General features: G+C 41.9%; 30 protein-coding genes and 1 pseudogene. 16 read left to right on the forward strand and 15 right to left on the reverse strand.

The genetic code is table 11. The features are described from left to right. Positions 1 to 292 precede the first annotated feature (292 nt). Both V7K97_RS28990 and V7K97_RS28995 read left to right on the forward strand, forming a co-directional pair. On the forward strand, positions 293 to 925 hold the full coding sequence (locus V7K97_RS28990) for a GNAT family N-acetyltransferase (RefSeq protein ID WP_334804403.1): 633 nt from the start codon (positions 293 to 295) through the stop codon (positions 923 to 925). A gap of 641 nt (positions 926 to 1,566) precedes the next feature. After that, a complete protein-coding gene (locus V7K97_RS28995) occupies positions 1,567 to 2,121 on the forward strand; it encodes a hypothetical protein (RefSeq protein WP_334804404.1) in 555 nt (184 codons plus the stop codon). Positions 2,122 to 2,129: 8 nt separating this feature from the next. Here V7K97_RS28995 and V7K97_RS29000 read toward each other — a convergent pair whose 3' ends face one another. Further along, positions 2,130 to 3,278, reverse strand: coding sequence for a histidinol-phosphate transaminase (locus V7K97_RS29000; RefSeq protein WP_334804437.1), 1,149 nt, complete (start codon positions 3,276 to 3,278; stop codon positions 2,130 to 2,132). A 475-nt stretch (positions 3,279 to 3,753) separates the two neighbouring features. Here V7K97_RS29000 and V7K97_RS29005 point away from each other — a divergent pair, with 475 nt between their 5' ends. The 4 genes and pseudogenes from V7K97_RS29005 (at position 3,754) to hetI (ending at position 5,040) form a co-directional block, all read left to right on the forward strand. After that, on the forward strand, positions 3,754 to 3,984 hold the full coding sequence (locus V7K97_RS29005; protein ID WP_334804405.1) for a hypothetical protein: 231 nt from the start codon (positions 3,754 to 3,756) through the stop codon (positions 3,982 to 3,984). Positions 3,985 to 4,035: 51 nt separating this feature from the next. Further along, a pseudogene (locus tag V7K97_RS32195) lies at positions 4,036 to 4,107 on the forward strand (DUF6888 family protein); the annotation flags it as partial. Continuing rightward, entirely contained in the window at positions 4,104 to 4,259 is a 156-nt protein-coding gene (locus V7K97_RS29010; protein ID WP_334804406.1) for a DUF6887 family protein, read from the forward strand. The pseudogene V7K97_RS32195 and the gene V7K97_RS29010, both read left to right, overlap by 4 nt. 73 nt (positions 4,260 to 4,332) lie before the next feature. Beyond that, positions 4,333 to 5,040, forward strand: coding sequence for a 4'-phosphopantetheinyl transferase HetI (gene hetI / locus V7K97_RS29015; RefSeq protein ID WP_334804407.1), 708 nt, complete (start codon positions 4,333 to 4,335; stop codon positions 5,038 to 5,040). A gap of 89 nt (positions 5,041 to 5,129) precedes the next feature. On the opposite strand, the gene V7K97_RS29020 is transcribed toward hetI, so the two are convergent. The 6 genes from V7K97_RS29020 to V7K97_RS29045 form a co-directional block, all read right to left on the reverse strand. Further along, complete coding sequence (locus V7K97_RS29020) at positions 5,130 to 5,933, reverse strand: SDR family NAD(P)-dependent oxidoreductase (RefSeq protein ID WP_334804408.1); 804 nt, start codon at positions 5,931 to 5,933, stop codon at positions 5,130 to 5,132. Between the two features lie 553 nt (positions 5,934 to 6,486). Continuing rightward, positions 6,487 to 8,001 (reverse strand): thioester reductase domain-containing protein, encoded by a 1,515-nt coding sequence (locus V7K97_RS29025; RefSeq protein WP_334804409.1) that lies wholly within the window; start codon positions 7,999 to 8,001, stop codon positions 6,487 to 6,489. Between the two features lie 2 nt (positions 8,002 to 8,003). Continuing rightward, the gene (locus V7K97_RS29030) at positions 8,004 to 9,680 is read right to left on the reverse strand and encodes a PfaD family polyunsaturated fatty acid/polyketide biosynthesis protein (RefSeq protein WP_334804410.1); all 1,677 of its coding nucleotides are present in this window, start codon (positions 9,678 to 9,680) and stop codon (positions 8,004 to 8,006) included. A gap of 301 nt (positions 9,681 to 9,981) precedes the next feature. Beyond that, the gene (locus V7K97_RS29035; RefSeq protein WP_334804411.1) at positions 9,982 to 14,733 is read right to left on the reverse strand and encodes a PfaB family protein; all 4,752 of its coding nucleotides are present in this window, start codon (positions 14,731 to 14,733) and stop codon (positions 9,982 to 9,984) included. A gap of 231 nt (positions 14,734 to 14,964) precedes the next feature. After that, positions 14,965 to 16,680, reverse strand: a complete 1,716-nt coding sequence (locus V7K97_RS29040) for an SDR family NAD(P)-dependent oxidoreductase (protein WP_334804412.1) — start codon at positions 16,678 to 16,680, stop codon at positions 14,965 to 14,967. Between the two features lie 124 nt (positions 16,681 to 16,804). Further along, on the reverse strand, positions 16,805 to 22,219 hold the full coding sequence (locus V7K97_RS29045) for a beta-ketoacyl synthase N-terminal-like domain-containing protein (RefSeq protein WP_334804413.1): 5,415 nt from the start codon (positions 22,217 to 22,219) through the stop codon (positions 16,805 to 16,807). A 2,095-nt stretch (positions 22,220 to 24,314) separates the two neighbouring features. Here V7K97_RS29045 and V7K97_RS29050 point away from each other — a divergent pair. The 6 genes from V7K97_RS29050 (at position 24,315) to V7K97_RS29075 (ending at position 31,344) form a co-directional block, all read left to right on the forward strand. Then, the gene (locus V7K97_RS29050) at positions 24,315 to 25,523 is read left to right on the forward strand and encodes an ABC exporter membrane fusion protein (RefSeq protein WP_334804414.1); all 1,209 of its coding nucleotides are present in this window, start codon (positions 24,315 to 24,317) and stop codon (positions 25,521 to 25,523) included. 60 nt (positions 25,524 to 25,583) lie between these two features. Continuing rightward, entirely contained in the window at positions 25,584 to 26,762 is a 1,179-nt protein-coding gene (devC, locus tag V7K97_RS29055; RefSeq protein ID WP_334804415.1) for an ABC transporter permease DevC, read from the forward strand. A gap of 249 nt (positions 26,763 to 27,011) precedes the next feature. Continuing rightward, positions 27,012 to 28,016: an NAD-dependent epimerase/dehydratase family protein gene (locus V7K97_RS29060; RefSeq protein WP_334804416.1), complete on the forward strand. Its 1,005-nt coding sequence runs from the start codon at positions 27,012 to 27,014 to the stop codon at positions 28,014 to 28,016. A 31-nt stretch (positions 28,017 to 28,047) separates the two neighbouring features. Further along, the gene (locus V7K97_RS29065; RefSeq protein ID WP_334804417.1) at positions 28,048 to 28,515 is read left to right on the forward strand and encodes a DUF2141 domain-containing protein; all 468 of its coding nucleotides are present in this window, start codon (positions 28,048 to 28,050) and stop codon (positions 28,513 to 28,515) included. A gap of 251 nt (positions 28,516 to 28,766) precedes the next feature. Beyond that, entirely contained in the window at positions 28,767 to 30,026 is a 1,260-nt protein-coding gene (locus tag V7K97_RS29070; protein WP_334804439.1) for a glycosyltransferase, read from the forward strand. 76 nt (positions 30,027 to 30,102) lie between these two features. Then, positions 30,103 to 31,344 (forward strand): glycosyltransferase, encoded by a 1,242-nt coding sequence (locus tag V7K97_RS29075; RefSeq protein ID WP_334804418.1) that lies wholly within the window; start codon positions 30,103 to 30,105, stop codon positions 31,342 to 31,344. Between the two features lie 38 nt (positions 31,345 to 31,382). Here the strand turns inward: V7K97_RS29075 and V7K97_RS29080 are convergent, their stop codons facing one another. Then, complete coding sequence (locus tag V7K97_RS29080; RefSeq protein ID WP_334804419.1) at positions 31,383 to 31,586, reverse strand: hypothetical protein; 204 nt, start codon at positions 31,584 to 31,586, stop codon at positions 31,383 to 31,385. 1,001 nt (positions 31,587 to 32,587) lie between these two features. Between V7K97_RS29080 and V7K97_RS29085 the strand changes: the two genes are divergently transcribed. Both V7K97_RS29085 and V7K97_RS29090 read left to right on the forward strand, forming a co-directional pair. Then, positions 32,588 to 33,550 (forward strand): sulfotransferase family protein, encoded by a 963-nt coding sequence (locus V7K97_RS29085; RefSeq protein ID WP_334804420.1) that lies wholly within the window; start codon positions 32,588 to 32,590, stop codon positions 33,548 to 33,550. Positions 33,551 to 33,610: 60 nt separating this feature from the next. Continuing rightward, a complete protein-coding gene (locus V7K97_RS29090; protein WP_334804421.1) occupies positions 33,611 to 35,257 on the forward strand; it encodes a hypothetical protein in 1,647 nt (548 codons plus the stop codon). A 71-nt stretch (positions 35,258 to 35,328) separates the two neighbouring features. On the opposite strand, the gene V7K97_RS29095 is transcribed toward V7K97_RS29090, so the two are convergent. From V7K97_RS29095 to kdpB, 6 genes are all read right to left on the reverse strand, one after another. Continuing rightward, entirely contained in the window at positions 35,329 to 35,859 is a 531-nt protein-coding gene (locus V7K97_RS29095; protein WP_334804422.1) for a DUF2085 domain-containing protein, read from the reverse strand. Positions 35,860 to 35,900: 41 nt separating this feature from the next. Continuing rightward, the gene (gene argZ, locus V7K97_RS29100; protein ID WP_334804423.1) at positions 35,901 to 38,012 is read right to left on the reverse strand and encodes a bifunctional arginine dihydrolase/ornithine cyclodeaminase; all 2,112 of its coding nucleotides are present in this window, start codon (positions 38,010 to 38,012) and stop codon (positions 35,901 to 35,903) included. A gap of 299 nt (positions 38,013 to 38,311) precedes the next feature. Beyond that, positions 38,312 to 38,923 carry a K(+)-transporting ATPase subunit C gene (kdpC, locus tag V7K97_RS29105; protein WP_334804425.1) on the reverse strand — a complete coding sequence of 204 codons (612 nt, stop codon included), beginning with the start codon at positions 38,921 to 38,923 and terminating at the stop codon, positions 38,312 to 38,314. An 18-nt stretch (positions 38,924 to 38,941) separates the two neighbouring features. Further along, positions 38,942 to 40,654, reverse strand: a complete 1,713-nt coding sequence (gene kdpA / locus V7K97_RS29110) for a potassium-transporting ATPase subunit KdpA (RefSeq protein ID WP_334804427.1) — start codon at positions 40,652 to 40,654, stop codon at positions 38,942 to 38,944. Positions 40,655 to 40,807: 153 nt separating this feature from the next. Continuing rightward, positions 40,808 to 41,074, reverse strand: a complete 267-nt coding sequence (gene kdpF / locus V7K97_RS29115) for a K(+)-transporting ATPase subunit F (protein ID WP_334804429.1) — start codon at positions 41,072 to 41,074, stop codon at positions 40,808 to 40,810. 244 nt (positions 41,075 to 41,318) lie between these two features. Then, positions 41,319 to 43,400, reverse strand: coding sequence for a potassium-transporting ATPase subunit KdpB (gene kdpB / locus V7K97_RS29120; RefSeq protein ID WP_334804431.1), 2,082 nt, complete (start codon positions 43,398 to 43,400; stop codon positions 41,319 to 41,321). Between the two features lie 1,688 nt (positions 43,401 to 45,088). On the opposite strand from kdpB, the gene V7K97_RS29125 reads away from it, so the two are divergent. Further along, on the forward strand, positions 45,089 to 46,192 hold the full coding sequence (locus tag V7K97_RS29125; protein ID WP_334804432.1) for a sensor histidine kinase: 1,104 nt from the start codon (positions 45,089 to 45,091) through the stop codon (positions 46,190 to 46,192). A gap of 1 nt (position 46,193) precedes the next feature. After that, positions 46,194 to 46,877 (forward strand): response regulator transcription factor, encoded by a 684-nt coding sequence (locus V7K97_RS29130; protein WP_334804433.1) that lies wholly within the window; start codon positions 46,194 to 46,196, stop codon positions 46,875 to 46,877. Positions 46,878 to 47,346: 469 nt separating this feature from the next. Here the strand turns inward: V7K97_RS29130 and V7K97_RS29135 are convergent, their stop codons facing one another. Further along, a complete protein-coding gene (locus V7K97_RS29135) occupies positions 47,347 to 49,008 on the reverse strand; it encodes a DUF1565 domain-containing protein (protein ID WP_334804435.1) in 1,662 nt (553 codons plus the stop codon). Between the last annotated feature and the right edge of the window lie 490 nt (positions 49,009 to 49,498).

Here is a 49,498-nt window from a genome sequence, read left to right on the forward strand (position 1 = left end):
ATACCCAACGTGGCAACGACGAATGAGACGCGAAACGATGATGGTTGTTATCTTTGAAGCTCCGGCTTCAGCGAAGCAAGCCGGAGTACTTCACTATTATAGATTTATGAAGCTGTAACTCCTAAGACTATTTTAAAAGTGCAGGTTATGAAACCCTAAACTAAAGTGTAAAACTTTGTTTGATTCACAAGCAAAAGCGAATTAGCAATATCAGGTCAGTTCAATCTCCTGGGCAGCTATTAACTTTTCATTTAGTTAAAATGGTGTTTTCGGGTATTTGAGAAAATTTTCGTTGAATAAAATTAATACTGAACTAGCCTTGAAATATCGGTTTTTTCATCTATACCACCAACAGCCAATCGATTCAGCTTCCTGCCAATTCCAAATTCGTACGGCTACACCTGCTGATTTGATTGATGTTGCCCAAATTATTACTGAGAGCTTTCACTCCCATACGGGTATATGGGGATGGGCTTTCCCATTACTGCGTCTGGGTATTTACGAAGACTTAAGGCATCGGATGGCATCACCTGCGCCCCGTCATGTTTGTTTAGTCGCCCTTGATGCTACTACTAGTGAGGCTAATAACCTAGTGGGAAGTGTGGAATTGGGTGTACGTTACAGTGATTCATGGAGTCAGGTTGGCGTAGGTTTTCCTTACTTATCTAATTTAGCGGTTCACCCAAAATACCGTAGACATGGTGTGGCTTCAGGATTACTTACTAGCTGTGAAAAAGTCTGTCGCGAGTGGGGATTTCAAGACTTATATCTCCATGTTTTAGAAAATAACCATCAAGCAAGACAGCTTTATTTCAAGCTGGGATATCGGGTGCATAAAGTTGAATCAAATTGGAATACATTTTTCCTAAGACGCTCAAGCCAGATGTTATTGCACAAGCACTTGAGCGCTGATTCCCTTATCTAAATTTTATTTTGGCAATTGTCAATTTTTGTGTTCCAATTAACTTGGATAAAATCTGTCACTGATTGCGGTAATCAAATAGAAACTAACCTAATTAAAAATTCAGCCAATATTAGCTAAATATCTACATAAAAACTAGAATATATGAGTTTACGAAGCGAGTAAATAGGTTTTGATAATTCTTTTTAGGAAGAAAATTATTTTCAGACTCTTGACGAAAAATCTGATTGATTAGTTTAAAAAAAGTATCTTTTTCGTAAAAATTTTTAATATTATAAAATGTTAAGTTTTGCCTTTTTTGATTTATCGTTAAAAAATATTTTAAAGTGTTCGATATAATTACATATAGTTATGCGTGAAATTACGCTCATAAAAATCGTCACTTCCTCATAATAACTTTGTAATTAAGATATCCATCTTTATAAAAACTTTAATAAAACACTCCAAGAGTTTACAGACAAATCTAGTTATATTTCATAAAATATAATCACTCAATTGCTAAAAAAAGCGATATCTATTGCTATTTTAGTTAAATTGACCAGAAAAGTCTTGATATAAAAGAATTCAAAAACCTGATTTGAGATAACACCTATTTTCTTTTTGAAGTGCATACTACTACCACATTCGTTGAAAGTTTAAAAAACATGGATAGCGAACAGCATCAACGCTATCAGACCTCTATGGTATCAACTTATCACCCTGAAACTAGTTTCCTTGACTATGTTGAAATGTCAGACGGAACTGAGCATTCGCAAGGCTCGGATATCCTTACACGTTTGCACAGTGGAGAAGTTTTCATCGTCAATAGTCGTAGACGAAATGGATTAATCCTCTTTAAACGCTACCATGCAGAGTTTGCTGGGCCTGGGGCTGCTGTGGGTGGGGATTACGATTGTGATTGCCAAAGGGCACTGCCTATAGGTAATCTGTCTTTATTAACTCCCGAATCTAATGAAGAGCGCCAGAAGGCTTACTTGATTAGGCGACAGTGGATTCGATTGATCAAACAAATTACCGAAAACCCAGTGCCTGGGCAGCGAGTTCAGAAGATTCTCGATCAATTTGAACAATACTTTCCACCAGAAATAGTGGCTCTTCTGCCGGATGTTGCCTTTGCTCTTTTGGTGGGTGTATTGCCCCAAACAGTGGGAATTGTACGCCGTTTGGGTAGTGAGATAGATAGCCGATTTAATTACTGATTGAATTGCTAAGATTGCAAATTTAACAAAGCGGCTTTTACTCGATTTACGGTGCGGGTGTTTTCTTCTATCGTCCCGACAGTAATTCGCAGTCCTCCGCTAATGTGTCGTACAAGAGTGCCGAGTGTCCTAAGTTTCTGATGAAAAGTTTTTAAGGGAGCATCTGGTGAATTAAAGCCATTTGGTTGAAGACGCAGGTAAATAAAGTTGGCAGCGCTTGGGGTAATTTGTAGTTCTGGTTGCTGGGATAAAATTTTGATGAGTTTGGCTCGTTCACTCAGGGTTTGGGGAATTGACTCCAGTAAGAGTGTGCGGTTTTGTAAAGCAAGCAATGCTGCTGCTATGGAAAAGCTGGGGAGATTGTAGGGTAAGCGAACTTTTTCTAAGATGGCGATCGCTTCGGGATGAGCGACGCAATAACCGACACGGAGAGATGCCAACCGGAAAGCTTTAGAAAAAGTGCGTAATATCACCCAATTTTGGCGTTGGACTAATTCACCTACTAGGCTAGTTTGACTGAATTCAAAGTAAGCTTCATCAATTACTACCAAAATATGCTGTGGTAAACTTTTTAACCATGCCACCTCTGCCCCAGTTAAGCTGTTGGCAGTCGGTGAATTGGGATGCACTACGAAAACTACCCGAATGGGGGGATTTTGAGTTTGTTCGATAGCTGACTGTGCGGCGCTGATGTCAATTTCAAAATTTGTTTCATTTCTACCCACCGTTACTACAGGAATGCCCAAAGTTTGCGCCAAAATCCCGTACATCGAGAAAGTGGGGTTGGCAACGAGAATTGAACCTTCTTCTCCTAGACAGGTGGCGATTAATAAAGAGCGGATTAGTTCATCTGAACCATTGCCGACAGAAATATTGGCAGCAGTAAACAAGGATGAAGACAGGGCGGCTGACTGATTGACATACTGTGCGATCGCATCCTTAAGTGTTTCATGTCCGCCATCGGGATAACGATTTGTTTCAATTACTTGCTGATATGTCCATGCCAATTTCTCTTTTAACTCAGGTGGTAAATCGTAGGGGCTTTCATTTGTATCCAGGCGATCGAACTGTGTGGGGACAGAATCGGTTGTATCGCTACTGGGATGAGGTTTGTACGCGGTAAATTGTGCTAAATCTGACCGGATGAAGGGAAGCATAGTTTTAGTCAACCAATATTTGAATTTATCGTAAATCAAAAGAAGCCATACCTACAGCAAGCTGAAGCCGGAACGACTGGGACAAGTTTAGGGACTTCCAAATAAAAAAATGTCCTAAAAACTGACCCAAAAGCCTCTCTATTTCTCCTCTCTCTGTGTTCTCTGTGTCTCTGTGGTTCGTTTCTTTGGATAATTTATTTCTTGTCAGTCCCTTACTGGCGGAGAATTTAGTTGCCCCAAGGGTTTCGTCAAGTACAGGACTTACGCAAAATACGTCGTAAGTAGCGGTAATTCATGAATTACCGCTACGGAATAATAGGCTTTTCAATTATTTTTGCGTAACTCCTAAGGTATTTAGCACAACAGCTTTTAGCTATTTACCAGAACTAAGTAGGTAGGTGGGAATAAATCAAAGTATGTTACTAAAAGTAAACACGCCTAAAACCCTTACCAATGACGATTGGACTTTGGACAAATGACGACCCTCTCCTGCAAAGACGCTACGCGAACACCAGTTAACTTTATTTACGCCCACCTACTTACCATGACTGAAGAAGAAAACCAACTTTTGATCGAACACGCTCGTGCGATGCCTGCGGCGGGCTACGCCTACGCTAAAATACTCTACAAAAATGCTCCAGTTGAGGAATTAACAAGCGTAAGGATTGCCAGAGCCTATCTTAATGGATTAATCTTTACTCGCTAAATAAAAAGTAGGATGCTCCCTATTTGATTCGGATAGACAAGCGCAGATAAAGATGTAGTTATTCTGACTGGAGAAGAGACAGAAATCTTAATTTACCCAAATGGAAAATGGAGATATTTATGAACAAACCAGATTTTATGTCAACGAGCGGTATCGAAGTGCGTAAATATATCCTTGAACATAAGGAAGACGAGGCAGCCTTTCAAGTTTACGTAGATAGGTTTAAATCTGACAGTAATCAAACATTTCCAGTGCCACAAACTATAGACGATTAAAAAAACTTTCCCGAATTACAACGTCAGTACCAGCAAAAACCCAATCAAAGTTAATTACGAATTATGAATGCTCATGACTGCTACTCATCATCTCTGGCTACCTACACCGACAGATTTAACTTTATTACCCGATGAGATTCATGTCTGGCGCATAGAACTTGACCAAACAGAAGCACAGTTGCAACATTTGACAACAACTCTTTCGAGTGACGAAATGGCTCGTGCTGAACGGTTTTATTTTCCAAAGCATCGGCAGCATTTCATCGCTGGTCGCGGTATTCTGCGAACTATATTAGGGCGCTACTTAGATATCAAACCATCAGAAGTTCAGTTTAATTATCAACACCGAGGTAAACCAGTATTAGCCGATAGTGGACTAGCGTTTAACTTGTCTCATTCCCAAGGGTTGGGTTTGTGTGCAGTGAATTGCACCCGCCAAATTGGTGTAGACCTCGAATATATTCGCCCGATGTCTGACTTGGAAGCTCTTGCCAAACGGTTCTTTTTACCGAGAGAATATGAGATATTGCGATCGCTATCTCCCAACCAACAGCAAGAGGTATTTTTTCGTTACTGGACTTGTAAGGAAGCTTATTTAAAAGCAACTGGAGACGGACTATCCCAGTTAGAGCAAATTGAAGTATCGCTGACTCCCACAGAACCAGCTAAGTTACAGATAACTGAAGACTGGAGTCTTTTTGAACTAGTACCTGCTAACAATTATGTTGCTGCTGTTGCTGTAGAAAATTTTGGCTGGAACTTAAAATGTTGGCAGTATTAGTCATTAGTCATTAGTTATTCTTCCCCAATGCCCCATGCCCCATGCCCAATGTTCAATGCCCCATGCCCAATGCCCAATGCCCCATACCCCTACTTATCTTCCTGCATACTTCTGACAATTTTTGTTACTAGCTTTCTGGGTACAAACCTGACGCTTTTTGCCAGTAGTTTATTCATAAAACCAGGAATAACAATGGTTTTGCCCTTCATTAAGGCGTGATAACCAATTTCGGCTACTGTTTGTGCATCCATCATTTTCTTGCCCTTAAGCAACTTAGAGTCTGCCATCCCGCTTCTTTCATGAAAGGCAGATGCGGTTGAGCCTGGGCAAAGAACTGTCACAGTGACACCAGTACCTTCTAACTCATTAGCGATCGCTTCTGAAAAAGATAAGATATAAGCTTTAGTCGCAAAATAAACCGCCATCAGAGGCCCAGGTTGAAAGGCCGCAGCCGAAGCAACATTTAATATTTTTCCTTCACCTTGCTTGACCATGTGCTTCACGAATAGCTTGGTTAAATGGGTGAGACACACCAAATTTACCTGTAGCATTTCCAGTTCAGTAGCTAGGTCTGTTTCGTGGAATAATCCATGTATCCCAAATCCAGCATTATTTACCAGCACATCAACCTCAATATTGGCGAGTTGCAACTCTGTAAAAATTTCTTCAGGAGCGGTTGATATAGATAAATCCTTAACAATAGTTTTGACAAGATTTCCAAATTTTTCTTGGAATTTAGCTGCAATTTCTACAAGCTTTAGCCCGTTTCTGTCTACTAAGACCAGGTTGTAATCATGAGCAGCAAAAATACATGCTAATTCGTAGCCAATTCCACCGGCTGCCCCAGTAATAAGAGCAGTTTGTTTGCTCTGACTTTGATGTGTTGTGTTCATGTAAGAATATTGGTGAATTCAATTTGATGAAGCTGTATTGCATTTACAGTGGTTCTCGTTCTACAATTAAGCACGCGTAATATTTGAACCAGCGATAAATATCTGGAGCTATTACCCTTTCAATTGCTTGTGTGGTGCGTTGGATAGATGTAGCAGTCCAAACGTAAATTTAGGACTTATGCATCGAAAAAGTTGAGCATTAAAGAAGTTAGGTTATTTAAGACTGCTAGCGCTGGCTTTTGATTACTCACAAAAGCTAGCAGGTAAAATCAAACTTTTATGCCCCACACTAACCATTCTATCCTCGATTACTTCTGTCAAGGGGTGAATACTAAAAATTTACATGATTGAGCATAAAAAAACAGGGCAATTATATTGCCGCTGTTAGTGTATGAGTTGTTGCTGGCATCGGAAATATTGGCTGTTCAGTAGTACTGAGTTTTAAAAAATGGACTGAATCAAATTATTTTGTAGTTACGGCTTCCGTAACGCACCGAAAGTATCCGAGATGGTGCGTTAGAAACGTAACGCACCCTACGAAAGTTGTAAATTATTAAGCGATATTTAAGAAACCGCTTTGAATCAAGTAAGCAGTATAAGTCATAAACAATTGAGAGTCAATTGGGGGACAAACAATAGAACTACCTGCTAATGCATGGAGAGTATCTTGGCAGCTAATATGAGGTCTTCTAGCTTCCAAGTACAAATCAGGAATAGTCAGTTGCTCATCAGACCAACGTTCCAGCAAAAATGGTCGCAGAGTATACAAAGGATTGTCAACAGAAGACACATTATTGATTAACTCTGATTGCCATTTTTCATAAGGAATCATCTCAACTGAATAGCCAAAAGAACGTATCCAATCAACTAATGTTTTCAAAGAAACAGGTTGGGGATGTTGTAAGTTAAAAGCCTTGCCTATGGATTCTTTTTGCTGTGATAGATAAACAATGGCTTTACTTACATAGTCTACAGGAGACATATCCAACATATAATCTACATCAGGGAAATATCCCATTTGTAGACAGCCCTTGGTCATCAAATTGATAAAGTCATGTGTGTTACAAATGCCTGTTTTACTATCACCTGAAATCAGTGGGGGTCTGTGGATAGTTACAGGAAGTCCACGGTCACGAGCAATTTTTACTAACTTTTCAGCTACCCATTTAGTCTGTGAGTAACCAAGATAAATACCTTCCCAATGATTGAATTCATCCTGCTCTTTAACAACCTTGCCAGCATAAGCAGTGGATTCAAAAACAGCAACACTAGAAACGTAATGTACAGGCTTGACTTTAATTTGACAAGCCAATCTCAAAACTTCTTGAGTTCCTAAAACATTGGCTGTTTTCAGTGCTGAGTATGGGAAAACATAATTCAACAAAGCAGCGCTATGATAGATAGTATCAATATTGGCAGCTAAAATTTGAAACTGTTCCGAACTAATACCTAACAATGGCTGAGATAAATCGCCGACAATCGGAATAATTCTGGAGTTAAATTCTTCCTGCCAAATTGCATACTGTTGCAGATTCTTTTGGATTTTGCTTTTGCCTTCTTCCGCATTAGCAGCACGGACTAAGCAATAGATATCCGCCTTAGTTTGTTGTAGCAATTCCCGGATGATAAAAGCTCCTAAAAAGCCTGTTCCTCCAGTTAAAAAGATGTTTTTAGGTTCACCTACAGGCGCATTAGATGCAGCACCGGGATTGATGGTGGGGTCAAGAACAGCCTCAGCACTTAAATCTAGAATTGAGGGTGCAACATTGGCATTAGAGGATTTCACCCCTGTATCTTGAATCGGTGAACCTTCTTGCACTTCTTCAGCTAAACGCTGTGAAAGGGCTTCAATATTTGGGTAATGCCACAGCAGCAACGGAGATGGTTGAAATCCTAGTAGTTTTTCTAAGTTACTTACCAGAATCATTGCTTGGGCTGAATCCAACCCATAGTTTTCTAAATGTTCTTTGACATCTATTTCATCAGTTGCTACTCCTAGCAACTTAGCTAAGTTAGATACCAAAAATACTTGAATATCGTCTGCTGTGAAAGACTGTTTTATAGTCATTTTTAAATCTCCAACAATGATGTAGAACGAACAGGGTGATACTGACTGTAATAATCGGAAGCTTGCAATCCTTGAATTTTCAAATTTTGGACACGATACAAAAAGGCTGCACCAGTCATAATTTGATTAGCAACATCAACTACACCACGATTATTTGGTTCAGACAGGTAGGAACCGCGTACCCAGTCATTGAAACCGCCCATTGCCGGGCCACACCAAATTTGATAATCGACTTCTCTACCTTTTTCACCAGAACTAGACCAACGGGAAGATAATCCTAGATACCAACGGAAAATCAACGCCATTTTCAGTTTAGGATTATTGACTGCTTTCCCAAGTTTCTCAGGATTCTTTTGGGACAAATAAGCCGCAGTTCCTTCCCATACTTCAGCAATAGTTTTGCGAAAAACTTGTTTTTCTAATTTCTCTCTTTCTGCCAAAGGAATCTCTTCAATGGAATTATAAGCGCGGTAGAGTTCAAATAATTTCTGCGCTCGCATGGGGAACATTGTACCCCGTTTGAGAACTTGCAGTTTGACTCCCATTTCAAACATATCTGCTGCTGGGGCCATAATCATATCAGCCATTTCTGCTTGGGCTAATAGCTTTTTGGTATGTTCACAAGCCCCAGATTCAACGCATGATTGATTAATGGAACCAGTCATTACATAAGCAGCACCCATCATGAAAGCTGCTAATGCTGATTGTGGTGTCCCAATTCCCCCTGCTACCCCAATTCTAATTGGTGTTTGGTAATGATATTGTGCTTGAATTTCATCCCGTAAGGCAATAATAGAAGGTAGCAAACAAACCAGGGGACGGTTATCTGTATGACCTCCAGAATCAGCCTCGACGGTAATATCATCAGCCATTGGAACTTTAGCGGCAAGGGTTGCTTGTAACTCGGTAATTAATCCTTGTTCAAGAAGTTCTTTGATAATTCTCGCTGGTGCTGGTTGCAGAAATTTAGTCGCAACTTCTCGGCGAGAAATTTTGGCAATGACTTTATTTTTGATTTCAATTTGATTGGCGTTATTCAACCCCAATCCCGCAACACGGTAATAAACAATGTTGGGGGTCAAGTCAAGAAATGCAGATGCTTCTACTGTCCTCACTTGATATTTGAGGTATAAATCCACAGCCCGACGTTCAATCGCAGGTTCGTTAGGACTGTGAATTAAATTAAATGCATAAGGCCCTTGAGGTAAAGCCTGTTGAATGCGATTTATGGCTGCTTCCAAACGTTCTGGAGTTAAACCACCTGCACCAAAGGAACTCAAAATTTGCTCTTTTCCAAGTGCAATGACCATTTCTTCGGAAGCAATTCCGCCAGCCATTGCGCCGGTAACGTAAGCATATTTCACTCCATGAGAGGAGAGAAAATTCGGATCTCCAAACTGTTGAATGCGGATTGGGGCTGCAAATGTTAGCAGTTCTACTTGTGCTGTTGTGCCATTATCACCAGGGGATAAATAACCCTCATTCGTGACACCGATTTTTCCGGCAACTTTCACGATGTAGCAGGGTTTATTTAACACCATCAATTTATCTTTGATGGTTTGTTTCTCGAAAGATACTGTTTCTAAAGAACCTTTCCAAACCTGGTTTTTGTTATAAGACCAGGGGGAGAAGTTAAGACCATTATCGTGTTTACTTAGTACCGTATCTACGGTTGTCACGGTAGTTATCCCTCGGATTACAAACAATGGATAATTAAAATTGAAGGGTGTAGACTCTTCATATAGCAATCCTAAATCGTATGTGAAAACTTCTCTCTTCCTTGGCGCTCTTGGCGTCTTGGCGGTTCGTTCATTTCCAAAACTTAGATAGGATTGCGATGTAAATCTAACTTTTCATACCAATTTTCCATGAAGATGCACGTAATAATTTTTAAACGAACCGCCAAGACACCAAGGAAGGCAAGGAAGAGAGTAGTTAAGAATTAATCGGTGCAAGTTGAGAGAGAATTGGTATGATTTCTCAAGATTCGTCGTTAAGCAGGTTTTGGGCGCAAGCTAGTTGCAATTGAATTATTTCGCTCATTTGCTGACTGTAATCTTGTCTAGCTTGTAAGAAGGCTGTGTGCGCTTTAGTTATCTTTGAATTATTAGCATTGAGCTTTTGATACTGGGTCTTATTTAAATCGAACATGCTGATGATGCTACTAATTTTTTGAGTTCTGACGGGTGGGAAAGAAACAGGAATTGGCTGTGTAATTGCGCTTGACTCAGAAGATTGTAATTGTTCTCTCGGTTCAAAAACGTTATCAATGATATTTTTCGGTTTTACTTCTTCTGGCTGAGGCAAGATGTTAGTGGAGTAATTCTCTTCTTGGGTTATTTGGTTTAAAGTCTTAAGAGAATCTGTGATTTCAGATTCTTGGACATTAGGTATGTTTGAATGCTGTTTTTGGAAACGTTCACTCCTAAGATCCCCAGCGAAATCTTCAACAATTTTGCGATTTTCGTCGCTCAAAATGGTAGCAGCAATTGCTTTTCCACCCAAGGTAACTGTTCTCAATGTTGCTTTATTTGAATTAGCAGTTTCTTGAGCTTTGTTGTACAGTGGTGATAAATCGACGTTCACCTGATGACTGAGTAGTTTTGCTAATGCTTTGACCATCGAAGCATGGTCATCCATCCCTCTACGATTCAGAGAAACTGTGATATGTTCTTGGTTGCCGAGAATTTTATCAATCCATCGCGAACAGACATTACCTGCGCCTGCTTCTAGAAATATTTTGACTCCATCACCGTAGACACGATTCACTAATTGCGGGAAATCAAGTTCTTGGCATAGTCCTTTGGCGATGTTATGTGCGATGGTATCGCTATCAAGTGTAATTGGTTGATAGTCGGCGGCAGAATAAAACACAATACCGGGCAGATTTTGGGATGGTAAGGTGTTTACCTTCTTGATTTCCTCGTACTGCGATCGCATCGCCTCACAATGTATCACATGGTCGAAGGGAGCGGGGAAGGCGTTGCAACCTAAAGTTGTAATCACTCGCTTACAGGCGGCATCCTCACCAGCAATTAATACTTCTTCTGGTGTGTTAATTTGAGTTAAGTAGACGTGATTCTCTTGTTTCAGGCATTCTCTAACTTGAGATGGTGTAGCCATGAGAACATAAGTATTCCAAAAATTGTTGTTTGGTGAATCGGTTAATCCCCAATATTCACGCACAGCATTTTTCGGCCCAGATAATTTATCGCCAAATAGAGGTGATGAGTTTAAGGTGTTACTTCCGCCCTCAAAATCACTCCAAACTCCTTGGGCAACCATCATACTAGTTTCACCCAAGCTATACCCAAAAACGGATTGCGGCTTGACTTGAAAATCATCTCGGAAAATTGCCGTCATGTATCTAGCAAAGGCAATTTCGCTTTCAAACATTGCTAGTGAATCATCTAACAATTGCTTTTCGAGAGTTTCTAGTTGCCTGGTTGTCAATTTAGGTAAACTTCTGGGATAAACCAACTTTTCAACATCGGCAGCCCGGTTGTAGAGATTGTTACTTTTTAAGTCCTCGAATACTTTCGGGAATAAACGGAAGACGCTGCGACCAATGCCAATATAAGAATTGACGGCTGCGGGATAAACATAAGCAACTGCTCCAGTTTTACCCAATGGTTTCGCTGTGAAATAACTTCCTAAAGGTGTTTGCCAATCTGTGCCGTTTTCAAAGGCATTGTTTACACCTTTGCGGGCAGATTCAATTTCTTTAAGTAAATCTTTGGTGTTACGTCCTGTGATTGATAAGACGTATTTTGGATTAGAATGCTGTTCAAAATTAGTAAATGTCTCGCTGGCGGTAGCTGATAAAGAAGAACTAGCTTCGATGCATTTTTGGAGATGGTTAAGTAAATCTGGTATGGTAGAGCGATCGCTAACTGCGATGGGAAACAGATGAAAAGGCATTTGCTGCAAATATCTGTTGTCGCGCTCCTGTTGGCTGGGTTCCTCCGATAAGATTAAATGGGCGTAACTACCATCTATACCCATGCTATTAATTGCTGCTATTCTACGTGTGCCGCCTTTATCGACAAACCAAGGTCTTGATTCCATTGCCACATAGAAAGGGCTACCTTCCCATACTTGCGGTGTTTTGACACCAGACCATTTGGGTGTGGCGGGAATATACCTGTAATAAAGACAGAGAGCGGTTTTGATTAAGCTAGCAATTCCCGATGCTGTATAGGTGTGGCCGATATTGGCTTTCACGCTGCCCAATGCACAATGCAAACCATTGCCGACTTTCGGATAAGCTTGCAGTAAACCAGTGATTTCGGCTTCATCTTCCTGGGGAACGCCACTACCAAAGACTTCTACATAGTTAACCTCTGTGGGTTGAATCTCAGCCATCTCAAAAGCTTGTTTGCAGACATCACTGATAGCTGAAGCATCAGGTTTTACCAGAGCGTCACTCAAAGTAGAATTACCTTGTGCGAAACTCATAGCATCAATTACTGCATAGATGCGTTCATTATCTTCTTTAGCAACTTCGTAGCGTTTGAGGACAACTGCGCCGGCACCTTCGCCAACTGTCCAGCCATTGGCTTGTTGGTCATAACCCAACGTATTGACACCCGTATTAATTGGGGCAAATTGGCTGCGGAATAAGACATTTTCTACACCACCTGCTAAATCTACGGCACCCACAACCACCGCGTCTACTTCGCCAGTAGCGAGTAGCATTTGGGCAACTTCCAATGCTTTGAGGGCAGAATTTTCGCCAGCGCTGACGGTGAATGCAGGGCCAGTGAAATTCCACAAAGCCGAAATCCGACTCGCCATAATGTTGGCGATGTGACTCACATATTCGCCAATTTCTACTGGTTGGTGAATGCTATCTTTGACAATGGTTTCCAGTTGGGAAAGCTGTTCAGCAGGTAGAGAAATTCCTTGATTGAGTAAGCCATCCTTAACTTGCCAAGACAAATTCCATCTTTGCTGTAGCTGATGCACGGAAAATTCTGTCTCGGCGGCGACTATAACCGCTACATTGCCGCCTTCCTGTAGTTTCGCATCTTTTAGGGCGCGATCGCTAACCTTCAAGAGCAACAATTGTTGTGGGTTTAACTTTTCGATTTCATTCGGTGGGATTTTGCACGATAAAGTATCGATTTCAAAATCTTTGATGTATGCCCCAACTGGCGCTTTTCCATCTGTTAAACCGTACTCTTTCAAGACATTTTCTTGATTTTCTATACCATGCCATCTTTGAGGCGGTAGAGAAGTAAAATGTTGTGTGCCATCATAAATACTGCGTTCAAAAGCATCTAAGCCATTGCAGTTACCAAAAAAGGCATCCATGCCGACAATGGCGACTTTGGTAGGTGGAACAGGTGGAGTTGATTCAACTGATTCTGCTGTAGTTCCTTGTTCTAAAATCAGATGAGAATTAGTACCGCCAAAACCGAAAGCACTGATAGCTGCCCGTTTAATTGGTGCGTTATTATTAGGCCATGCCGTAGCTGTTCTAACAATTTTATCGGCGCAAATTGTACCATTTTCCGAAGCTAAAGGTTCTGAAACATTCATGGTCGCTGGAATTACACCATGAGACATACTCAAAATCACTTTAGTCAAGCCAACCATGCCAGCAGCAGTTAGCAAGTGACCAGTATTTGCCTTAGCAGAACCCACTAGAGGCGCAGCTTTATTTTGACCAAAGAATGTTTCGATGGAGTTGAATTCGGTTGTATCTCCTAGTAATGTGCCTGTGGCGTGACACTCTAGATAATCGATGGTTTTGGGACTAAATTTCGCCTCGTTATAGGCTCGTTCAAAAGCTAAAACTTGCCCTTTAGGATTAGGGCTGAGTAAATGCTTACCTTTGCCATCATTCGAGAGTCCATTACCGCAGATAGTGGCGAGAATATTATCACCATCTCTAACGGCATCAGAATATCTCTTCAGCATCACCATCCCAACACCATCGGCGGGAATTAGCCCTCTAGAAGACTTATCTAATGGGCGGCTGATGCCATTTTCTGCATACCCTTGAACACCGGAAAATAACATCCGCACGAATAGGGAATCTGCACAGCTTATGGCTCCAGCTAACATGACATCAGCTTTGTGTGACCATAAGTAATGGGATGCTAGTTTAATCGCGTAAAATGATGATGAACAAGCAGCATCCAGACATAAATTAATCTGGGATAGAGATAGAGCTTGAGCAATGATAGATGCTGGTAAGCCAGATATCATCGCATTGTATAAAGACGCTTTAGTTGCAGTTGGGAGAGCGGCTAAATCAAAGTCTTCATCCTGCAAAAGTTCTCTGACGGCAGGGGTAATAGCTTGCTGGTAAATTGGAGAGAATAATTGATTAGATAATTTTGTCGGGAATGACAAATTACCTAAAATTACGCCACATTTTGCCAGAACATTTTGATTACCCCAATAACCACTCTGTACAATTGCTTGTTTAGCGGCATACAATGACCATTTGAAGGTGTTATCTAAACCAGTAACAAATTCTGATGGTAGATTGTACTCGGAGGGGTTAAACTGGAAGTTGCGGATGTATCCGCCTTTGAGGGAATAGGTTTTGTCTGGTGTACCTTTGACTGGATTGTGAAAGATTGTCGGATCTACTCCGGTTTCTTCGACGGTTGCAGAGGATGTGGAATCTTTTTGATTAACGATGTTCTGCCAGTATTCTTCAGGGTTTTTGGCATCGGGAAATAGGCATGATAATGCGATGATGGCTATTTTTTCCACGATTTATATGCTCCGAGTTTGGGTATTAGGCAAGAGATAATTTAAAAGGCAGGATTTACGCTGTTCCCCAAACTTTGAAGTGGCAAGTTATAGCAATCCTATTTGAGTTGTGAAAATTGCTGTTTTTAATCGAACCACAGAGGCGCAGAGAGCGCAGAGAGAAGAATAAAGAGAGATTTTTACAACTGATTTAGGATTGCTATATGGATGTTGAGTGGTAAAGGAAGATTATTAGCTTCTGAGCATTTTCATTGACCAAATAATGGCATGGGCACCGAGCATTCGTGAGTATATTTTACCTTGGCGATCGTGTATGATGAAGTTTGCGATCGCACTACTTGGTGTTTTAGCTAGTACTTCACAAGAAACGTAAAATGTTTCGTTATGTGGTATTGCTTCAAATTGTTCAAACTTTTCTACTTTTCCAGGTAAACAACCTTCTTCATGAAAGTGTTGTGTCCAAATCCATAAGGCGTGCATACTCAAGTCTGTTGTGTAAGGATTTACCCATTGGACAGGGAATTGTCCTTGTTGTTGGGCGGTGAGTTCTGGCCACAGACATTCTGTTGTGATTTTTTCGGGACTGATGTTTAAAACTCTCTTAACTTCCTGAAAACCGGGACCGTGAAATAATGTAGCCCCACCATTTTGGTAAAATGCTTTTCCTGTGGCGGTGATGATATTATCTGGTTCGAGATTGAGAGATTCATAAGTTGGTGCAACTGGGATTTCTCGTTGGAGATTGAGTTGAGTGCTAAAATGAAAGTGGATTCTTCCTTCTGGGTTTTTACTCGAAATTTTAGCTTTAAGTTCGATGCTTTCTAAGTTAACCTTGGAAATTTCTTCTATTTCTAAAATATGTTCCTTAGCTAATGTCTCATTGAAAGTAATTCCCTTCAAAACTTTGAAATCTTGGTAATTGAACAATCTATAACCGGGATATAATTGTTCACAAGCATTGATAATCCAGGTCATTGCACAAGTTGCTGGTAAAACTGGAGAACCAGCAATGGTATGATCGTTTAAAAATGGATTAGCCTCCAATGTCATTTGGCGACGAATCCGATAGGTTCGTAGTTCTGAATCTAACTCTGTAGCCATTGGAACTAGTGGACTACCAATAACAACTTGTGCGGTTGCATGATTGGCATTACCCATTTCTTTAACGAGCATTTGTGCGCCCACTGCAATGGGAATTATTTCAATTTTTCGCTCTTGAAAAATCTTCTTTAATTCTGCTGTCACCATTCCACTGTCCCAAGCGCCCCAGTTGATAGCGACTACATGACATGAAGGATAAGTTTGCTTAAATATATGGGCTGATTTGTTCAGAATTTCATTTGCGATCGCATAATCAGATTGTCCGGGATTTCCATAAAATCCTGTGACTGAAGAAAACAAAACTAAATGCTGAAGTTGATTAGGGTTAACGCAAGTTAGCAGGTTTTCTAAGCCTTGAACTTTGGCGGTGTAAACTTTTTCAAAATCCTCTTCTGTTTTCTTTTCAATTAATTTATCAGCTAAGTTTCCCGCGCCGTGGATGATTCCGGTAATCGACCCAACATTAGCCAGCTTTTCTTGTAAAGCTTGTGTATCTGTAACATCGACGCTGATATATTCGGCTTTAGATCCGGTTTTTTCAATTGCTGCTAGGGTCTTTTTAATTTCACGGCTAGAGGTAATTTTGTTATATATTTTTTGCACATTCATGGGTGTGGGCTTCTCTCCTTGAGAAAGAAGGTTTTCCATGATGCATTTTTTCAATGCTGATTCATCAGAATTTTGAGCATAATCTGGCTCGGTTTCTAACAGTTCGGAGCGACCGAGGAGGATGAATTTGCAGGGTTGCTGTTGGGCTAATCTGATAGTACACTCAGCCGTAATCCCTTTTGCACCGCCGCTCACGACAAAGACTGATGATGGACTAAGCTGGGCTATTTGTGTCATAAATCCTCGTGAATACCTGCATAATTTTGGTTTTTTCTTCCTCTGTGTCCTCTGCGCCTCTGCGGTTTTTTTTTAACGAACCACAGAGACACAGAGAGCGCAGAGAGAAGAGATGAAGGGATTTTTAATCGGCGATGAGGGTGACTCGTCCTTGTGAGCCGTAGCCAACTTCACTGATATAAAGGTTGGGGTCGTGAAGTTCGGCGATGATGTTTTGTACTGACTGTTTGGCGTCAAGTCTGGGGCTTAGGTCGATTGCACGAGTAAATACTTTTGGCCATTCCCATCTCAGAGTTTTGGTTAATCCAAATAAACCAGCGCCGATCGCACCGAAGTTGACTTTATATTCTAAACCGAAGGCTCCATCCAAGTGAGCGACTGTGCAGAAACAACTACGTCCATGCTTTGCTGCTTCGTTTAGAGAAGGTTTGAGGTGTTTCGCCATCAAAAATACGTGCTTGACGATCGCCTTTTCTGATTCGTTATAAGAAATACTCCCGGTGTGATTTCCTACAAAGATGGGATGGAGATGGATGAAAGCCCCGATCGCTCCACAATGAGATGCGATCGCTTGCAATTGTTGTTGGAGATGTTCTTCACTCAAGTTTGCTAAGGTGACGCGGGTTACTCCTGTGGGTAAGGGCGCTTGTTGGGCGATGAGCGATTGGGGAAAGCTGATAACTACTACTTTCCAGCCTTTCTCGATTAAGGATTCAGCTAATTTGTAAGTGGTGAGGGAACCATCATCGGTGATTAAACCGATGTGTCCCTCTGGTAACGTGAAATCCAAGTAATCGGGCTGTGGTAAACTTCTGAGTTTGACGGGATGGCGCTGGATATTATGCTCTAATTCCGGTGGCTGCTGTTGGACAAACTCAGGCTCAGACTTTTTTTTTTCACCTCCAGCCAACTGCTGTAGGTAATCGACTATTTGACCAATGGTGCGGAGTTCTCCGAGTTCTTCGATATTTGGCTTGGGTAAGTTGGGATACGTTTCTTGCATCGCCCCTAGGATTTCTACCCGTTTGATGGAGTCAATCCCCAAGTCGGCTTCCATGTCCATTTCCAGTTCCAGCATCTCCACTGGGTAGCCGGTTTTATCACTGGTGATGGCTAACAGGGTTTCACCTAAGTTTGCAAATTCATCACTTATAGCGGGTTCTGGTTCTGGGGTGAAGGCGACAACTACGCTTACTTCCGGTACAGTGACTACCTCAACTACGGGTGCAGTCTCTACTAGAATCTCGGTTGGTTGTTGTACTTCGTGAACTGCAATTTCTACCGAAACACTTTTGGAAGCGTGGGATTGCAGATACTCTACAACTTGACCGATGGTGCGTTTTTCTGATAGTTCTTCTAAATTGGGTTTGGGTAGGCTGGGGTACATTTCCTGTAGCGCCCCTAAGATTTCTACCCGTTTGATAGAGTCAATCCCTAAATCAGCCTCCATATCCATGTCCATTTCCAGCATTTCGACTGGGTAGCCGGTCTTGTCGCTGGTGATGGCTAAGAGGTTTTTATCCAAGTCAACAATATCGATGGTTGCGCCAGATACAGGTATAGCATTTGTAGGCGCTGCTTCTGGGATGAATGCAACAATTTCGTTGGCTGGAGGTGAGCTAATTTTAACTACAAGCTCGGTTTGAGGTTCTACTACTGGGACAGGTGGCGCGACTACTGTCTCAACAGTGGCAAAGTGGGGAGTGGGCAGTAGAGACGCGATTGATCGCGTCTGTTCCGGGGAGTAGGAAGTTTCAACTACAGGCTCTACAGCAGCCGCCAGAGGTGCTTGGGTAATATTTAAGCCATTTTTGGCTATAGACTCAGTTACAGGCAATGGCTGGCTTTCTACTATCTTGGTAGTAGTGGGTACTGGTGCATCAGTAACAGTTGTTTCTGTTGTGAACCGAGTGAAATTGCTGAGTTTCTCTGTTAGTTGAGTTGCTCCCTCACCTGAGATGATTTGAGAATACTCTTGCTGTATGAGTTGGAAAAAGTTTTTGGTATATTCCAACTGCTCTTGAAGATATTGCTCATGGATGCGTAGGGTTTCACCTTGTTGGGAATGAAACTGCATCATGCTGCGCTCTAAGCTTTCCATGACAACTAGCTTCATTTTGGCAGTTTCGGCTGTTGATTTACTTTCGCTCAACAAGGAATTCTGCTGCTGCATCAGTTGGAAAAACGCTTTGGCGTATTCCATTTGATGATTGAGATAAGTACCGTGAACTTGTAAATTCTCGGCTTGATTTTCCTGGAACTGTGTCAGCAGGTATTCTAAACTTGCTAAAAGTTGTTCGTAATTGGTAAGTTTTTCTGGTTGCATCTTAGATTCCTGGGCTGGTTGTGACAGGGTAACAGGATTCATCTGTTGCTCTGTTTCGGTGATGATATTAGCAGTCACAACGTTAGCGATCGCAGTTGTTTTTTTATGTCCGTTAGTCTCGATCGCGGCGAGAGTCGGAGTTACACCGGGGCTGCTAAATAAAGGAGCCGCATCAGAATATTCGGGGGTGGGTAATGTGACTTTATGACCATCCTGCAAAGCTAGAGCGAAGGCATTTTTCGTTTTTTCGGATCTGTAGTTTATGCCGTTTAAACGGACATTTAATGTCTTCTTCGTCTCAATTGGGGGGATAGTTTGGGGAAGTTGGTAAGGATCGAGGTTATTCAAAGCCAGACCAATTACTCGCAACTGTACAACCGCTTCTCGCAAAGAGCGATCGCTATTCTTTTGAGCGCTGGGGTTCAAAGATACGGTGATGTGAGGGCGATCGCCAAGGATATCTTTGACTAAGTTGGTGAGAATTCTTCTGGGCCCAAATTCCACAAAGCAAGTACCACCCGCCGCATAGATATTTTCAATTTCCTGTTTAAACAGCACTGAGTTGGAAAGGTGCGTTTCCAGGATTTTTTGAATATTTTGTGGCTCCTTGGGATACTGCTTACTGGTAACGTTGCTGTAAACAGGGATTTTCGGAGTTTGGAATTTGACAGACTTAGTAGCGATCGCAAAGGATTTCTGAGCAAAGGCGATTAACGGTGTATGGAAAGCTGCTGAAACAGGTAACAATACAGCTGTATATCCTTTCTCATGTAAAGCCTCTTTGATTCTCGCTATTTCTGCGGTCGGCCCAGCCAAGACAAATTGAGTCGGAGAATTTTGATTAGCGATCGCAACTTGGGGAAAATGTCTCAGCACTGCTTCTACTTTGCTGATATCTTCTTTGACAGCCAGCATACTACCCGCATCATGATCCGGGTCTTCTGGAGCCGCCATTGCTTGACCCCTAGCTTTCACCAGAAACAAGTAATCTTCAGTACTCAAAACCCCCGCAGCCCACAAAGCTGTCAGTTCCCCAAAACTATGACCGGCAACAAAATCTGACTTAAACCCAGCTTGTTGCAGTATGCTGTACATCCCTGCACTCAACACCCCGATGGCTGGTTGAGCGTATTCTGTGCGTTGTAAGGCAGCAATTTGGACATTTTTTTCTGCCTCTCCAAACACAGGATGAGGAAAAACGATCTCTGAAAGCGGCTGTAAATTATCTTTGAGCAACAGGCTATCCATATAACCATGAAGACGGCGCATCAAAGGGAAATTCATCACCAGTTCGCGCCCCATCTCCAGGTATTGCGAACCTTGACCAGAAAATAGAGAGACAACTTTTCCGCCCAACTCCATACCAGAGGCGCGGTAATAAATCCCTTGGGGATGCTCCCAAGATGCTGCTGTTCCTTTGTGTTTTAGCCAGTCAATGCTAGTTTGCAACAACTTGCAAGCTTCTTCGAGATTTTCAGCGACAAACCCAAATCTGGCAGCAGAGAGGGGAATCTGTTGTGATTTGCATTCCTTGACTAATTCTGCATAATGTGTAAGTGCATCTGGTGAACGCAACTTGCCTAAAATCTCTTCCGATTTGCTCAACAATTGCTCTACAGTAGGAGCAAACAACAGCATTTCACTAGCACCACTATGTAAGCGGTAAGCGTCGTTTTGTTCAGCTTCATATTCTTCCAAAACGACGTGATAGTTTGTTCCACCAAAGCCAAAGGAACTCACACCCGCACGTCTCGGTGCTTCGCCTTCTGGACGAATCCAAGGTCTAGTTTCGGTATTCAAATAAAAGGATGAATTTTTAATGTTGAGTTTGGGATTTGGCTCGGTGATGTTAATTGTGGGTGGTAATACTTTGTGATGTAAAGCCAAAGCAGTTTTAATCAAACTCGCCGCACCCGCAGCCGCTTTGGTGTGTCCGATTTGTGATTTCACACTACCCAAAGCGATGTGCTGCTTTTTCTCATCATGCACATCAAAAAAGTCTTTTAAAGAACCGAATTCTGTGGGATCTCCAGCCATTGTCCCAGTACCATGTGCTTCCATCAAACCAACAGTAGCGGGAGAGAAACCGGCATCTTCATAAGCACGTTCTAAGGCTTTGACTTGGCCTTCTTTGCGGGGAGCATAAATACTCTTGTAACGCCCATCGCTGGAGGTACCAATACCTTTAATTACGGCATAGATTTTATCCTTGTCCCGTTCAGCATCTTCTAACCGTTTGAGGACAATCATCCCAATACCTTCACCTAGCATCATCCCATCAGATTTAGCATCGAAAGGTTTGACATTTTCACTAGGAGAAACCGCCGGTGTTTTGCTGAACGAGATGTAAGCCATGATGGTGTTATCGGTATCAACACCACCAGTCAGCATCATGTCAGAACGATGCTCAACTAGCTCACTAATTGCCATTTTTAAAGCACCGAAGGAACTAGCACAAGCGGCATCAACTACACAATTCATCCCGCCAAAATTCAGGCGATTGGCAATTCGTCCGGCGACTACGTTAGCTAACATTCCAGGGAAAGCATTCTCATCCCATTTAACGTAAGCGCTTTTGATTTTTTCAACGATTTTTTGGGTATCTTCATCAGATAAACCACTGCTTTTGAGAACTTTTTCCCAAATCGGATATTCCAACCTGGCAGAAAGTGGCATTCCTAACTGCTTGGCCATAGCCACACCTAAGATTACGCCAACAGTCTCACGGCTAAACTCACGTTTTTCGCCATAACCTGCATCTTCCATCGCCTCTTTTGCAACTACTAAACTTAATAGTTGCGATACATCTGTAACTTCCAAAATGCTGGGCGGTATACCGAATTCCATCGGGTTAAAATCAACCTCTGGAAGAAACCCACCTCTTTTACAGTAGGTTTTATCTTCAGTAGTTCTCGGATTTGGATCGTAATAATCCTCCACGCTCCAATGTGTGGAAGGAACATCAGTAATACAGTCAATTTTGTTTACGATATTTTGCCAATATTCCCGCAAATTTCTAGCTTGAGGCAATAAAGAAGCCATCCCAACGATAGCGATAGGATTGTGTTGTAATTGTCTATTAATTTTGTTGATTGACACTGATTTATCTGACTTCATTTTTTTTTCCTCTATAGACCTCATCACAGCCTGTTCACAATTATTGACAAGGCTCTCTAACTCCGCTAAGGCAGTATCAATTGAATAAGCAGACATAGGGCATAGTTAGTACTGTGGATTGTGTAGTTACAGTAATTTCTGTTGCCTACTAAATAATGAAAATCTCTCGTCTTCTAAGCTAAATACTTTTCTCCAAATCGACACCACACGACACATACTGCCTTAAGAAAGCCTTAGATTTATAGGCAACTTTGGCACACTGCAATCGCAAAAAAATGTTAGACAACGCTAGAATCTTGATATTGTGGCGTCAATCAATTTGGGATTTTAGATTTGCATTAGCGAGTCTTAAGCGTCTTTTAGATTTGTTTCACCTACAATGAGTGCAGGACGAACCAAAAAAATCCAAAATCTAAAATCTAAAATGTTTTGAGCAATGGTATTTTACTGGAGCGAGGAAAACTGACGAGTAGCTAATATAGCGGTTCTCGCTTGGGTGCATTACAGTTTTGACCTCTCTCCAAACCTCTCTCCTAAAAGGAAAGAGGCTTTGAATCTTACTCCCCTTCCCTCCTAGGGAAGGGGCTGGGGGTTAGGTCTGTATTGTAGTCAACAGAGTAGCTAATAGAACAGAAACGCTTTTTTCACCCGACACAGTTTGATTATCTAGCTTAATAGCAGCAACATAGCTGCTATTAATCACAACGTTCTGTATCTTGATAAATGTCATAACTAGTTTCAACGTCCGGGATAACATATTTTATGGGATTTGACCCAGGAAAGTTGACAAGTTCGTTACAGAAAAGACACCACCTTTAATCCGAGTTTATGCAAGTTAGAAAAGTAATTAAACGATCATCAGGTGATGACAGAGCAGTTATCTTTAGTTATTTTTAATTTCAAAATCTCAATTAAATAACTAGTTTGTCTAACCACTTTAAAGTATTGAATTAATAAAAACACTAACACACTTTACAGAAACTAAATCATTCCTTTAAAGTTATTTTATAAATAACCTATACTATTACTGATGTTAATTTTGAATAAAATCCAGTATAAAAGTATAATTTATAACTATATAAATGTGTGAGAGATTTTGTTATCTACGGGTTAGACATAAATATTCTCTTGATGAAATTAACAGTATAAATCTGTTGTCTACATAGATAAAATCATAAGTACTTGTTCTCAGATAAACATCATAATTGAGTCAAAGTTGTTGGTTATTTTTCAATATAAGTCAAGTTAAAAAGCAAGGCGGTTATTTATGAAGCAAATGTTAATTTTTAGTATGTTGCATAATAAACATAATATGGTCAGTTGAGTAGGGGCAATTCATGAATTGCCCCTACTCGGAACCGCGATAATAATGTCTTATAAGGGACTTCCAAGAAATAAATTACCCAAATAAACGTAGACGCTGCATCGGCTTGCCGCAGGCTACCACAGAGACAATATGCGGGGGTTCCCCCCGTTGTAGCGACTGGCGCGACACAGAGCAATGAGGAGGAGCAAAAAAATTGTCGGTTGGGTGGAGGCTTTGCCAAAGCCAACATCCTGATATCTGTTGGGTTGCGCTCCGCTCCACCCAACCTACGTCTAATGCACCGGAAACCGCGATAATAATGTCTTATAATACACAACCTTGCTAATAATAATCTGTTACTAATATCAAATCTGCTTAATAACTAACAATCTATTGGTATTCAATTAGCAGATGAAAGATTAGTGGCGAGTAAAATATTCAGTCTCTAATCTGACTGCAAACAAATATTTTAGTGAGAGAATCAGGACTTATGCGAATTAAACCGATTGACATAATTCCATTTTTACGGCATAATTAAAACCAAGTTTATCCCAATTATGAGTTTGTTTTTATTAGCGCTTCGTTGTTCTTGAGAGTTAAGTTTTCTGGTTAGCGCTATTGTATTTTACGCTACGGGATTAGATGTCAAATTAGGATATAACTTAGGAAGCTTTGAAGTAACACGCCATTATTTTTCACGCCACAATAATAAGTTTGGGCGGTAAAAGCGTACAACAATTCATATAAAACCAATTTAGACCCATCCACTTGATTGAGGTAGAAAAACTAGAGGAAAAGCCTCTTGGTAATTTGCGGATGAAGTCTATTCTAATCGACTAAATATAACCAGGCTATCTCCTAAAAAAGCAGAATTGGAATGAAAATATGGCACTAAATAAAGAAAGCCGATTATTCACAAAACCCGTAGGCCGATCGCAATTAATTTTAGCAGCTTCTCTGACTTTAGCGACCGGATTAATAGCTTTCTATAGTTTGGTACCTTTTTGGTCTAAACCGAAAGTTGTGACAGCCCCAGTAAATCCTCCAAAAGCTGTCACCCCTGCGAAAGTTGCTGTGACTGCTTTGGGACGTTTGGAGCCAGAAGGCGAAGTTACTACTTTGACTGCTCCCACTTCCAACAACGGTGTACGTGTAGAAAAACTGTTAGTCAAAGAAGGAGATGCAATTAAAGCAGGGCAATTATTGGCGTATCTAGAAAATTATGATCGTTCTAAAAGCGCATTGCAACAGGCTATAGACCAATTGCAAGTTGCCAAAGCTAAATTAGCGCAGGTGAAATCTGGAGCTAAAACCGGAGATATCGATGCTCAAAAGGCTGCCATTGCCCGGTTAGAGCCACAATATAAAGGGGACGTTGCCACCCAACAGGCGACAATTGCCCGCATCCAGGCGGAAGTAGATAACGCTCAAGCCGAGAATAATCGCTATCAGCAATTATACAAACAAGGTGCGATCGCAGCTTCCATCGCAGATACCAAAGCTTTGCAACTAAAGACTACACAACAGCAACTAACAGAAGCTCAAGCCACCCTCAAACGGACTCAAGACACATTCCAAGAACAACGCAAACAAGCACAAGCACAACTCACCAGTATTAGTGAAGTGCGTAGTGTAGACGTTAAGGTGGCACAAACCGAAGTAAACAGTGCTACAACTTCTGTTCAACAAGCAAAAGCCGACTTAGATTTAAGTTACATCAAATCTCCCATAGATGGCAAAATTTTAAAAATTCACGCCAAAACTGGAGAAGTCATCAGCACCAACAAAGGATTTGCTGATATAGGTAAGACATCTCAAATGTATGTGATTGCAGAGGTGTATCAAACCGATGTTCAAAATGTGCGTCTAGGACAAAAAGCCACCATTACCAGCACTGCATTTACTGGAACATTACAGGGAACTGTCAAAGAGATTGGTTGGCAAGTTGACAAGCAAAACATCTTCAGCCTCAACCCGGGTTCAGATACAGACCGCAAAATAGTTGAGGTAAAAATCTCTATTGATAAGCCCGCAGATAGTAAGCGAGTGGCTCGTTTAACTAACTTACAGGTCGATGTTGCCATTCATATTTAGTCATTAGTCATTGGTCATTCACAAATGACTAATGACAAATAACAACTAACAAATAAATCCATGATTTTCAAAATTCCTTTAGCATGGCTACAGCTAGCCCAGCAAAAAGTTCGTTTACTAGTAGCTGTAGCTGGGATTGGTTTTATTGTGCTACTAATGTTTGTGCAACTTGGTTTTCAAGATGCCCTCTATTCCAGTGCAACCGCACTGCATCAGCATCTCAAGGGAGATTTATTTTTAGTAAGTTCGCAATATAAATCTTTGACCTCAAATCAAAGCTTTTCGCGGACTCGTTTATACCAAACTCTGGGGTTTAATGGCGTAGAGTCAGTTAGCCCCATGTATTTGCAATTTGCCAAACTTAAAAATCCGGCAACTGGTGAGAAATATTCAATATACGTTATTGGTTTCGATCCAGGTAGACCTGTGATGAATATCCCAGAGGTTGAGAAAAATTTAGATAAACTGAAAATTCCCGATGTCGTGCTTTTTGATCGGAGTTCTCGTCCAGAGTTTGGCCCAATATCTGAAAAATTTAATGCGGGAAATATTGGACAGACAATTGAAATATTTCCCTTCAATTCATTAATTGGCTATAGAGTGAGAATTGGTGGCTTATTCAGCTTAGGCCCTTCCTTTGGGGTGGACGGTAATTTACTTGTTAGTGACTCAACTTTTTTGAGGATAAATCCTAATAGTCGTCCAGCAGATATGATAGATATCGGTTTGATTTCCCTCAAACCTGGTACTAATGCCGAAACAGTACTGAAAAGTTTGCAAGCAAGTTTGCCTAATGATGTCCAAGTTTTTACACGCCAAGGCTTCATTGATTTTGAGAAAAAATATTGGGCTGTCAGAACACCCATTGGTTTTATCCTTAACTTGATGTTGACAATGGCTGCGGTTGTTGGTGTGGTCATTGTCTATCAAATTCTTTACAGCAACATTGCTACCCAGTTTGTTGCTTACGCCACTTTAAAAGCCATAGGTTATGCCAATAGATATTTGTTGAATGTGGTATTTCAGCAAGCTTTAATTTTGGCAATTTTAGGTTATATTCCCGGATTTATTACTTCTGTCTTGTTATATGCTTTTGCAGAAGATGCAACTAAATTACCAATAGTTATGACCACTAATAATGCACTGATTGTCTTAATTTCAACAGTTCTGATGTGTATAACTTCAGGTACGCTTGCTATTAACAAACTCCGCTCCGCAGATCCGGGAGATATTTTCTAAGCAAGATAACTTATTCAAGCCCATTTTAAAGATAGGCAAACTTCCGCCACAGTCTACTAGTCTGTGAAGTGTAATCAAGTTTGTAGTGAGTTAGCGCGGTCTTGGGGGTTTCCCCCATGAGCGACTAACGAACCCGAAGGGTAAGGACTTCAGTCCTTGTATTTTAAGCACTAAAGTGCTTACTACAAACCATCACGCTTTTGTTGTAATCCAAAATCTAAAATCCAAAATTGGTATACCCCCTAATATATGAACCTCAACAACAAAACCCTCCTAATTACCGGGATTGATCAACTTGTCGGTTTGCGTGCAGCCGAGTTAGCAATAGCGCAGGGAATGAAGGTTCGTGGACTACAAAGTTCTACAGAAAAGAACAAACAATTACAGAATTTAGGTGTTGATGTAATTATTGGCAGTATTACCGATTCTACTATTGCTCAAAAGGCTTGTCAGGGAGTAGATATCGTTTTACACACAGATCAAGTTGCTGAAGAAGCTGGTTCAATTAACCATTTTCGTGATGTCAATGTTGGCGGTACTGTCAACATCGCTAAAGCTGCTAAACAGGCTGGTGTCAAAACATTTGTGCATCTATCCAGTGTGATGGTTTACGGTTTCAACTATCCTAATGGTGTTACAGAATCCGGGCCACTGTCTGGGGAAAATAATCCCTACTGTCAAACGAAAATAGAAGCAGAAACAGCACTCTTAGAACTGAATAATCCCTCAGATTTTGGCATCATCATTATTAGAGCCGGAGATGTTTACGGTCCTGGTAGTATTCCCTGGATAGTCAGACCAATTCTGATGATGCGTCAAAAATTATTTGCCTATGCCAACGATGGTAAAGGAGTGATCAATCATGTATATATAGATAACCTGATTGATGGTATTTTTCTAGCGATAGAAAAAGAAGCCTACGGTGAAATATTTAATATCACCGACGGACAAGAAACTTCTTGGAAAGAGTATTTCTTGCATTTAGCAGCAATGGAAGGTTTATCAGCACCTCTTTCATTACCTAAAGATGAAATCAAGTTGTTTCTAAAGCTACGTGTTCAAGGACAAAAACTTTTTCGGCAAAAAGTCGATATTTTACCAGAGTCTATAGATTTTATGACTCGTCCCTATGCTTGTTCCATTGTCAAAGCACAAAATCTGTTAAATTACAAACCAACAATTGACCTAGAATCTGGAATGCAGCGAACAAATGAATGGCTGCAAAAAACTGATATTCAAAAGTTGGTCAAATAGTCCAAACTTACCTCTTCATCACTACAAAATTATGCTGAAACTATCTCAATTATCTCATGTTTTGCTTGCTGCTTTAATGAGCATCAGTTTTGCTAAAACAGTGAATGCCCAGCCGACTGAAAAACTTACTGTTGTGGTCAATGGAATACACCACCAAAAAGGTGAAATTTGCTTGCGAGTTTACGCCAGTGAACAAGGATTTCCAATGAGTAATTCTAGTGGCTCTCAAAGTGCCTGCGTTAAGATTACTGGCACTTCTGTAAAAAAAGAATTCTCAGGTTTGAAGCCTGGAACTTATGCTGTCGCCGTGGTTGATGATCAGAATGGCGATCGCAAACTCAATAAAGACTTTTTCGGGATTCCCAAAGAAGGTTTTGGAATTTCCAGAAATCCAATTGTGTCAATACAAACAGGTTCACCAAAGTTTCGTGATGCCAGTTTTGTAGTGAACAAAGATACAACAGTCAATATCATCATTAAATATTCCCTTGATTCGTAAAGGGAGTGGGGAGTTAGGAGTTAGGAGTTATATCACGTCCGCTTGAATACTTACTAAACCCGAAGAACCCCACCCCGCCAAAGCTGTGCTTTGTCTCCCCTAAGAGCCGGCTCTTAGGGGCTGGGGGTGGGGTGCAATGACTGTGGGAATCATAACTAATTATCCGGACTTAATATTAGGAGTGGGGAGACAATGCCCCATGCCCCATGCCCAATGCCCAATCCATTATCCTGTTGGAGATTAAAAATTTAATGGAAGATTTGGCAATATTTCTGTCTAAGTCTTTGATGGGTTGGTTGGTTATTCAGGTGTGTTTTACGCTTGTCTTTATATGGTATCTACGGTCATCAAAAAAAAACTTATTACCAGATGACCAATTGCCCAAAACAGCAGTGATTCTTTGCCTACGCGGAGCTGATCCGTTTTTGCCTAGATGTTTGCGATCGCTCCTAAATCAAAACTATCCACAGTATGATTTAAAGTTGATTGTTGATAGTCACGAAGATCCCGCTTGGAAAATTGCTAGTGAAACTATCACTGAGCAAGAAGCTACTAACGTTCAAATCAGTCCTCTGAGAGTAGTACGCAACAATTGTAGTCTCAAATGCAGTTCTTTAGTCCAAGCTATCCGTGAGTTGGATGATTCCTACAAGGTGGTTGCTTTAGTAGATGCTGATACTATAGTTCATGTGAATTGGCTGCGAGAATTAGTTAGTCCTCTTGGAGATGCGAAAGTGGGGGCGACAACGGGTAATCGTTGGTACGTACCTACAGGTAAGTATTGGGGATCTTTAGTGCGCTACGTCGGCAATGTATCTACAGTAGTGCAAATGTTTATCTTCCAGATTCCTTGGGGTGGAACTTTGGCTGTGAAAACAGAAGTGCTTCGCCAAACAGAACTCCTAGATAAGTGGGGACAAGCTTTAGGCGAAGATTTTATGATGCACGATATCCTCAAAAAACATGGGTTGCAGGTCAAGTTTGTGCCTTCGCTACTGATAGTAAATCGTGAAGAGACTGATTTATTCAGCTTAATAGAATATCTCAAACGTCTTATCCTTTGTTCTCGACTTTATCACCCACGTTGGTTAGCTTTAGTTAGTGAAGCTGTTTCTAGTATTTTGTTTCCAACTACAGTGATCATGTTAGTTCTAGAGTGGTTGTTTGAGGCAAAATGGGCAGCTGCGGCTCTCTTGTTAGGCTGCTATGGAGTCTATACAGCCGCCTTACTGTTGATCGTGCTGGTGTTGGAATTAGAGATCCAGCGAATGGTTCGCTCTAATGACCAAGCGATCGCCAAATTATCAATTGCGACAATCATCAAAATGTTCATTGCGATTCCGCTAACACAATGGGTTTATGGGTTAGCGATGCTATCGTCACTTTGGGTTTCAAAAGTCACCTGGCGCGGTGTCAGCTATCGAGTTCAAGGGCCTTGGAATGTCCGGTTAGTGGAATATCGCCCTTATCAATGGTTGGATCAGCCTATTGATAGTAAGGTTTCTCTTTGAATAATTCCTAATCAAATATTTTCTGCCTAAATCCTAAATTCAAAACCAGTATTTTAGTAAAATATTCCCTTTTTATATGACTAAGCAAAAACTTCGCATTGCACTGTTTACAGGTTTGTATGCTCCTTTCTTAACTGGAGTTTCTGTTGCAGTACATCAACGGGTTCGTTGGTTGCTAGAGCAAGGACATGAGGTTTTTCTAATCCATCCGCAAATCAACGATCGCTACCCGAAAAATGTTGGCGATCGCCCCATGCCAGGTTTAGAAGAAATTCAGTCTTTCCCCAATTTTTCTGCTTACGCATTTCCCACACAACCACTGCTATTTTACAAGTCTCTACCTCAACCATTGAACTATCGACATTGGAGCGATACCAAGTTGCTAGAGAAGTTTAAGCCTGATATTATCGTGGTTGAAGAAGCAGCGCAAATGAGAGGTTTATACTCATTTTTCTTGCAAGGTTATGGTCGCCCGATCGGTACTGAATACGCAAAACGAACAGGCACACCAACAATATCACTCTTTCATACTGATATCGTTGCATATATCAAATATTACTTTGGGGATAAATTCTTTAACTTGGTTCGTCCGATTATTCCGGCTTTGGTCAAGCAATTTAGTGAGTCTTATGACTTCAATTACTTCTCTTCTAAAGAACAACTCACTAAATACAAAGAACTGAAATGCCAACGCGCTGAATACGTCGCTTATCAAGGTATCGATTGCGAAAAATTTCACCCGCGAAACATTTGTTACAACCCTATTCCTAACGATAACCGACCGACTCTTTTGTTTGTCGGACGCATCACACCCGAAAAGAATGTCAACCAACTGCTTGATATATTTCCACTCATCGTTGCCAAAATCCCTGATGTCCATCTGGTGATTGTTGGTAGTGGCCCACTAGATGAGGAGATCCGTCAGCGTGCCCAAAAATTTGGATCGGGTATTACTGTATGGGGCGAGTCTCACGGTACAGAACTTCTAGGCTGGTTTGCGAGAGCGGATGTCTTCGTCAATCCCTCTGTCACCGAGAACTTCTGTACTACAAATAACGAAGCACTAGCATCTGGAACTCCTCTGGTTGCCGTTGTTGCACCCTCAACCTCAGAACAGGTATTTCCTGGTAGTAATGGCTTCCTTGCCCAACCTAACAACCCAACAGATTTTGCCGAAAAGGTAATTGCAATTCTGGCAAATCCCGAATTGAAAGCAGATATGACCCGACAGGCTCGCCCCTCCATACTCGACTTTGATTGGTCGGCATGTATGCAAAAATTTGAACACAAACTCTACCAAATCGTTGAAGGATCATAGAAGCTAGAGGCTAGATAAGATCGCTAGTACTGTAGATGCTAGCGATCGCTAATTGTTCCATACCGAATGGCACTAAGAAAAGCCCAAAGGCTTGTGTCGTCTCGTTCCCAGCCTCCAGGCTGGGAATGTATTTTGAATGGGCTGCTGCCTCTTGTCAAGCTACTGGAGGCGGCAGCCCTTGCTCTAGGCTGGGAACCAGTTAGAGCAAGGGCTGTATCTTTTCTTAGTGCCATTCGTTCCATACCAAGGAACTCTTTGGCATCTTATATCCTGGATAGTACGATATTTGTTAAAAATTCCGTAAAATTATCATAAATTTCCAGTGAAATTACTGTGGGAGCTTTTAATTAATATGTTATCTGCTGTATTATTTTGATGTCATACTACGGTAAAGAGGATCAAGCCACATTTTGCACTTAGCACAAAGATGTGTGTACACCGTAGCCTTTTAGGAGGGAGGCTTTGAATCTTACTCCCCTTCCCTTGTTCTTGTTCTTAAGGGCTGGGGGTTAGGTCTGTATTGCACTCAACAGAGAAGCGATATAAACTACTGGCGATCGCACTGCAACTTTTTGCACCAAATAGTTTTAAGATTATTAAAAGCTCTGAGTTAATAAAATTTTGGGCGTTGCTGAATCATGGGATGATTTTGCTCAATTTGGAACGAGTTTTCAATGGTTTCAACTGCCAATTCATCCCGCATTTATGCAACGCCAAATTTTGAATTTTTCCCTTGCCTACCAACCTGCAACTTAGATGCATCAACCTGAAACTTAGATGCATTGACCTGCAACTTAGGTGCATTGACCTGCAAAAATTAAACACCTTACTGGCATCATAAGAGTAAGCTGTTGCGCCTTTAATTTGCACTAATATTTTTTCAAGATGATTGTGGGGTGGGCATCCTGCCCGCCCTGATCGTGCAAGTTGTATACGTAACAGCTTAGTAGCGTTAGCGTAGCCCACCGTAGGTATTGCTTGCTGGCTTGACTAAAATTAATCATCTTAAAACTTTGGAATATAAATTGTTCAGAAATAACTTGGTTGACTTACCAATATTAAACACATCTGACTCGCACTGCTGTAGTTGCAGCTTCAGTGCGGTTTGTTACTCCTAACTTATTTAATAGCTGGCTGATATGATGCCTTGATGGTAGAAGTACTCAGTTTCATTCATTGAGCGATCGCTTCATTACTCAATCTTAAAGCCAGCAGTGCTAACACCTCTGGTTATTGCTCGTAGTTGATTGCATTGATCAAGGCGATCGCTGTACAATTCGCCGTGGTAATGATTAAGCAAAATTTGGGCGGGCGATCGCTTTGTCTCTGCGGTGAAAGCTCACAGGTGCAGGATTTTTATAACCAAATGATTTCCAAAATCCACTTGATCTCCGGCTTACCTCGTTCCGGTTCCACCTTACTCGGAGCCTTACTACGGCAAAACCCCCGGTTTCACGCCAGTATGTCTAGCCCTGTGGGTAGTCTGGTGAACCGAATGCTGGAAGCCATGAGTGAAGACAATGAATTTTCCGTCTTCATCACGCCTGAGCAAAAACGGGCATTAACCTTAGCTATTTTTTCAACATTTTACCAGTCGCAAGCGGATAAAGAAGTCATTTTTGACACTAATCGTTTGTGGTGTAGCAAGTTGTCCTTAATTCACGAGCTATTTCCTGGCTCAAAGGTGATTTGCTGCGTGCGGAATGTCGCTTGGATTATGGATAGCATCGAACGGCTGATTAGAAAAAATGCTTTTGATGTGTCGCGGATGTTTAATAACGCTGGTGAACGGTCTACAGTTTACACGCGCACCGAAGCCTTGAGTCAAGGGGGACGGTTAGTGGGGTTTTCTTATAACGCCCTCAAAGAAGCATTCTATAGCGAACACAGTGCGTCCTTACTTTTGGTGGACTATGACTTATTAACCCAAGCTCCTGATAAAACCATATCGCTGATTTATCAATTTTTAGAAGAGGAACCCTTTGAGCATGATTTTGCCAATGTAGAATACGAAGCTTTGGAGTTTGATAATCGCCTGAATACCAAAGGACTACATTATGTGCGTCCGAAAGTCGAGTTTCAACCCCGACTGACAATTTTACCGCCGGATTTATTTACTCAGTATGATGGGTTGTCTTTTTGGAAGAACCCTAGCAATAGTCTGGCAAATGTGATTGTCGCTCAACCAGTAGAAGCAGTGAGTTAATCAAGCTTTGAATTTTCCCCCTTCCCGTGTCGGGAAGGGGGCTAGGGGGTTAGGTCTTTCGTGGGCTTTTCTACATCACGTAAAAAGTCAGGACAAATAACTGCTCATTTACCTAAAACATTCGTAAAAAATCAAATGACAAATTTCATCGTCAACCAAGCCACCGATAACGGCATCGGCAACACTAAAGGCACCCTCAGTTATGCAATTCGCCAAGCGAACCAACTAGCAGGGAATGACACGATTACCATTAATAGCGATGTCCGCGTCACTGGCGTGATGAAAACCTTGGTGAACAGCAATATCACGATTGTGGGTAACAACCACAAAATCAGCGGCGATGCCAATAACGACGGCATCAACGACAACGGCGACGTGCGCCCCTTATTTATCGTGTCGGGAACCGTTGATATTTCTAACTTGACCATCACCAACGGACGATCCCAAGGCGGAGATAGTGGCAGTGGTGGCGCCGGCGCTGGACTCGGCGGTGGCTTGTTTATCTATGATGGCAATGTCTCTTTAACCAATGTCGCTTTCAGTAAGAACACAGCCCAAGGTGGCAATAGCGGTGTCAGCGGCTTCGGCGGCTTCGGCGGCGGCTTCGGCGGCCCCGGCTTCGGCGGCGGCTTCGGCGGCTACGGCTTCAGCGAGGGCGACGACGAGCGCGTCTTGGGCGTCGTCGGTGGCGGCTTCGGCGAGGGCGGCAGCCCCGGCTTCAGCGGCGGAGTCAGCGGCTTCAGCGGCGGCTTCGGCGGCGGCGGCGGCGGCGACGACCCCAAGTTTGTCTTCACCGGCAGCTACTTCGGCCCCGGCAGCTACGGCGGCAACGGCGGCTTCGGCGGCGGCGGCAGCGGCTTCGGCGGCGGCGACGACGGCGGCTTCGGCGGCGGCAGCAACGGCGGCGGTGGTGCTGGACTGGGGGGTGGGATTTTTGTCCGCAGTGGTTCTTTAACCCTCAATAAGACTAGCTTTACCAACAACACGGCTACAGGCGGCACTGGGGCTAACCCAGGTCTTGGCTTGGGTGGGGGGATTTTTATCATCCAGTCCCTCACCAATACCAACGGCAATAACCAAGGAATGCCCACCGTCCTGCCAACTGTTACGGCTGTAAATAATCCTACCTTCAGTGGCAACCGTGCAGCTAATGATGCCGGGACATCCACCAATAATGATAATGTCTACGGCACTATTACTCCCCTCAACCTGACGGGAACTCCAAATGCAGATGTCCTGACTGGCACAACTGGCAACAACATCATCAATGGATTAGCTGGTAATGATACCCTGATTGGCGGTGCAGGCAATGATACCCTGATTGGTGGTGCAGGCAATGATCTCCTTGTTGGTGGTGCCGGTGCTGATGACTTTCTTTACAATACGAATGCTCCCTTTGTCAGTTCTGCTATTGGTGTAGATACCATTAGTGATTTCAAACACTCCGAAGCTGACAAGATTGTCTTATCTAAGACTACCTTTAATACTCTTGCTTCTACTCCGGGAACAGGTTTTAGTAACGCTAGTGATTTTAAAGTAACTTCTTCAGGAGCCACCAGCACGGCGAAAATTGTCTACGACCCTTTGAGTGGGCAGTTGTTCTACAACCCTAATGGCAGCGCGGCTGGTTTCGGTAGTGGCGGTCAATTTGCGACTTTGACTGGTGCGCCAACTTTAACAGCTACTGACTTTATTGTTCAAGCGTAGCTAGAGCTTTAGTGTATGGGCTGGGCAACTGTTTGTCCAGCCGACAAGCTTGCTGCTGCAACTTAGATGCATCAACTTGCAGGTTGACCCAAGCTAGTTTTAGTACCTCGCCACCCATGCAAAATAGGCATGGTAAACAATCCCCACGCCAAACCTGTAACCAACCCAAAAGGCATGACTACATAGTTATTAAAATTCCACAAACCAAAAACCTGTGCTGCTAATTCCAAAGGATAAGCCATCATCAGCACACTAGATAAAGCCGCACCACTCCAGCCATACTGACTTAACCAGTAAAATCCCTTACCACCAGTTAGCCCATACAACAGACGAGTAATCAGCAAACCCGTTACAGTACCGTAGCAGCGCATACACACAGCCATAATAAATGGTGGTGCTAAATCTAACCCCATAGTTGGCTGCGGACAGACATGATTACCCATGAAATAAATGATGTCCGCAATTGCAGAAAGCAAAGACACCCCAGACACAGCCAGAAAGGGAGCCACTGGCGGGCCAAAAACCATCCCCGCCAGCATAAAATCAGCAATTAAACTGACCCAATTAACCTGCAACTCTTCACTCAAAGCTACTCTTGTCATCTCCCCTTCTCTGCGTCCTCTGCGCCTCTGCGGTTCGTCTCTTAACCTACCTTAGTGACATAAGGACTAGTCAACTTATCCAACTGCTGAATTAACAGACTGAGGAACAAACCCACATCAGTCACTACACCCACCGATTCTACAGAACCGCGATCGCTTAACTTAGTCACCACAGCTGGATTAATATCCACACACACCATTTTCACACCAGCCGGGGTCATATTGCCCACGCCAATGGAATGCAGCATCGATGACAGCATCAAAATCATCTCCGCACCTTCTAGATGTTTGGCGTATTCCTCCTGTGCTTGAATCAAATTCATTTGGGTATCAGGCAAAGGTCCGTCATCCCGAATCGATCCCGCAAGCACAAAAGGTATATTATTGTGGACACACTCATACATCACGCCACTTTTTATTGCCCCCGCCTCCACAGCTTTGGGAATGCTGCCATAACGCCGGATACTATTAATTACCTTGAGGTGATGGCGGTGTCCACCACGGACGGCGACACCCCGCTTCATATCTACACCCAAGGAAGTGCCCATGATATTTTGCTCGATGTCGTGAACTGCGATCGCATTCCCACCCAGCAACGCCTGTACATATCCTTCCCGAACCAGTTGCGCCAGGTGTTCGCCGCCACCAGTATGAATCACTACTGGTCCAGCCGTGACAACTACTTTACCACCGGCATCGCGGATTTTACGCAGTTCCCAAGCCACTTGCTCAACAACTATTTCTACACGCCGCTCGCTGGAAACCCCCGCCGACATAAAGCTGAATTCTTGGGTGCTGCGGAGTTCCCGCGATTCAGTTTTGCGGATGGTGCGGATACCTAAAACGTCTACAATTACCTGTTCGCCAACTTCTAAATCGCGGAGTATTTTACACCGAGCAACTAAACTATTGGCAGTTTGAGTAATGGCGATCGCGCCATCCATGCGTTGATTTTCCACCTTCACCCACTGACCATTAATTCGGACTTCCGTGGGATAAATTGTACTGACGTAGAAATCATCAGGTGCAACGCCATTTTGAATTACCGGCTCCAGTTTGGCATCTCGCTCATCATGGGGTAAATCTACAGCACCCAAATCAATCAACATTGAGATGATTTCTTCCATCACCTCATGAGATGGTGCTGATACCTTCACCTCTGCGGCTGAGGTACTTTGGCGCTGTTCTCCCAAGTTGAAATTTAGGACTTGGAAACTTCCCCCAGCGTCTATAATCAAATCCAAAGCGCGGTTAATTAAGCCAGCATCTAGCAAATGTCCTTCCATGCGAATAACGCGGCTTTCTACCGAGACATTGGCATGAATTTCATCCCTAACTGGTTCTGTCACCCGCAAAGTTAAGCATTTAGCCGCACCACCAGCTTTGAGAAATTCCGTCAAGGGTGTTTCCAGCACTTGGAAACCTGCATCTGCAAGGCGGGTTTTCAAAGCATCACTCGCCTTGTTCATGATGACGATGCTATCCACATTCACCGTATTACAAGCGAAGTTGACTGCATCGGCTTCAGCAATGGCGATTCGCTTTTCTGGTGCGACTCGCATTTCAATTAAGCGGTTGGAGTAAGAATCAAAAGCACCGGGATAGTACAGCAAATAGCCATTTGTTAGGGGACAAAAGCAGGTATCCAGGTGATAGAAACGTTCGTCTATTAATCGTAGGGATAGCACCTCAATATCCAGCCATTTAGCTAGATAAGGGTGAGAATCTAATTCTGAGCGAAAACCGTATCCCGCCCATAACCAGCGTCCTTCCCGATCTAGCAGTGCGTCTCCTGCTCCCTCAAAGGGTAAATCTTTGGGTAGTTCATTGACTGTATAACCATTTGCCTCAAACCATTGTTTGAAGAAAGGCTCCTCACCCTGACGTTCTTTGTGCAGAAAGCGACTGAGAACGACGTTATCGCCTAGTACTAAGCCAGCGTTGGCGGTAAAAACCAAATCAGGCCAGCCTTTTTCAGGTGGTACTAAGTCTACAATGGCGTGTTGTTTGAGGATTTGGTGTAGTCCTTGCCACTGTTCCACGGCGCGATCGCGCGATGATTTGTGAATATTCCCTTCCATCCAAGGATTAATCACATAATCTACATCGTAGTGGTCAGGAGGGCACATTAAAAAGCGAATCCGGGAAGTCATAAAAATCTTACAAGGGTTTTATATGCTACAAGCTTACTTTGAATACAGACTTTTCTTTTTTTTACAGGTAAAATCTGCTACTATAGCTTCTCTATTTTGATGGTTGAAGACTTTAACAAAGGCTTCATTATTAATTCTATTACTGGAAGATGGCAATAATACCAAATCAACTAATTAACCAATTCCGTGGGTTTAAGTCCCCCGCTTCTAAAAAGCGGCAAGTTTTGTGTTGGGGTTTAAATCCCCATCACAAAACTGTACTTCCGACTTATTTAACTTTATTTCGTCAGTCCCAGTCCCTATTTATCCAAAGCCAAATTCAGTTTGAGAACATTGACGCGAGGTTCTCCTAAAAATCCCCACTGCCGTCCTGTGGTATTGTCACCAATTAGTTTTTGCACTTCTGCTACAGGTTTATTGCGGGCTTTAGCTACGCGAGATGCTTGGAGGTTGGCGTTGGCAATGGATATATCAGGATCTAAACCAGAAGCAGAGTTAGTGACTGCATCAATTGGTACAGGTGTGTTATCCGCTAAACCATTTTCTTTGCGATAGGCTGTGACTGCACCTTTGACTGCATCAATTAATTTCTTATTAGTGGGGCCATAATTGGTTGCACCACTGTTAGCAGCATTATAGGGTTGAGCATCAGTCCCACCAGTCTTGGTTGTAGCACTAGGACGGGGATGGAAGTACTTAGGCGCAGTGAAGTTTTGACCAATGAGTTCAGAACCAATCACTTTGTTATTGACAGTGATTAAGCTACCTTGGGCTTGGTAAGGGAACAAAAGGTTGGCAACCACTGTAGTTGCAAGTGGATAGACGACACCACAAAGCAAGATAAACCAAAGGGCGGTAGTGATTGCAGGTATCAGCAAGCTAATTATGGGTGAACGAGATTGAATTGCCATTGGGGATAGTTCCTGAATTTAGAAAGATTTGCCAGATGCTAGTTCAAAGTGTTCTGATATTGGGCCAAGAGCCAAAGCGGGGAAAAACGTTAACCCACCAACAATTAATATCGAAGCTAGTAACAGCACTCCAAAAAACACGGTATTTGTAGACATCGTACCCGTGGTTTTTGGTACTCTAGGTTTAACAGCCAAGTAGCCAGCAACAGCTAACATGGGCAATACAGGAGCTAAAAATCTTCCTAGCAATATCCCTATCCCTAGTACTGTGTTGTAGAAAGGAGTATTACCGTTGAGTCCACCAAAGGCTGACCCATTATTAGCTGTTACTGATGTGAAAGCATATAAAATTTCAGTAAACCCGTGAGCATCTGGGTTATTTAAACTATCTAATGCTTTCGGCCAAACTAGAGCCAGTCCGACTCCGATTAGAATTGTAAAGGGGTGAGCTAGTAAGGCTAAAGATACAAGTTTGACTTCTTTAGCTTCAATTTTTTTGCTCAAAAATTCTGGGGTACGTCCTACCATCAACCCTACAAGAAAGACGGTTACAGCAGCGTACATAATTAAGGTAATCAGCCCGACACCTTTACCACCAAAAACTACGTTCAGCAGCATTTCCGAAAGCGCCGCAAAGCCTCCCATTGGTGTGAGACTATCATGCATGGCATTGACACTACCTGTAGTGGCGGCTGTGGTAGCAGTGACAAATAAGCTAGTTTGAGCAATGCCAAACCTCACCTCCTTACCTTCAAAATTGCCACCGCTTTGCAAAGCTGATAAGGTTTGATCAGCCCCGACTTCAGTTAACAAGGGATTCCCAATTTGTTCAGCCGGCAGGATGATCGCTAAAAATCCAATGAATAAGGCGGTGAATACCCCAAAAAATATCCATCCTTGTCGCCGCGCTCTTACCATTGTTCCAAAGGTGTAGGTGAGTGCTGGAACAATCAACAACATTGACATAATCTCTAGGGAATTTGTCAATGGAGTTGGGTTTTCAAAGGGGTGGGCTGAATTTATGTTAAAGAATCCACCGCCGTTTGTACCAATTTGCTTGATCGACTCTAAACTAGCAACAGGGCCACGAGCAATGGTTTGAGTAGCACCTTCGAGAGTAGTTGCGATCGCAGCCGGAGCCAATGTCTGAGGGACTCCTTGCCAAACATAGACTAGCGATAGCACAAAACAAATGGGTAGAAACAATCGATAAATTGCCCTAGTTAAATCTACCCAAAAGTTACCCAGATTATTGACACCGTTTTGACTCAATCCCCTGATGACTGCAACCCCAGCCGCTAAACCTGTTGCTGATGAGGTAAACATCAAACAGGTAATCATCACCATTTGATTAAAATAAGAAAGCGTTGTCTCACCACCATAGTTTTGCCAATCAGTGTTGGTAACAAAAGAAATTGCGGTATTAAATGCCAGTTCTGCCGTTGGCGCTGGAGAAATTTTATCGGGATTGAAAGGCAAAATGTCTTGAAGTCGTAGCGTTGCATAAAACAACAACACCAAAACTAAATTAGAGATTACAATCGCCTGACTATAGCGTTGCCAAGTCATTTTTTCTTCAGGATTTATCCCTAGAAATCGATAGGTGTAACGCTCTAATACCGTATCTGTCTCATCAGTGAAAATCTTAATTAAGTATTTGCCGATTGGGATAACAAAAGCAAACCCAATAATTAAGATAATGATTAGCAGTTGCAAGATGTTCAATATCATACAAATTGATTCCCTACAGCGTCTCAAACGCTCTAATTAAACCAAAAAGACCTAAAAAGCTGACTAAAATAACCGCCACGTAAATTAAATCGTTCATAACTTCGATATTTGGGGATTGGGAAGATAAGTATGGAGATTTATACGTCAACCAGCTTAAAAGCGTTGGGGTTGTAACATCACCATGAATAGATAAATTGCCAGTGCTACTGTCACAAGTCCCAGCACACCGATCGCATAAGCACTTCCCCGCGAAATTGTTTCTTTGCTTGCTGCAAAGACAACAGGGGCAAGAACTGCATTTAAACAGAGAGCAAGAAATATTTTGAAAGAAATAGAGCGGTACAATTTTGGCGATCGCAGTACTTCTACCTCATTAATCAATTGACTCAGCATCTCATTAACTAACTTAATTTTCGTCATATATTCAAAGCCTCGTGAATGTTTATATCTTTGCGTCTATGCGTGAGCTTTTAATATTCATAGACAGACACAAATTACAAAAAATGCTGATTTGGGAGATTCAAAAGGTTAACTTTTTGTGAAATGGCGTTATTGAATTTAGAAAAAAATTAAGTATTCTTCACTCTTACTGTCTGCGGCTGTAGCGCGTCTGCATGAAGTTAAATCAACAACGCCGATGAAAGACAAATGCTCAAAAAACTAACTATGACAAACCGATCGCCACAATAATCACATCAATGATTTTGATGCCAATAAATGGAGCAATTACACCACCAACCCCATAGATATAAACGTTGCGTTGCAATAGTTGATCGGCTGTGAGAGGTCGGAATTTAACACCCTTAAGTGCTAGTGGAATCAGCGCCGGAATAATCAGTGCATTAAAGATCAAAGCAGACAGAATCGCCGATTGTGGACTTGCCAAACCCATAATATTTAAACTGCCAAGTCCAGCAGTAGTAAACAAAGCGGGAATAATTGCAAAGTATTTAGAGATATCGTTAGCGACTGAAAAGGTAGTGAGTGCGCCTCTGGTAATTAGTAACTGCTTACCAATTGTCACAATATCTATCAACTTTGTGGGGTCAGAATCCAAGTCCACCATATTGGCAGCTTCTTTGGCTGCTTGTGTACCAGAGTTCATCGCCACACCTACATTGGCCTGAGCAAGTGCCGGTGCATCATTAGTACCATCACCAGTCATTGCTACTATTTTATTTTCCGCTTGTTCAGCTTGAATAACTCTCATTTTATCTTCTGGTGTAGCCTCAGCAATGAAGTCATCTACACCAGCTTCTTGGGCAATCACAGAAGCAGTAATTCGATTGTCTCCTGTCAACATGATGGTGCGAATACCCATGCGCCGCAGTTGTTCAAATCGTTCACTAATCCCTGGTTTGACTATATCTTTTAAATAAATCACACCGTAGATTTTTTGATTTTGACAAATGGCCAGAGGAGTACCACCTAATCGAGAAACTTTTTCATAAGCTTGATCTAGTTCAGGACTTAATGAACCAGCACGAGAACGAACAAATCCTTTAATGGAATCAACTGCTCCTTTTCTAACTTGTTGTCCATCTGGTAAGTTTGTGCCACTCATCCGAGTTTTAGCAGTGAACTCAATCCCTTCTGCTTTACTTTCGTCAAAGTTGATCTCTGCACCTAACTGCCGCGCTAGTCTAACAATGGATTTCCCTTCTGGTGTTTGGTCAAACAAGCTAGAAGCTAAGGCAACTTCTGCTACCTGTTCTAAAGTGTAACCATTAACCGGTATAAACTCTTCAGCTAGGCGATTACCAAGGGTGATGGTACCAGTTTTATCCAAAATCAGAGTGTTCACATCTCCACAGGCTTCAACTGCTCTACCAGAAGTAGCAATCACATTAAATTGGGCGACTCTATCCATCCCTGCAATCCCAATTGCACTTAATAAACCACCGATAGTGGTGGGAATCAAGGCTACAAGGAGTGAAATTAAGTTGGCGATACTCACCGGACTTTGACGATAGTTAGCAATTAGTGGAATTATCGCCACCACCACCAAGAAAATTAAGGTGAGTGCTGCAAGTAAGACTGTGAGAGCAATTTCATTTGGTGTTTTTGTCCGTTCTGCTCCCTCCACTAACGCAATCATCCGATCGATAAACCCTTTACCTGGATCGGCTGTAACCCGAATAGTTAGTTGGTCTGATAAAATACGTGTCCCGCCAGTCACGGAACTAGAAATATCTGTTCCTGGTTCCTTGAGTACTGGTGCTGATTCACCCGTAATGGCGGATTCATCAACGGAAGCCACACCTTCGATCACTTCCCCATCAGCTGGGAGAATATCACCTGCAATTACTTGCACTAAATCGCCTTTACGCAGATTAGTAGAACTGACTTCTTGTAAGCCACTGGGGGTAATTTTGCGTGCTAAAGTATCAGACCTAGTGGCTCGGAGTGTATCTGCTTGGGCTTTCCCTCGTCCTTCTGCTACTGCTTCGGCAAAGTTGGCAAAGAGAAGAGTTAAAAACAGAATAACGGTAATTATCCCGTTGTAAAACCATTGATTCTTGCCTGGAACAGTACCAAACAAATTTGGAGCAACGGTAGTTAGTGCAGTGGTAATAGTCCCGACCCAGACCACAAACATCACTGGATTCCTGACCATAATTCGTGGGTCAAGTTTAACGAAAGACTCCTTAATTGCTCTTGAGTAAAGACCAGAGGTGTCAACTTTTGGAGTATTGTGTTGTGAGGAGCGAACTTTTGAAGCAGATGGAGTTTGAGTTGAAGTCATACTTTTGATTAGATAGTCGTAACAACGGTAGAACCATAATTAACTTGCTAGATAATTGGCTACAATTACACTTTTCTCAGCTAAAAAATCTAGATGATTAGACCAGTCCGAAAACTAAACTTGACCAAACAAAGGAGGTAAAGTGCTACCTCTATTAACTCAAATTAATACTCCAAAGGGCTAGGGGGGATTAAATCACAATAATAAATCGGGCAGATACTCAAAATCAAACAACGCTATTTCTGCCGCTAAACTATCAGCAACTACATCAAAATATTGTTGCTGCGTTGATTGAAGAGATATATGTGGATATGGTCTAAAACCCTTGTACTGATTGGGTTATAAGTTTCGGGACAAGTCTATTGTGCTAATATGTACGTTTACATTATTTTTTGTTTATCATCAATTTTTGTTGATTATACCTGCTTGTATCGAGCATAGAGCTTTTTTGTGAATAAGACAACGTATAAATTGATATTTAAACTAGGATATATGAAAGATATAGTTGTTTATATCCAACTTTTAGCTATAAATATATATATGACTGTTTAGTGTGTTTATATGCCTTCTAAACGCTGAACTAAGATAACTGGCAAATAAGAGTTTTTTGTACTTGTGTATTCCTGATAATTGTTGGTTAACAAGGGTAAGAGAGACTGCAATCATGCTTTCAGCAGAGCGTTGAAAAATAAATTAGGACTTACGCATTGACGGTTAGAGAGACGCCATAAATCGCCGTCTCTACAAGGAATCTATCCGTCAATTAGTTCTTGACAGACTAGACTACTAGATTAGGGACTTCCAAAGAAAAAAATATTCCAAAACTGACGCAAAAACCTCTGTATTTCTCCTCTCTCTGTGTTCTCTGCGCCTCTGTGGTTCGTTTATTTGCATAATTTATTTCTTGGAAATCCCTTATTCAATAATCTTTTTGCGATTCCTGAGTTGGGCTATCAGTGACGTAAGCAATAAAAAGTGATTTGCAAAAAGGGGAGCATCCCAAATGTGTAAATTTATTTTTTTGTAGTGATGGTTCTCTAGCCCGCTTCCTGGACATTAGGGAGCAAGATGCTCCCACTACAAATTTTATTTTGGCAAAATTGGGATGCTCCCGCAAAAAGCTGAAAGGAAGTATTTACCTTTATAGCATGGCTCTTTTGCCCCCGCCTTGAGGCGGATTGTTTTTAGTTTGGGGCTTTAAATCCCCGAATTAAAAACTTCGTTGTCAACTGTCAACTGTTTAACTTGATGCACAAGATGATTCTTTTGTACAGTGTATAACTCTTATAAATGTCTAAATCAAAAGCATATTGTGTATAAACTGTCTCTAAACTAAGAGTATATTTTTTATTTAAATGCTATCTGGATTGTTACAAATAAAGTAAATCTTACTAAAATTAAGACAAGAATCCACTTCAATAAGTAGATAGGCATAATTAAACATAAAATAAAATCCTAGTTCGTAGTGAGTGATTCATCGCTCAAAACAACAATTATCAGAACTAAAGTCCTGACTACAAACTTTAATTTATTTACGCCTAGGTACTTACTGCGTAGGTTTTGGCAAAAAAATAAAAAATGTGTAGCTTAGGAACGAAACCCAACCTACAAATATTCTTAACCGAGCAGTATTGGAATCTACTTTTCGGTTATGTAGTTAACAAAATGAACTAAAAAATCTATCCTAAATGATATTATTTTCAGCTAAAATCCTGACTAATAAATCACAATTAAGCAGATTTTCAGCCATATTTGGATTGTTTCTCAGTGTCATGTTTATGGAGTTTGAGACCCCAACTGAATATGTATTTGGATGTCTTTATATAGGCCCAATATTATTAGCAAACTCATGGTTTGGAAGAATAGCAACTTTTAAAGTGACAGTCGTTGCTGTATGCCTAACAATTTTGAATCTTTGGTTGCCAGGAGGTGAAGTCATTAAGGTATCGACAGTTGCCAGTCGAGCAATTGCTTCGATGGCGTTGATTGTAACAGGTATTTTAAGCGATCGCTTACGTCGTTCTCAAGAAGCGATCGCTCTCACTCGTGCCAAACTAGAATCTCAAGAGGAATTAGTCAAACTCCGAGAAGACTTTGCCTCGGCACTCACTCATGATTTGAAAACACCATTACTAGGAGCAATTGAGACAATTCAAGCATTTCAACAAGAAAAATTTGGCCCTGTCTTACCAGGTCAGCAACAAGTCTTAGGGACAATGGAACGCAGTCACAAGACTTCTTTGCAACTAGTAGAAACTTTGTTAGATATCTATCGCAACGATACTGAAGGCTTAAAGCTGGACTTAGCACCTGTGGATTTAACTACTTTAGCAGAAGAAGCGGCTGGCAATTTGATTGAATTAGCTGCCAATCGTCGTGTTCATCTCTCGGTTACTTATGAAGATTCTGATTGGCGACACGCACTGTGGGTTCAGGGTGATGCTTTGCAACTGCAACGAGTTTTTAATAATCTGCTTGTGAATGCCATTAATCATTCCCTGCGTGGCGGTCGGGTGGAAGTTGTCTTAAAACCACAACCTTCTTATCAAGTGGTGAAAATTTTAGATGCAGGTGCAGGTATCCAGGTGGAACAATTTACTCACCTATTTGAGCGATTTTACCAGGGACATAGCGATCGCCAAGCTAAAGGTTCTGGATTGGGGCTTTACCTATCTCGACAAATTATTGAAGCCCACGGAGGTATAATCTGGGCAGAGAATAGAGTCAGAACTGGTGCTATGTTTGCTTTCAAACTGCCCGTTTACCCGTTTCAATCTTCTCGAACTATGTGAAATGTCCTCTACTCCAATCAAAATTCTCTTAGTTGAGGACGATGAACTCTTCCGATTAGGCTTACGTATACGATTGCAACAAGAACCAGGGTTAGAGATTACTGCTGAGACTGAAGATGGCAAAACAGCTATCGAATTAGTCAAGCAAAATCCTCTGGATGTAGTGCTGTTAGATGTGGGTTTATCAGCAATCGGGGGAATCGAAGTTTGTAGACAAATTAAGCAGCAAAATCCCAATCTGCCAATCTTAGTTCTCACTTCCCATTCGCCAAAGCTCCTAATTGTGCGATTGATTGAAATAGGCGTTCAAGGATGCTGTCTCAAAGGAATTCCTGCCGAAAAATTAGTGCTGGCACTACGTTCTGTAGTTGCTGGAGCCTCCTGGTGGGATGAAACTGCAACAAAAGAGATTCGTTCTTCCTTTGTATCTGAACCGTCTCTAACTCACTCAGAAAAAATCTCAAAGCCTGCTAATCCTCTAACTGGGCGAGAACAAGAAATTCTATCGCTGTTAGCAGCCGGAAAAAATAATCAAGAAATTGCCCTCGCACTTTGTATTGCACCTGGAACAGTGCGAGTTCATGTCCACGCTATTTTACAGAAATTGGAAGTGAGCAACCGTACTCAAGCTGTGGTTGTTGCTGTACAAAAACGGTTATTAAAAGTAGGGAATTCTAAAAATTGAAGGAGGTAAGCTGTTACGTATACAACTTGCATTATCAGGGCGCTCATGTTGCCCACCCGACAATCATATTTAGGACTTACGCAAAACTACACGCTGTAGGGGCAATTCATGAATTGCCCCTACCTAAAAATCAGGGTTTTAGCTATTGTTTGCATAAGTCCTGATATTGAAAAAATATGAGTGCAAATTAAAGGCGCAACAGCTTAGGAGGGGGAGCCACCCCTTATGGGCTGGGGCTTGAACCTTCTAGCAAAATGTCAACTTAACGCTAAAAGGGCGGTTGGAAACTGCGTCTACACAGGCAAAACCCGCACTTCGACAAGCTCAGTGACCACCTGCGTGGGTTAAAAGTCCTTAATTTTCTCTTAGCCCAGAATTCGGTGTGGCTCTTGTTTGTGTAGCCGCGTTCGCCCTTGGCGTGCCGGAGGCATCATTCTATTCGCCGAGGCTTAAGTTGACCAATGACTAATCAAGCAGTCACTATATAAGCTGAGTTGATTGCTGCTACCCGCCCAGCATCTACCAAAGCTTGATACACGATCGCCGCTACCTCACCGCGTGTAGCATCGCGGGTAGGATTGAGTTGTTTCAGGTTCGGGTGATTGACGATAATTTCCTTGTTTATAGCTTTTACTACCTCATCCTTGGCATATTCAGGAATTTTGGCTTGGTCATCGAAAACTTTGATGGTTGCCGTACCATCACTAGATAACCCCAATCCATTCACCAGAGAGACAATCACTTGCACGCGCTGGATATTATTGTTGGGACCAAAGGTATTGTCGGGAAAACCAGAGAGAAATAAACCTTGATATGCCTGCTGAATTACCTTGGATGCCCAAAAATCTGCTGGTACATCTTTGAATTTAATAACTGGGCGGTTTGGCGAGGGGTTGAAAGCTTTTACCAGTAATGCCGCGTATTGTGCCCGTGTCATGGTTGCATCGGGTTTAAATGTGCGATCGGGAAAACCGTTAATTATCCCCAATTTGACTAATTCCCGAATAAACCCACCTGACCAATGATTACTAATATCGGTTAATTCGACGGTAGGCGTTGGAGTTGGAGTTGTTGGAGTTGGAGTTGTTGGAGTTGGAGTTGTTGGCGTTGAAGTTGTTGGAGTTGGAGTTGTTGGAGTTGGAGTTGTTGGAGTTGGAGTTGTTGGAGTTGTTGGCGTTGAAGTTGTTGGAGTTGGCGTTGTTGGAGTTGAAGTTGTTGGAGTTGGAGTTGTTGGAGTTGGAGTTGTTGGAGTTGGAGTTGTTGGAGTATCTGCAAACTCTACGTTTCCGGTGACTTTAGACGTATCTATTTTATTTCCCACAGAAACCAGCTTATTGGAACTGGCATTTTGTAAATCAAATTTACCGTTATTGCGTAGAATATTGCCTCCTGGATTATTGGTACTGCCGATATCCGGTAGGGCACTTGCAATGACTGTTATACCATCGTCAGTGTTATTCTCACTCACATTATTACGTAATACGGGACGAGCAGTACCAGAGATGATAATTCCAGAGCGGTTTTCAGAAATTCTGTTATCTCGAAGGGTAGGTGATGCAGTATCACTAATAGCAATGCCAAAACCTGTTTTGGAGCAGGTGTTATTTTCAATTTGACCTTTAGAATTTTTAGCGATCGCAATTCCATTGGCTGCATTCTCACTGAACACATTACCTAGAATAACTGGATTAGCTTCGCCTGTAGTAAATACCCCCTCCCGCTTATTGTTGATGAAGGTGCTATTAGCAACAGTAGGGGCAGTTGATTCAATCCAGACACCACTACCACGGCTAGCCAAATTTGTTACAGTCACTCCCCGCAGTTCGGCTTTGTCCAGCAACACAAATGTGACATTCTGACCAGCAAAAGTACGGCTTAGGTAGTTACCACTCCCTTCAATCAAAATGCCATTACCTTTGTTGGCTTCATTACCCACCACTATCACACCAGATGGAACCGTTAGCGGAAAGATTTCACCACTAGCAGCATTGTAATTACCATCTACTAGTTGAATCTTGGTATCAACAGTAGCTACCTTGAGGGCTTGCGTAATAGTTTTAAACGGGGCTTGTTGGCTACCAGCGTTGGTATTACTGCCTGATACTGGATTTACGTAAAAAGTTTGAGCCATATTTATACTTTAATAAAATACATAGCTATCCTAGCGCTAACCGTGGAAATGGGTAGCGTTTGGTGCATTAAGTAACTTAAAGTACTTCTCACTATATTTGATTTATTTCCGCCGACTTACTTAGGTGTTTTGCTTCCTTTTCAAATAACTGTATTTTCTGTAGCTTTGGTAATATATAGGACTCATATTTGATTTTTGAAATATACGTAGGGTGCGTTATGCCTCTGGCTAACGCACCACCCGAAGCTTTTGGTGCGTTCCGTTACGCGATAACACACCCTACAGATACTTAGATTTTTTCAAAAATCAAATCGGATTCCTATATTTGTACAATTTAATACAGAAAACCTCATCAAGAATTAATTACAAATCAATTAGTGCTAACTTTCATCTTTTTGACACTCTCCGACCTGAAGGTGCGGAGATTCTTAAGACTTTGCAATCTTAATATCCTGCTTGCACAGGTTCCCAGACTCAACACGTTTGCACA

This window comes from Nostoc sp., from assembly GCF_036917815.1.
Classification (GTDB): Bacteria; Cyanobacteriota; Cyanobacteriia; order Cyanobacteriales; family Nostocaceae; genus Nostoc.

Coding starts and splice junctions, on each gene's coding strand:
- V7K97_RS28995 (WP_334804404.1), top strand. CDS start 1,567: ATGGATAGCGAACAGCATCAACGCTATCAGACCTCTATGGTATCAACT.
- V7K97_RS29000 (WP_334804437.1), bottom strand. CDS start 3,278: ATGCTTCCCTTCATCCGGTCAGATTTAGCACAATTTACCGCGTACAAA.
- V7K97_RS29005 (WP_334804405.1), top strand. CDS start 3,754: ATGACGACCCTCTCCTGCAAAGACGCTACGCGAACACCAGTTAACTTT.
- V7K97_RS29010 (WP_334804406.1), top strand. CDS start 4,104: ATGAACAAACCAGATTTTATGTCAACGAGCGGTATCGAAGTGCGTAAA.
- hetI (WP_334804407.1), top strand. CDS start 4,333: ATGACTGCTACTCATCATCTCTGGCTACCTACACCGACAGATTTAACT.
- V7K97_RS29020 (WP_334804408.1), bottom strand. CDS start 5,933: ATGAACACAACACATCAAAGTCAGAGCAAACAAACTGCTCTTATTACT.
- V7K97_RS29025 (WP_334804409.1), bottom strand. CDS start 8,001: ATGACTATAAAACAGTCTTTCACAGCAGACGATATTCAAGTATTTTTG.
- V7K97_RS29040 (WP_334804412.1), bottom strand. CDS start 16,680: ATGACACAAATAGCCCAGCTTAGTCCATCATCAGTCTTTGTCGTGAGC.
- V7K97_RS29045 (WP_334804413.1), bottom strand. CDS start 22,219: ATGTCTGCTTATTCAATTGATACTGCCTTAGCGGAGTTAGAGAGCCTT.
- V7K97_RS29050 (WP_334804414.1), top strand. CDS start 24,315: ATGGCACTAAATAAAGAAAGCCGATTATTCACAAAACCCGTAGGCCGA.
- devC (WP_334804415.1), top strand. CDS start 25,584: ATGATTTTCAAAATTCCTTTAGCATGGCTACAGCTAGCCCAGCAAAAA.
- V7K97_RS29060 (WP_334804416.1), top strand. CDS start 27,012: ATGAACCTCAACAACAAAACCCTCCTAATTACCGGGATTGATCAACTT.
- V7K97_RS29065 (WP_334804417.1), top strand. CDS start 28,048: ATGCTGAAACTATCTCAATTATCTCATGTTTTGCTTGCTGCTTTAATG.
- V7K97_RS29070 (WP_334804439.1), top strand. CDS start 28,767: ATGGAAGATTTGGCAATATTTCTGTCTAAGTCTTTGATGGGTTGGTTG.
- V7K97_RS29075 (WP_334804418.1), top strand. CDS start 30,103: ATGACTAAGCAAAAACTTCGCATTGCACTGTTTACAGGTTTGTATGCT.
- V7K97_RS29080 (WP_334804419.1), bottom strand. CDS start 31,586: ATGGAACGAATGGCACTAAGAAAAGATACAGCCCTTGCTCTAACTGGT.
- V7K97_RS29095 (WP_334804422.1), bottom strand. CDS start 35,859: ATGACAAGAGTAGCTTTGAGTGAAGAGTTGCAGGTTAATTGGGTCAGT.
- argZ (WP_334804423.1), bottom strand. CDS start 38,012: ATGACTTCCCGGATTCGCTTTTTAATGTGCCCTCCTGACCACTACGAT.
- kdpC (WP_334804425.1), bottom strand. CDS start 38,923: ATGGCAATTCAATCTCGTTCACCCATAATTAGCTTGCTGATACCTGCA.
- kdpA (WP_334804427.1), bottom strand. CDS start 40,654: ATGATATTGAACATCTTGCAACTGCTAATCATTATCTTAATTATTGGG.
- kdpF (WP_334804429.1), bottom strand. CDS start 41,074: ATGACGAAAATTAAGTTAGTTAATGAGATGCTGAGTCAATTGATTAAT.
- kdpB (WP_334804431.1), bottom strand. CDS start 43,400: ATGACTTCAACTCAAACTCCATCTGCTTCAAAAGTTCGCTCCTCACAA.
- V7K97_RS29125 (WP_334804432.1), top strand. CDS start 45,089: ATGATATTATTTTCAGCTAAAATCCTGACTAATAAATCACAATTAAGC.
- V7K97_RS29130 (WP_334804433.1), top strand. CDS start 46,194: ATGTCCTCTACTCCAATCAAAATTCTCTTAGTTGAGGACGATGAACTC.
- V7K97_RS29135 (WP_334804435.1), bottom strand. CDS start 49,008: ATGGCTCAAACTTTTTACGTAAATCCAGTATCAGGCAGTAATACCAAC.